63 protein-coding genes and 2 pseudogenes are annotated in these 55,898 nt (G+C 55.0%); 3 read left to right on the top strand and 62 right to left on the bottom strand.

The annotated features are described in order from the left end of the window. Positions 1–275 precede the first annotated feature (275 nt). From A6013_RS21480 to A6013_RS21310, 35 genes are all read right to left on the bottom strand, one after another. Entirely contained in the window at positions 276–1,064 is a 789-nt protein-coding gene (locus A6013_RS21480) for a DsbA family protein (protein ID WP_069733728.1), read from the bottom strand. A gap of 28 nt (positions 1,065–1,092) precedes the next feature. Continuing rightward, entirely contained in the window at positions 1,093–6,516 is a 5,424-nt protein-coding gene (gene traI, locus A6013_RS21475) for a conjugative transfer relaxase/helicase TraI (RefSeq protein ID WP_069733727.1), read from the bottom strand. Beyond that, positions 6,513–9,104 (bottom strand): type IV conjugative transfer system coupling protein TraD, encoded by a 2,592-nt coding sequence (gene traD, locus A6013_RS21470; protein ID WP_069733726.1) that lies wholly within the window; start codon positions 9,102–9,104, stop codon positions 6,513–6,515. Before traD ends, traI begins: the two co-directional genes overlap by 4 nt. A 117-nt stretch (positions 9,105–9,221) precedes the next feature. Next, complete coding sequence (locus A6013_RS21465; RefSeq protein WP_069733725.1) at positions 9,222–9,533, bottom strand: hypothetical protein; 312 nt, start codon at positions 9,531–9,533, stop codon at positions 9,222–9,224. Positions 9,534–9,781: 248 nt separating this feature from the next. Next, complete coding sequence (locus tag A6013_RS21460; RefSeq protein ID WP_131638083.1) at positions 9,782–10,114, bottom strand: hypothetical protein; 333 nt, start codon at positions 10,112–10,114, stop codon at positions 9,782–9,784. A 48-nt stretch (positions 10,115–10,162) separates the two neighbouring features. Continuing rightward, positions 10,163–10,894 carry a conjugal transfer complement resistance protein TraT gene (traT, locus tag A6013_RS21455; protein WP_069733724.1) on the bottom strand — a complete coding sequence of 244 codons (732 nt, stop codon included), beginning with the start codon at positions 10,892–10,894 and terminating at the stop codon, positions 10,163–10,165. A 167-nt stretch (positions 10,895–11,061) separates the two neighbouring features. Beyond that, on the bottom strand, positions 11,062–11,634 hold the full coding sequence (locus tag A6013_RS21450; RefSeq protein WP_069733723.1) for a hypothetical protein: 573 nt from the start codon (positions 11,632–11,634) through the stop codon (positions 11,062–11,064). Positions 11,635–11,649: 15 nt separating this feature from the next. Continuing rightward, the gene (traG, locus tag A6013_RS21445) at positions 11,650–15,060 is read right to left on the bottom strand and encodes a conjugal transfer mating-pair stabilization protein TraG (protein WP_069733722.1); all 3,411 of its coding nucleotides are present in this window, start codon (positions 15,058–15,060) and stop codon (positions 11,650–11,652) included. Beyond that, positions 15,060–16,424: a conjugal transfer pilus assembly protein TraH gene (traH, locus tag A6013_RS21440; RefSeq protein ID WP_069733721.1), complete on the bottom strand. Its 1,365-nt coding sequence runs from the start codon at positions 16,422–16,424 to the stop codon at positions 15,060–15,062. The genes traG and traH overlap by 1 nt, the downstream gene beginning before the upstream one ends. Beyond that, positions 16,421–16,684: a hypothetical protein gene (locus A6013_RS21435; RefSeq protein ID WP_063617322.1), complete on the bottom strand. Its 264-nt coding sequence runs from the start codon at positions 16,682–16,684 to the stop codon at positions 16,421–16,423. The genes traH and A6013_RS21435 overlap by 4 nt, the downstream gene beginning before the upstream one ends. A 17-nt stretch (positions 16,685–16,701) precedes the next feature. Further along, positions 16,702–17,313 (bottom strand): F-type conjugal transfer protein TrbB, encoded by a 612-nt coding sequence (trbB, locus tag A6013_RS21430; protein WP_069733720.1) that lies wholly within the window; start codon positions 17,311–17,313, stop codon positions 16,702–16,704. Beyond that, positions 17,303–17,521: a hypothetical protein gene (locus tag A6013_RS21425; RefSeq protein WP_047959889.1), complete on the bottom strand. Its 219-nt coding sequence runs from the start codon at positions 17,519–17,521 to the stop codon at positions 17,303–17,305. The genes trbB and A6013_RS21425 overlap by 11 nt, the downstream gene beginning before the upstream one ends. Then, positions 17,518–18,009: a hypothetical protein gene (locus tag A6013_RS21420; protein ID WP_047959888.1), complete on the bottom strand. Its 492-nt coding sequence runs from the start codon at positions 18,007–18,009 to the stop codon at positions 17,518–17,520. Before A6013_RS21420 ends, A6013_RS21425 begins: the two co-directional genes overlap by 4 nt. 9 nt (positions 18,010–18,018) lie before the next feature. Beyond that, positions 18,019–18,801, bottom strand: a complete 783-nt coding sequence (traF, locus tag A6013_RS21415) for a type-F conjugative transfer system pilin assembly protein TraF (protein ID WP_047959887.1) — start codon at positions 18,799–18,801, stop codon at positions 18,019–18,021. Beyond that, the gene (traN, locus tag A6013_RS21410) at positions 18,798–20,657 is read right to left on the bottom strand and encodes a type-F conjugative transfer system mating-pair stabilization protein TraN (RefSeq protein ID WP_069733719.1); all 1,860 of its coding nucleotides are present in this window, start codon (positions 20,655–20,657) and stop codon (positions 18,798–18,800) included. The genes traF and traN overlap by 4 nt, the downstream gene beginning before the upstream one ends. Further along, positions 20,654–21,277, bottom strand: coding sequence for a type-F conjugative transfer system pilin assembly protein TrbC (trbC, locus tag A6013_RS21405; protein WP_069733718.1), 624 nt, complete (start codon positions 21,275–21,277; stop codon positions 20,654–20,656). The genes traN and trbC overlap by 4 nt, the downstream gene beginning before the upstream one ends. Positions 21,278–21,287: 10 nt before the next feature. Next, complete coding sequence (traU, locus tag A6013_RS21400; RefSeq protein ID WP_015572105.1) at positions 21,288–22,286, bottom strand: conjugal transfer pilus assembly protein TraU; 999 nt, start codon at positions 22,284–22,286, stop codon at positions 21,288–21,290. Further along, positions 22,283–22,606 carry a hypothetical protein gene (locus tag A6013_RS21395; protein WP_069733717.1) on the bottom strand — a complete coding sequence of 108 codons (324 nt, stop codon included), beginning with the start codon at positions 22,604–22,606 and terminating at the stop codon, positions 22,283–22,285. Before A6013_RS21395 ends, traU begins: the two co-directional genes overlap by 4 nt. Before the next feature lie 55 nt (positions 22,607–22,661). Then, positions 22,662–22,883 carry a hypothetical protein gene (locus tag A6013_RS21390; RefSeq protein ID WP_015572104.1) on the bottom strand — a complete coding sequence of 74 codons (222 nt, stop codon included), beginning with the start codon at positions 22,881–22,883 and terminating at the stop codon, positions 22,662–22,664. 104 nt (positions 22,884–22,987) lie between these two features. Beyond that, positions 22,988–23,998 carry a hypothetical protein gene (locus tag A6013_RS21385; RefSeq protein ID WP_069733716.1) on the bottom strand — a complete coding sequence of 337 codons (1,011 nt, stop codon included), beginning with the start codon at positions 23,996–23,998 and terminating at the stop codon, positions 22,988–22,990. Beyond that, entirely contained in the window at positions 23,989–24,267 is a 279-nt protein-coding gene (locus tag A6013_RS21380) for a hypothetical protein (RefSeq protein ID WP_069733715.1), read from the bottom strand. Before A6013_RS21380 ends, A6013_RS21385 begins: the two co-directional genes overlap by 10 nt. Then, positions 24,258–24,650: a hypothetical protein gene (locus A6013_RS21375; RefSeq protein WP_083264109.1), complete on the bottom strand. Its 393-nt coding sequence runs from the start codon at positions 24,648–24,650 to the stop codon at positions 24,258–24,260. The genes A6013_RS21380 and A6013_RS21375 overlap by 10 nt, the downstream gene beginning before the upstream one ends. Further along, positions 24,647–25,282 carry a type-F conjugative transfer system protein TraW gene (traW, locus tag A6013_RS21370; RefSeq protein WP_069733714.1) on the bottom strand — a complete coding sequence of 212 codons (636 nt, stop codon included), beginning with the start codon at positions 25,280–25,282 and terminating at the stop codon, positions 24,647–24,649. The genes A6013_RS21375 and traW overlap by 4 nt, the downstream gene beginning before the upstream one ends. Then, complete coding sequence (trbI, locus tag A6013_RS21365; RefSeq protein WP_015572098.1) at positions 25,279–25,692, bottom strand: type-F conjugative transfer system protein TrbI; 414 nt, start codon at positions 25,690–25,692, stop codon at positions 25,279–25,281. The genes traW and trbI overlap by 4 nt, the downstream gene beginning before the upstream one ends. Further along, positions 25,689–28,298 (bottom strand): type IV secretion system protein TraC, encoded by a 2,610-nt coding sequence (gene traC, locus A6013_RS21360; protein WP_015572097.1) that lies wholly within the window; start codon positions 28,296–28,298, stop codon positions 25,689–25,691. Before traC ends, trbI begins: the two co-directional genes overlap by 4 nt. Next, positions 28,295–28,549 (bottom strand): hypothetical protein, encoded by a 255-nt coding sequence (locus tag A6013_RS21355; RefSeq protein ID WP_015572096.1) that lies wholly within the window; start codon positions 28,547–28,549, stop codon positions 28,295–28,297. Before A6013_RS21355 ends, traC begins: the two co-directional genes overlap by 4 nt. Continuing rightward, entirely contained in the window at positions 28,546–29,085 is a 540-nt protein-coding gene (traV, locus tag A6013_RS21350) for a type IV conjugative transfer system lipoprotein TraV (RefSeq protein ID WP_015572095.1), read from the bottom strand. Before traV ends, A6013_RS21355 begins: the two co-directional genes overlap by 4 nt. A gap of 58 nt (positions 29,086–29,143) precedes the next feature. Beyond that, complete coding sequence (locus A6013_RS21345) at positions 29,144–29,539, bottom strand: hypothetical protein (protein WP_015572094.1); 396 nt, start codon at positions 29,537–29,539, stop codon at positions 29,144–29,146. Positions 29,540–29,702: 163 nt separating this feature from the next. Then, the gene (locus A6013_RS21340) at positions 29,703–30,167 is read right to left on the bottom strand and encodes a hypothetical protein (protein ID WP_126497522.1); all 465 of its coding nucleotides are present in this window, start codon (positions 30,165–30,167) and stop codon (positions 29,703–29,705) included. Then, positions 30,160–30,582 (bottom strand): hypothetical protein, encoded by a 423-nt coding sequence (locus A6013_RS21335; RefSeq protein ID WP_015572091.1) that lies wholly within the window; start codon positions 30,580–30,582, stop codon positions 30,160–30,162. Before A6013_RS21335 ends, A6013_RS21340 begins: the two co-directional genes overlap by 8 nt. 9 nt (positions 30,583–30,591) lie before the next feature. Further along, entirely contained in the window at positions 30,592–31,995 is a 1,404-nt protein-coding gene (gene traB, locus A6013_RS21330) for an F-type conjugal transfer pilus assembly protein TraB (RefSeq protein WP_015572090.1), read from the bottom strand. Next, positions 31,992–32,732, bottom strand: coding sequence for a type-F conjugative transfer system secretin TraK (traK, locus tag A6013_RS21325; RefSeq protein WP_015572089.1), 741 nt, complete (start codon positions 32,730–32,732; stop codon positions 31,992–31,994). The genes traB and traK overlap by 4 nt, the downstream gene beginning before the upstream one ends. An 11-nt stretch (positions 32,733–32,743) precedes the next feature. Further along, the gene (locus A6013_RS21320; RefSeq protein WP_015572088.1) at positions 32,744–33,325 is read right to left on the bottom strand and encodes a TraE/TraK family type IV conjugative transfer system protein; all 582 of its coding nucleotides are present in this window, start codon (positions 33,323–33,325) and stop codon (positions 32,744–32,746) included. Positions 33,326–33,330: 5 nt separating this feature from the next. Further along, positions 33,331–33,633: a type IV conjugative transfer system protein TraL gene (traL, locus tag A6013_RS21315; protein WP_015572087.1), complete on the bottom strand. Its 303-nt coding sequence runs from the start codon at positions 33,631–33,633 to the stop codon at positions 33,331–33,333. Positions 33,634–33,636: 3 nt separating this feature from the next. Next, positions 33,637–33,990 (bottom strand): type IV conjugative transfer system pilin TraA, encoded by a 354-nt coding sequence (locus tag A6013_RS21310; RefSeq protein ID WP_015572086.1) that lies wholly within the window; start codon positions 33,988–33,990, stop codon positions 33,637–33,639. 196 nt (positions 33,991–34,186) lie between these two features. On the opposite strand from A6013_RS21310, the gene A6013_RS21305 reads away from it, so the two are divergent. Continuing rightward, positions 34,187–34,828, top strand: coding sequence for an Arc family DNA-binding protein (locus tag A6013_RS21305; RefSeq protein WP_063136877.1), 642 nt, complete (start codon positions 34,187–34,189; stop codon positions 34,826–34,828). 38 nt (positions 34,829–34,866) lie between these two features. On the opposite strand, the gene A6013_RS21300 is transcribed toward A6013_RS21305, so the two are convergent. Next, complete coding sequence (locus A6013_RS21300; protein WP_023338043.1) at positions 34,867–35,253, bottom strand: relaxosome protein TraM; 387 nt, start codon at positions 35,251–35,253, stop codon at positions 34,867–34,869. Between the two features lie 598 nt (positions 35,254–35,851). Here A6013_RS21300 and A6013_RS21290 point away from each other — a divergent pair. Continuing rightward, the gene (locus A6013_RS21290; protein ID WP_069733712.1) at positions 35,852–36,391 is read left to right on the top strand and encodes a lytic transglycosylase domain-containing protein; all 540 of its coding nucleotides are present in this window, start codon (positions 35,852–35,854) and stop codon (positions 36,389–36,391) included. Between the two features lie 28 nt (positions 36,392–36,419). On the opposite strand, the gene A6013_RS21285 is transcribed toward A6013_RS21290, so the two are convergent. From A6013_RS21285 to A6013_RS21160, 26 genes and pseudogenes are all read right to left on the bottom strand, one after another. Beyond that, positions 36,420–37,241: a DUF932 domain-containing protein gene (locus A6013_RS21285; RefSeq protein ID WP_069733711.1), complete on the bottom strand. Its 822-nt coding sequence runs from the start codon at positions 37,239–37,241 to the stop codon at positions 36,420–36,422. 16 nt (positions 37,242–37,257) lie between these two features. Next, complete coding sequence (locus A6013_RS21280) at positions 37,258–37,551, bottom strand: hypothetical protein (protein WP_045332709.1); 294 nt, start codon at positions 37,549–37,551, stop codon at positions 37,258–37,260. Positions 37,552–38,146: 595 nt separating this feature from the next. Beyond that, entirely contained in the window at positions 38,147–38,482 is a 336-nt protein-coding gene (locus A6013_RS21275) for a hypothetical protein (RefSeq protein ID WP_069733710.1), read from the bottom strand. Positions 38,483–38,524: 42 nt separating this feature from the next. Further along, positions 38,525–39,316 carry an N-6 DNA methylase gene (locus A6013_RS21270; RefSeq protein ID WP_069733709.1) on the bottom strand — a complete coding sequence of 264 codons (792 nt, stop codon included), beginning with the start codon at positions 39,314–39,316 and terminating at the stop codon, positions 38,525–38,527. Positions 39,317–39,356: 40 nt separating this feature from the next. Beyond that, a complete protein-coding gene (locus tag A6013_RS21265) occupies positions 39,357–39,503 on the bottom strand; it encodes a hypothetical protein (RefSeq protein WP_032656140.1) in 147 nt (48 codons plus the stop codon). 87 nt (positions 39,504–39,590) lie between these two features. Beyond that, on the bottom strand, positions 39,591–40,052 hold the full coding sequence (locus tag A6013_RS21260) for a hypothetical protein (protein WP_083264108.1): 462 nt from the start codon (positions 40,050–40,052) through the stop codon (positions 39,591–39,593). A 59-nt stretch (positions 40,053–40,111) separates the two neighbouring features. Continuing rightward, complete coding sequence (locus A6013_RS21255; RefSeq protein ID WP_032656143.1) at positions 40,112–40,426, bottom strand: hypothetical protein; 315 nt, start codon at positions 40,424–40,426, stop codon at positions 40,112–40,114. An 857-nt stretch (positions 40,427–41,283) separates the two neighbouring features. After that, positions 41,284–41,406 (bottom strand): type I toxin-antitoxin system Hok family toxin, encoded by a 123-nt coding sequence (locus A6013_RS21245; protein WP_223256846.1) that lies wholly within the window; start codon positions 41,404–41,406, stop codon positions 41,284–41,286. Next, positions 41,351–41,503: pseudogene (locus tag A6013_RS27625) on the bottom strand (DUF5431 family protein); the annotation flags it as partial. The pseudogene A6013_RS27625 and the gene A6013_RS21245, both read right to left, overlap by 56 nt. Before the next feature lie 191 nt (positions 41,504–41,694). After that, positions 41,695–41,919 (bottom strand): hypothetical protein, encoded by a 225-nt coding sequence (locus A6013_RS21235; RefSeq protein ID WP_175437394.1) that lies wholly within the window; start codon positions 41,917–41,919, stop codon positions 41,695–41,697. Further along, entirely contained in the window at positions 41,916–42,146 is a 231-nt protein-coding gene (locus tag A6013_RS21230) for a hypothetical protein (RefSeq protein WP_062939633.1), read from the bottom strand. Before A6013_RS21230 ends, A6013_RS21235 begins: the two co-directional genes overlap by 4 nt. Then, positions 42,143–42,874, bottom strand: a complete 732-nt coding sequence (locus A6013_RS21225) for a plasmid SOS inhibition protein A (protein ID WP_069733708.1) — start codon at positions 42,872–42,874, stop codon at positions 42,143–42,145. The genes A6013_RS21230 and A6013_RS21225 overlap by 4 nt, the downstream gene beginning before the upstream one ends. After that, positions 42,871–43,305 carry a conjugation system SOS inhibitor PsiB gene (gene psiB, locus A6013_RS21220; protein WP_069733707.1) on the bottom strand — a complete coding sequence of 145 codons (435 nt, stop codon included), beginning with the start codon at positions 43,303–43,305 and terminating at the stop codon, positions 42,871–42,873. The genes A6013_RS21225 and psiB overlap by 4 nt, the downstream gene beginning before the upstream one ends. A 37-nt stretch (positions 43,306–43,342) precedes the next feature. Then, positions 43,343–45,355, bottom strand: coding sequence for a ParB N-terminal domain-containing protein (locus A6013_RS21215; RefSeq protein ID WP_069733706.1), 2,013 nt, complete (start codon positions 45,353–45,355; stop codon positions 43,343–43,345). A 67-nt stretch (positions 45,356–45,422) separates the two neighbouring features. Beyond that, entirely contained in the window at positions 45,423–45,788 is a 366-nt protein-coding gene (locus A6013_RS21210; RefSeq protein ID WP_032663708.1) for a hypothetical protein, read from the bottom strand. Positions 45,789–45,831: 43 nt separating this feature from the next. Beyond that, complete coding sequence (locus A6013_RS21205) at positions 45,832–46,104, bottom strand: hypothetical protein (RefSeq protein ID WP_069733705.1); 273 nt, start codon at positions 46,102–46,104, stop codon at positions 45,832–45,834. A gap of 911 nt (positions 46,105–47,015) precedes the next feature. Then, positions 47,016–47,213 carry a hypothetical protein gene (locus tag A6013_RS21200; protein ID WP_032664460.1) on the bottom strand — a complete coding sequence of 66 codons (198 nt, stop codon included), beginning with the start codon at positions 47,211–47,213 and terminating at the stop codon, positions 47,016–47,018. Between the two features lie 49 nt (positions 47,214–47,262). Then, positions 47,263–47,673 (bottom strand): DUF1380 family protein, encoded by a 411-nt coding sequence (locus tag A6013_RS21195; protein WP_032664463.1) that lies wholly within the window; start codon positions 47,671–47,673, stop codon positions 47,263–47,265. Between the two features lie 42 nt (positions 47,674–47,715). After that, positions 47,716–48,144 (bottom strand): antirestriction protein, encoded by a 429-nt coding sequence (locus A6013_RS21190; RefSeq protein WP_069733704.1) that lies wholly within the window; start codon positions 48,142–48,144, stop codon positions 47,716–47,718. Between the two features lie 354 nt (positions 48,145–48,498). Continuing rightward, positions 48,499–48,921: a DUF1380 family protein gene (locus A6013_RS21185; protein WP_069733703.1), complete on the bottom strand. Its 423-nt coding sequence runs from the start codon at positions 48,919–48,921 to the stop codon at positions 48,499–48,501. Between the two features lie 55 nt (positions 48,922–48,976). Further along, positions 48,977–49,198 (bottom strand): hypothetical protein, encoded by a 222-nt coding sequence (locus tag A6013_RS21180; RefSeq protein WP_008502213.1) that lies wholly within the window; start codon positions 49,196–49,198, stop codon positions 48,977–48,979. Next, on the bottom strand, positions 49,195–49,887 hold the full coding sequence (locus A6013_RS21175; protein WP_023327695.1) for a DNA methylase: 693 nt from the start codon (positions 49,885–49,887) through the stop codon (positions 49,195–49,197). Before A6013_RS21175 ends, A6013_RS21180 begins: the two co-directional genes overlap by 4 nt. A 583-nt stretch (positions 49,888–50,470) precedes the next feature. After that, on the bottom strand, positions 50,471–50,965 hold the full coding sequence (locus A6013_RS27905; RefSeq protein WP_045334573.1) for a Mov34/MPN/PAD-1 family protein: 495 nt from the start codon (positions 50,963–50,965) through the stop codon (positions 50,471–50,473). Then, positions 50,955–52,757, bottom strand: coding sequence for a ThiF family adenylyltransferase (locus A6013_RS21170; RefSeq protein WP_023345618.1), 1,803 nt, complete (start codon positions 52,755–52,757; stop codon positions 50,955–50,957). Before A6013_RS21170 ends, A6013_RS27905 begins: the two co-directional genes overlap by 11 nt. Further along, positions 52,754–53,899 (bottom strand): hypothetical protein, encoded by a 1,146-nt coding sequence (locus A6013_RS21165; protein ID WP_069733701.1) that lies wholly within the window; start codon positions 53,897–53,899, stop codon positions 52,754–52,756. Before A6013_RS21165 ends, A6013_RS21170 begins: the two co-directional genes overlap by 4 nt. A 5-nt stretch (positions 53,900–53,904) precedes the next feature. After that, complete coding sequence (locus A6013_RS21160) at positions 53,905–55,404, bottom strand: SAVED domain-containing protein (protein WP_023345616.1); 1,500 nt, start codon at positions 55,402–55,404, stop codon at positions 53,905–53,907. Between the two features lie 344 nt (positions 55,405–55,748). Between A6013_RS21160 and A6013_RS21155 the strand changes: the two are divergent. Beyond that, a pseudogene (locus tag A6013_RS21155) lies at positions 55,749–55,898 on the top strand (PTS glucitol/sorbitol transporter subunit IIA); the annotation flags it as partial.

Genomic DNA, 55,898 nt, shown 5'->3' with positions numbered 1-55,898 from the left:
TTAATCACAGGTTTTGGCAGCAGTTATGCACCCATTCTGTGGATAAAAAGTTAACACTCTTCACAAATCGGGATGTCTTACGGCAAAAATCTCATAAATACATAAGCTTAATTTCGTAAACGCCCCTCTCGATAAATTTTAACCGGCAGCGCTCGCCGCAGTATCAGGCCATCAGGCCTGATCGAGGAAGCGCAGGAGAACGGAACGGGAAGAGGGCAATTACGCGCGTAACACGAAAAACAGTCTCTGGCGGGAGACGTTCTTCGGACTGAGGCTCATTTCACCCTGGTGGCTTTCCTGATTGCTGCCTGGAGTCTTTCAGCGGTAACGGCTTCCGGGAAAACCGTGATGGTGTCGGGAGTCGCCCCGCTAACGGGCATGACGATGATCCCCGGCGTTCCGGTGAGTCCCAGCGCCTCTGCCAGGTTACTGTTTTTCTCAAGGGACGCGGTATGGTCGCCAGGAGCCGGGGCGGCCAGTCCCGCCTTTGACGCTGCCCCGTGAATATTCTGCGCCGTCAGTTTGCCTTCATTATGGCCGGTGGCGTAGATGGCATTGTGATAGGTGACATAGGCCTGCGGCCCTTTCTTTTGCCAGACCGTCAGCCCCTGCTGCGCAGCCTGAAGTGAAGCTTCCCAGCGTCCACCAAATATTGGCCACTCCTTAAAGAGGTAGCGGACGTCCGGCTGCGCTTTCATGACCTTCTCCAGCTCCGGCGCGAAGCGGCTGCAGAACACGCACTGGTAATCAAAGAATTCAATCACAGCGACCTTTGCATTATCAGGCCCGTAAGCCGGGGTGTCCGGATCATGCAGAAGGTTCGCCTGATTCTCCATCACGCTGAGTGCAAACATCTTCTGCTTACGTGTCTCCTGCTGTTCCTGCAGCTTACGACTGACCGTCACCAGTATCTCCGGGTGCGACACCAGGTAGTCAGCAGCGATTTCGCCGATACGTGCCTCCTGCTCCGGGCTGAATAAGGGCTGAGGGGCCGAAGCGTGTGCCATTGAAATAAAGCCAATGTATGTTGTAACTATTAATGCTGCTAATTTGTTTGCTTTCATAGCCTGATTCTCATGATTAAAAGGGGGATTAACGTTCTTTCTGAATGGTTCGAGTGAGGGTCTGTTCTTCACGCTCCGGCATGCGGCCGCGTTCAGTATTTTCTGCCGCCCTGAGCATGTCTCGTTCAGAGTTTGCCAGATCTGCAATCACACGCGATGCCCGCGACTGTTCACCAGCGGTCTTGTCAGCACCTTCCAGCTCGCTTCTGACGCCTGCAGCGGCTTTTATTTCCTGTCCATCGGTGTTTTCCTCACCTCTGACCCTGGCGATCACATCCGCATCCGGGTTGAGTGGTTCCGGTTTACGCGGGTTAATGTCTTCCGGTTTCAGTCTGATCAACTCTTCCTGTGGAACTTCCGCCAGCAACGACTCCGGCTGCCTGCTCCGTCCGGCTTCTTCATTGCGAACCTGGTCTGCCAGCATTTGCTCGCGCAGCTGCTGTACGTTCTGTTCGTCCGTCAGCGTGGAGACAATACCCGGCGACACATCCTGTTTTGTCCCACCGCTTACCTTAAGCAGCCATGCTGAAGGCGGTTCATCACCGGTCTGCCAGACCACGCCGTCCTTTGGATGATTTCGTACTGCATCGAGTGCAGCCGTCAGGTCGCTGGCCACAATCGTGTTTCCGGACTGACTCCGCTGCAGCACGGCGCCACGGGCACGCTCTGTCATGACCATTCGTGTCTCCCCCTGAGTCATCCGTCCTTCCGGGCTGGAAACCAGGGAAACCAGGGCCAGGCCCGCACTCCTGCCATTGTTGTCATACACCGGCAGCGCCAGCGCCGGTTCAGGAAAGCGCCGGGTGGCCGGGATGATTTTTGCCGTCAGTGACGCATCCTGCATGCCCTGATGGCGCACCCAGGCGCGACCGATGGCCGTTTTATTCACCGGCTGCCCCATTGCCCAGATGGCTTTCGCCTGTTTGCGCTGCGTTTCCGGTGCCAGCGCATCGTGCGCAGTTTTGATATCACGCTCCGGTGTTTTTACCGCCTTAACCCAGTCCGCTTTCCCGTCGGTGTATATCTGGACGTGCTCTTTCACGCGTGAGGCTGAAATGTAGAAGGCACGACGGGAAGCCAGTGCCTTACGTCCGTCTTTCGTGCCCTCAAGCGCAATGACATAATCACTGCTGGCCCCCTGTGCGCCGTAGCCGGTGACGGCCCAGCCGTAGTCGATATGCTGCTGCGCCCGGACCTTCTCCGGATTGATGGTGACGCGACCGTTCTCCCCTTTCAGACGGATATTCCCCTCCTCGCTGACCGACTCCACCGTATAGCGCTGGTTGGCCATCTGCCCCTGTTCGCGATCGGTCGCCGTGAACTTAAGCAGATCGCCGGAACGGACTTCCATCTCGCTGCGGCGAAACAGCTGCACGTCACCGGTGATCAGCTCCTTCGGTGAAATCAGAGCAATCTTCCCTTCCTCATCACGTACCGTCACCGTTCTGCCGTTACGGTCAACAGCCACCACATCCTGGTAGCGGTCACCGCGTTTAACCACCATCCCTGCTTCCCAGGCCTCTGTTTTGTTGAACTCATGGCGCGTATGGGTGATTTTATCGAGCACAGGCACCTTAATGGCCTTCTCCCCCAGTTCTCCCCGCGCTGCAAGCGCGGCATGAATGCCGGCATTTATCGCTTTACGGTCGGCGTTCAGCTGCGCAATGATGAGCGTACGGGACCGCGCCTCCGGCGTCCGGTCCTTCCAGTCCGCCACGATGTCGTTAACAGGCGTCTCCGTTTCCTGAATCGCACTTTCCGGGAGCGCGGCTGAAGCGCTACGCGCCACACGGTCAGCCGGCTGGGTTTCAATGCGCTGCAGGGCCGCATCGATCCGGTTATCGATGATGTCGTGAACGGCGCCGCGCAGCTGCATGTCTTTCTGACGGACGATTTCCTTCATGATGGCCACATCCATCGGGCTTCGCTCCTGCATCAGCTTAAACGGCGCGCCCACGTCGACCGCTTCAAACTGGTCGATATCCCCCATCGAGACTGCACGTCCGCCGCCGCTGGCAATGGCCTGGAACAATGCCGCCGTATCCTGGTTGCCTGCCATTGATGATTCATCGATAAGAAACACCTGTCCTTTATAGTCAGGTTTCCCGCCTGCGGCCGTCGCCTGGTCATGCTCAACGACAAAGGATTTGATGGTCTGCGCCCGTACACCGACGTCGCTCATTTCTTTCACCGCCTGGTGCGTAGGAGCAAGCCCCGTCATCACCGGACGAACGTCCGCCGGCAGGGTCTCCAGTGCAGATATCACCGCCTTCAGCTGCGTGGTTTTCCCCACGCCGGCATAGCCCTGAATCCCGATAAACTGATCGGTGGTACCCAGCACCAGGGTGGTCGCCTTTTTCTGGCCATCGGTGAGTCCGTTCAGCACGGCCTCCGGTACCTGTTCCAGCAACGGCTGCTGCGTACCTTTCCCTTCCTCCACCACGCGCAGAATGGCTTTCTCCATCTCCCAGGTGGACCGGGACACCAGTACCGGCTCTCCCCCTGCGGATACGGACAACAGCTCGCCATTTTTAATCATCGCGCCAATTTCATTCCCGATGGCTTCGAGGTCGGGATGATATTTCTGCGCTTCCGTCGCCAGCTTAAGCTCGCTGATCACCACGGTGCGCTGGTCGTTAATGGCACGCCACACGGCCAGACCCGCGTCCGTCCGGACGCTGTGATGCAGTGAATCAACCGCCTGACTGACGTCCTGGTGACCGCTCAGGTTTCTGACCAGCTGCACGGGAGAGGCATTGGTCTTCATGCGCTGCAGCCGGGCTTCAGCCCGGTCCTGCACTTCGGCGGTGAACACTTCCGCCCGGTGGCCACTCTGTGCCAGCGAGTTCATGGTCTGGGTCGATATGTCGCGGCTGTTGAGCGCGGCCAGCACCACGCCGGTGTCGTTATCCCGTCCGCCCGGCGCGGTCACGTAAGCATGTGACAGATAGAGCGGCTGGTCTTTTGGCAGCGTCAGTGTGTCTTCCCCCCGTTTAACCTCAATCCCCTTTTCACTTATCCCGGTCACCTCAAGACGATCTTTGGCCTTCAGGCTGTGCTCGCGGTCGCCCGCCACGGACAGCAGTTTTTCGCCGGTGGCCACGCTGAGGGTTTCACGGCTGAAGAGACGCCAGTCAGCGCTGATATCCCCGATTTTCATCCGGGTCAGCACGCCGTCACCGTCGATTAGCGAGAGGACTCGCGTGTCCTCATGCACCCGGTCAATCACATAGGACTTACGCTCTTTTGCGTCCGTGCGATCTTCAAGCACCATGCCGGGACGGTACGAACCTGGCATGCGGCGCGTTTTGCTGTCGAGCCACACCGGCTGCCGGGCCTCTATCTCCACGCCGTCACGCCCCAGCTGCCCTGCGTTCTGCAGCGCCTCACGTACCAGGCCCGTCAGCTGCGCCTGTTCACGTTTGCCGACCACGACGGCGGTGACGTTATCAGTTCCACCGCTCAGCTCTGCAAACCGGTTGGCCAGCGCCTCGTAACGGTCGCGTTTGTTCGGAATACTGACCACTTCGGCCTCCAGCCCGGGCGCAGGCTCCGTGCGGCGGGAGCGGGCAACCCCCGCGGACTCCAGCACGGACATGGCGTTACCGCTCGCCTGCCGTCCGGCACTGTCGAGAAAGACCAGCTGTGCGTCCTGCGCGCGCGCTTCGCCCAGCAGAACCAGCGTCTCCTTTAGCCCCAGACGCTCTGCCCCTTCTATAATCAGCGTGCTCTGGGGTTTAAGGTGGAAATCACCGCTCAGAACATGCTGCCGGCTGATAATCCGTTCACGCAAATCGTCGGATTTTGCCAGCGAAATGGCGCGCTCGGCAGAGCTGGCCAGCACCTGCACATCACGACCATTCGCGCCGGCAATACCGGCCAGCTGCGCGGTCAGGTCACGGATGCCCGCCACGCCTGACGGGGCATTCATCAGCACCAGGGCGTCCTTCTCCACAACTTCAAGCGCCGCCGGCGCGTACTGCGCCGGGCGGGTGAAACTGACGACTTTTGTGGATTTGAGATGCTCCTGACTCAGCGCCTGGATCGAGAGTTCATCCAGCAGGTGAATACGGGAGGTGAAAACCCCTTTCTCACTGTCCAGCGGCACAATCATGCCGTCCTTCAGCGCTGCATCAATGGCCACACGAATATCCTTAATCTCCGGCAGCCGTTCACTCAGCTCAGCGGTGGTCATCATCAGCTCGCCAAAGGTGAAGCGCGTTTTACTGTCGCTGAGCTGCGAGATGGCCAGCCGGACAGCCTCAGTCAGTTCCGGGCGGGGTATTTCAGTGTCCAGCTGCGCGGCAGGTAAGCTCCTGGTCGCCGGTGTCTTTTCGGGACCGGTCTGTGCCGGCTGACTCAGCGTGTCAGTCTGTTGTGGTACTGGCTGACGGGACTGGCTCTCCCGTTCTGCGGGTTGAGCTGGTGTATCGACGCTCTTTTCTGCCGTGGACGACGTCTGCAGAGAAGCCAGCTCAGGCCCGGCAGGAACCGGCTTAGCCTGGTGATCTCGCTCCGGCTGAGGCGCGGTCTCACGAAGACCTGCATCACTCGGCACCACGCTCTCCTGATACGCCTTCAGGTCAAATCCCTTCTCCTTCATCTGGCCCAGCCAGCGTTCCATCAGGCGCATCCTCGAAGGGTCGACTTTCGCCCTGCGGGTGTCTTTGGCGGCCACATCCCGGCTGCGCAGCGTGGCTTCAGCCCCCACGGCACCCTGAATTTCCCTGCCCCGGGAGGAATATTCGTCCCTGACGTCTTCCGGAACGCCCTTAATCTCCCACATGCCATGCTTGCCTACTTCTTCCACTTCATGGCCGAGCGCTTCAACCCGCTCACGCAGCGCGCTGCGATAAATTTTCCCGAGCGTGACCTGATGCTTCATGACGGTTTCGATAAAGCCCGCGTTATGGATATAGTCCGTGGCCAGGGCTTTCCATTTGCCCGCATACTCCGTCATGTTGGCAATCAGGAGATGGGTGTGCAGCTGCGGGTCAAGATTACGTGACGTGTCATGCGTGTAAGCAGCTGCCACCATCTTGCCGGTATGTACGATGGACGTGACGCCGTCTTTCGTGTCGCGGGCCGAGATGAGCTTCTCCACATAGCCGGCCGCCACACGGACCGCGTGGTTATGTGCTTCCACCATTTCTTTATCGTTGCCGATAAGTGCCAGAATGGACACGCTTTTGGGGGCGGAAAAGGTCAGGTCATGGCCGGGACGGTGGACGTGCTGCCCGTTAACCTCCTTGCCAAGCCGTGAGCCGTCCGGCAGACGTCCCTCGAGCACGGCCGTCAGATCATCGCCACGGACGTTGCCCTCCAGACCCAGCGCTTTTGCACCCTCTCCCATCCAGAGGCTCTGAAGGCTGCCCAGAAAATAGTAGTTATCGGAATTGCTGTAGTAGCCTGCAGCCTCGCCGGCTGACGCTACTGGGGCGACTGACATCATAATTCAGGCTCTCTGTCGTAATAGTAATGGTCGTTTTCGTCGTAACCCGGGTCGTCCGCGTGACGGTGAAGTAAAATGTTCTCTTCTTCCTGCGCCAGCTGCCGGTGAGTACCGTGGGCTTCATCCGGGGTTTTCGGTGTCACTGACTTCCCTGCCGTCGTCACACTCAGGCCGCCGTCAGGCAGTGCCGTCACTTTCATGTCGAGGTTCATGGACTCACCGCCGTTTTCTTCTGTCTGCGGATCGCTTTCCGAAGAGGCCGGCCGCTGGCGTGCCCTGTGCAGCATGCTCAGAGGTGAGGCGACAGGTGGTTCCGGTACATGATGTCGGTTTCGCAGGGCCTTGAGGGCATCGGGCATTGTTTGTACAGAGTCAGCGGTACCCGGGTGACCGGTCACTCCGTTGGAGACCGGTAATTTGCCCGGTGCTTCAGGCGGTTTTTTCATTGCGCCAACAGAACGGAGAGAAACAACGTTATCTTTTTTCTCTGCAGTGACAGGAGGTGTCACCGTGTTGTGTTTTCCGGCCCCCTCTTCCGGTACGACTGTCGCAGAACCGGAGATAACAGGCTCCATGACAGCTACCTGTTTCCGTTCAGGCACTGTGCCCTGAGGAGGCTTCGGCGCTGTCTCTGGTGTTGCTGTCTTTTTTTCGACGGGCGATGATGCCGGCGTACCGGCAGAAGCAACATGAGCCGTACCGTCAGCTGCGGCTGACATTTCGCTTCCCTTCTCCAGCACTTCTTCACCGGTCGGGAACGTCAGACCGGCAGCTGCCGCTGCGCGCTCGTTCTCCTGAATAACCCTCTCAAGCTCCGGACTGAGCGCATCGCGGATATTGCGCTCAATGAGGCCTGCCTGCCGTTTCTTCAGCGCGCGATATTTCAGCTTCAGACGGACGACCGGATACTCACCCGGGAGGCGAACATAAAAGTTGAGGTTTGGCAGACGCATGATCTGCTCGTAGTCGACAATCGGGTTATTGACCTCGTCCTTACCGAGGGACACACCGTCACGCACCTGGTCCAGACCGTAGCTGTTCTGCTCACGGATTTTGCGCTTACGCTGGTTGCCCAGCTCCTCTTCCACCACTTTGGCCATCTCGGCGCTCGGCGAACGTCCGTACATACGGGTGTTCATCAGGTCAAAGATGCTTTTGGCCAGCTCGCGGCCGTAGACGTGAACCAGCTGCGCCATGTTCTGCATGCCCAGCACGAAACAGCCACCAAATTTACGCGCCTCTGCAAGTGTCTCGGCCAGCTCGGGTATGCGCTGCAGGCTGGGTGCTTCATCGATAATGAACCATACGCGGCGGTCGCTGTTTTCCCCCATGCTCTGCAGCATCAGCGTGGCCAGCGACACCCAGAGTGAGATCAGCGGGCGTACACTTTTGCGATGCCGGGCCTGAGTGGAAATAAACAGCCAGCTGTTGTCATAGCGTTCCTGCGTCATCCACTCCCTGATAGTGAACGGCGGTTTCGTTCCGTCATCCAGCCCCTGCAGATAGCGAAGGGCTTTAGCGTAGTTGGTTACCACCGAGCGAATGGAAATGGCCGTTTTCTCGATTTTCTCCTCAACCAGGTTGGCAGAGGGCGTGTTGGCCAGATAGTCACGCAGATTTTTCATGCTGAGGGACAGCAGGGTTTTCAGGAACTTCTCAATGCTGCGTTCCGGGTCCGTCGACATACGAATTGCGAGATCGGCATAAATGGTTCGCGAGCTGGATACCCAGAACGGATCGGATTCCCCTTCCACCGGAATGAGGCTGGCGGCCAGGTTGTCGTAATCGACCGCGTCAACGCACTCACCCCACATCTGCCAGTTGGCACATCGCTCGTCGTGGGCGTTAAGGATGATATCGGTAGACGGGTTATAGTGGGTTTCTATGAAGGTACAACCTGAGTCGTAGATGATGGCCCGGTCACCGCGTTTGCGGATGTAGTCGAGTAACCAGCGTATCAGCGTCGACTTCCCCACCCCGATAGTGCCATGCATCAGGAAATTGAGTACCTCCGCCATCCTGACCATATGCAGATCACCCACGCGCAGGTCAGAGATCTCACCGTTTTTGCGCAGTAATTTATTCACTTCCGCTGGCTTGTCGGTCAGCTGCATGCCGGAGAGATATTCGTCCTCGCTCTCCTTTCTGCCGATATTCGCGATAAACCAGGTCACGGCGATAAACACCACCATACTGAACAGCCCGCTGGCACCGGCTGCCCACTGCAGCTCACGCAGGCACTGGTCGCCCATCGCCTGCATGTACGGGTCGGTATAAATCTGCGGCAGGGTCATCTTCAGAACCATTGCCGTCGCGGTAGGCGCATACCAGTAGTGAACGTCGTAGATTTTTGGCGTTCCCGATGCTGGCATCAGGTCGATAAAGCTGCTGTTGATACTGGCGAACCACCACAGGGAACCGTTATCCAGGGCTTCCTGAGGGATTCGCCAGAGAAAGATGGCGGTAGTCAGTACGGCGAACAGGATGAAGATCCAGAATCCTATCCAGTTGTTCACCTGAATGAACATGCGCCAGCGGTAGGCGGTCATCTGCCCGCCCTGGGTGAGGTTTTTTCCTGCGAAGCTCATAGAGTGTTGTCCGGCCGTTATCGCATCACCTGCGTGGTGATGTTCGTTATCAGAGAAGAAGCGTTGAAAAGGGTGATGAAAAAATGTGGTACCGCGTGGGGGTTAATCGTCAGGTTATTACATCTGACTCAGTTCATACCTGGCCTGCTGACATCCGTCCTCCCAGTCCTGTTTATTAATGCATGCAGCCACAGAACGGACTGAAGAGGCCACATCCCTATAAACCGCTGAATGCCACTCCCGGGACTCCAGACCATAAAGGGTAAATTCATAGCCAGCCCAGAAAGCAACAATGGTCATTCCCTGCCCCTCAGGAAGTGAACCAAATACATTCATCCAGGCCCTTGCTGCCATCAGCTCACTTTCCAGATGGATAAGTGACCAGAATTCAGCTGAGTAATCTGCACGTTCATTTATCTGATGCATCATGATGGACGAACTCCTTTGAAATTAAGGACGCAACGCTCGCCGCAGACAGGGCTGCGCCTGGCGCAGTCATGCGAGGAAGCGTAATTACTGGTAACTGACAGAAAGCACTGACGCACCCTGCCCGAAGTGAACTCGGTCTGGTGTCAGTTGGAAAGGAGAGGTAATAATTACCGCACTGAGATGTGGGATATCTTTTCAGTGCGGTTTTAATGATAACGAGCTATTAGCTCACTATTGTTGCAGGCGGCTCAACCACCAACAGTAAACCCTTTCGCCTGCATGCAGTTGCGCCATGTTGAACCCGGCTTACCGTTATCAAGAGACGTGGACTCAACGTAAGGGAATCCCTTGATAAGATGGGTTTCCTGAGAAGAATCACCAACCCGAACAATGGTGGCTTCATCTTTCATGATTGACGTTAACTTCGTTGTACCCGCTTTATTTTTTGAAGCGGTGAGCACCTGATCAGAGCACTGGCGTGCAGCTGTCATTTCTGGTTCTTCCGGGGTAGATTTTGGGGTGGAACATCCTGTGAGTACAGCCACGACCAGTGATAAACACACAATTCCTGCTTTTTTCATGCTGATTCCTTATTTTGGTAAACGGGCGGCCTTTGACCGCCAATGCAGTTACATAATGCCGGCGATGGATTTGGCCAGCTGCGCTTCGAGAACAGGTTTCGCCTCTTCAAACTTGAGGTTCACCTTGTTGGCGTTGGATACCACGCGGGTCTGGTATTTAGCGCGGTTGCCTTGCTCGCTGCTGGTTTGCAGCTTAACGCCTGACGTTCCCTGCTTCAGGGCGGCAATATTGTCTGTCGTGACGGTCGCCTTGCTGCGCTCGGAAATTTGCAGATCGGTCACCATCGTGTAGTTCACGTCTTCAACCATTGCATCTGCAGCCATACCAATCAGGCCACTGGCCAGCCCTACACCCAGCGTTGCGCCAGCTGAAGACGAGTTATACGCCGTAATACCCGCGCCCAGTGCCGCTCCCATTGCCGCACCTTCGTACCCGGTCTTGAGGAAGCCCTGCGCATCACGCAGATCCATTTTTTCGGCTTTCAGCACGTTTGCCTGAATCCAGTAGTAGGCGGCGTCCGGAGAACTGGTGACGCGGTAGCCTTTGGCGGCCAGTTCATTTGTAATTTGTGCCTGCAGACCAGACATGTCCTTGTCAGAGGTATTACGGATCTGAAGATAAACCGTTTTCTCTGATGATGGCTCCAGCCAGATGGTTTCACTCATCTGGGTTTTGACATCCAGATTACGTTTCTTCACCGCTGTGGACATGGCGCCACAACCAGACAGAGCGATAGTAGAAGCGATCAGACCAACAACGGCTAATTGTTTTAATTTCATGAATTCTTCCTGTGCATAGAAAAACGTCCCCGTTAGCGAGACAGAACTAACAGTTTTGTTATCGGCAGATGGGGGAGAAGTTTTAATAAGAAATAACTAAGGTGGTAACTAATGATTATAAAAAAGCCACTATCCTTTAGTGGCTTTTTTGGATTTTCACGCAGGTTTCAGATTTTTTTTACCAGTTTGTTAAGTTTATCCAAGACAGCAGAGAAACCATATCTAGCAACCTCGGCATTAATAACCATCTGAGTAATGAACAATGACATCAATAACATTGCTGGGGCAGCGCATAAGAAAACAGTACTTACCATAACCCCTAACAATGAGAAGAGCCAATTGAGCACTATCATAAACACGACTGTCTTCTTACAAGTTCTTCGTAGGCTTGAGATAATAATTGATCCATCTCGTACTTTTTTCGGTACTGTAAGATACGCCAGTGCTGGACCGTATAAGGCAAAGCCTATAATCACAGAAAACAATAGCGCAAATCCATTAGTTGCTAATTCAGCACTCATCGCATCATTGAAAGTAACGACATCCCCAAAACTATTCATGTGGGGCACGTATTGGATTTTCACGATAATCAAAGCGATTAAGTATCCAACAACTATTGAAACTGGAAAGAAAAATGAAAGCTTCAAAGCGTGGATTGGTTTAACTAATTGTTGCGACGTGTCGGATAGGTTTTCTGACACCATGCGAAGGTCTTCATTGATGTTAGCTTGGGTAATCATAAGCGTTTACTCCTATTAACCTGTTCTCCGTCTCAATTCAGCCAATTTTGAATTCATTTCACTTTCGCTGGGTTCTTGAGTAATCAGATGTTGTTTTCCCTTTTCAGTCTCATGCTCTTTAACGAACTTGCTCTGAGCTGAATAATTTTCTCCTTTTAGAATATCACTGGATGCCTGAACAGTGGATTGTTTTTTATCGATTTCGCCAGAAGATTCGTTGATTTTATGCTCATTTTCAGATCTTTGTTCCGCTACACGACGCTGGATATCATTTTGCGGACCAAAACCCTGACCTGACTGTTCATGCAGTTTTGCCTGGTTTTCTTTGAAAGACTCCTGCATCGCATTACCCTGAACCCGCTGCTCCTCAACATTCATTGTTGCATGGCTATGGCTCATTTCGTTCCCGTGGCCTGCTGCTCCCCATTGCTCTCGTATGGTCCCGGATTGGCGTAATTCCTGCTGCATCCCAGCGCTGGAATCAGAGCGTTGCCTTTCAGCCGAATGTCTTCCGGTATCATGATCACTGGATTTAATGGAGAGGCTATCCTGTTCGCTTCTGTGAGTGCCTGACTGGGTTTGGGAGCTTTGTTCCTGTATGCCGTAGTCAGAACGTACTTCGTTATGGCTGATTTCCCGTTGACCAGCTAAGTTCTCACTGTCCGTTTGATTTTGCGCTAACAATGATGACTCATGGCTACCCGAAGCAGAACCGCCTGTTCTTACAGACACGCTTCCCCCCCCAGATGAAACCTGACCACCGTAAGTGCCCGCATATTCCGTCACCTGAGACGCTCCGTCTGTATGGTGGTTCCCCGTGTCGTTCGAATTATAAGAGCCACTCTCGACAGGGCTGTAACGTATACCTCCATCATTACCTGCCGGGCCTGCTCCTTGCTGACGGCTATGGGCCGGCTGAACAATATGCTCACCGCTGAATGCCGCATGCTCATTACCGCTTCTAAGGTCCGCTCTCCCCTGCTGATAATCCCCCATGATTTCAGGTTTGAGACGCTCATTCACGAACTCCATCGCCGCCTCGCGCGCTGAAGGGGCGCTTGTCAGCATGGATTGTGCCTTATCACCGTATTTATTCGCAGCCCAGTCCACAAACTCTTGGGTATAGTTCGTGTCAAGGCTGGCACTCTGGTTCTGGGCCAGTGTGGCCATACGGCTGAACTCATTACTCTGGGTCGAACTGGTAGTGTACTGATGGTACTGGCTCTGGGCATCGTTGAGCGTTGCCGCCAGCTGCTGAACATTGCTGCTTGCCGCGTTCTCGGTATGGTTAGATCCATCACTCACGCGACTGCTGGTAACCATGTCCATTCCCTGACGGAAGTCATTAACCGCCTGGCTGTTTTTATCGTGCCTTGCATCTATAGTGCTAGAGCCAGTTTGTTGAGTTCCATGGCTCTCGTTCATATTACCCTTCCATTCAGCTCCTGCGTGAATATCACCACTAATTCCCGTAGCCCACTGACCCGCTTTACCCCACAATGATTTACTTGTATCTAACTTAACGCCAGCACCAACATTTGCGCTGACATCTTGCGATTTTGCCATCAGCTGATTATAGGCTTCCTGCGTCGAGATATTGTTCGCTTTCGCATAGCTTTCAGCGGCCGACATCATCATGCTGGCGCCGCGCGTTGCGTTAGTGACCTGGCTGTTTTCACTGCCTCTGGTCAGGCTGTCGCTGGTACCGGTCTGGTGAGACAGCTGTGAGAGCTGCGACCAGCCACTGGTGACGCTGTGGTTGTAGCCATCGAGCGCCGTCTGCGCCTGAACCTGCGACTGGCGGGCTGACTCCTGGAAACCACTGCTGGCCAGCTGGCTGAGCTTCATGTTCACCGGCAGATTCGACATTGCACCCGAGCCGTCGATAACCGTATGGCCACCGGCCGTCTGCGTCTGCGTGGAGCCGTTATCTGCCTGCCACGTCTGCTGACCCTGACGCTGCATCAGGTTGGTATCCATCTTGTTCTGGCTGACATTGTCCATCGACATGTTGTTAAACGACCAGTTTCCGTCTGCTGTGGTCGCAGCCACACCTGCTGACGTGAAGGCGCCCGAGCTGAGTACACTCCCCGCCACCTGAGAGCCCATCGCCGCAGCACCTTTGGTCAGATAAAACGACAGCACCGGAATGGAAAGAGACAGATAACCTGCCAGATTCGCCACGTCCGAATGCTGCAGTGCCACCACATCCTTGTTGGCCAGAACCAGGGGCGTGCCCCCGGACTGACTCTGCAGCCAGTAGTTGGCGGCATAGTTAAGAATGGCGAACATCACCGGCCACATCTGGAAGTAGATAAACCCGGAAACGTATATTTTCAGTGTGTTCAGACCAAACAAAGTGTGATTTGATGCGGCCAGCGCAATCATCAGCGGGAACAGGCATACCAGGATAAGCATCAGCAGAGACTGTGCAAATGGCAGCGTTCGGGTCGCCAGCTCGTTGCCTGCGGCCCAGGCGAGACGCTGTTTGGTGGCAGCGTTCTCGGTGGCCAGATTAAGCAGGTTAGCCGTGTCGGAAGAGCGAGCGGCAAAACCCTTGATCCCCTGCCGTACTGCACTGTTCGTGATGTTATTCTTCATGATCTGCGCAGCAGTCATACCACCGGCATAGAAGTACCCGTAACTTTCTCCCATAGCATTGGCCAGAAGCGCCGCGCCATTCAGTTTGTTGCCGAATACCTTTCTCGTCAGCCAGGTGAACGTCGCACTGCCCGGGTTGACGTCGGTATTGGCCAGCTTCTGTATCTCCGTTGCGGCCTGCTGACAGGTCAGGAACTGACGTGAGGTGGAGGTCATCTTAAAGATGCCCCGCAGCGGGCTTGGGTTACTGGTTATCAGCGTCAGCGGGTCAGTAGAATTGAGCAGCTGATTGATAGTGTATTTACCATTCAGAAGAATGTCGCCGATCACACAGTTTTCCACGTAATCCGGCAGCATCTGAGCCAGCTCCGGGTTTTGCGTAGAGAAGTCACTGGTTTCTGCCACAATCTGCGAGCCAAACAGCATCCCGGTTTTGCTGTAGGTCACCGAGTCGGGTCTGGCCATCAGCATGTCGTAAACTGACGCCATCTTGTACCCGATACTGGTCGTCAGCGACGCGATAGCCGCCAGGCCAACCGGTACGTTATCGGTTACCCAGACCGCACCGGGATCGGACAGGTCAATGACCTGCACTGATCGTTTCGGTACCAGAAGGATGGAGGTCAGGATCATGAAGACCGCCAGCCACTGGACGAAGACCATCGGGTTACGTTGTTTAATGAAAGTGAGCAATACGGCCAGCACCCCGAAGGTACCGGCAATACGCATTAAGGTGTGGAAGGTATTCTGACCGACAAGGGTGACAACGGCGTCCAGCGCCGTTTTCCACATTCCCCCGCCATAAATGGTGTATATCTCAAGCATCAGCGATCACCCCAGTGATAGTTGCTTTGGAAGGAGCCTGAAACAATGGTGGACACCTGCTGCTGCAGGTACTGCATGTTGCGGTCGATACCGTCCAGCGCGTTCTGATCAGCAGCTGACTGCAGCTTCATGTCAGCGAGAAGTCCCTGCGCATGAATGATGTTGTCACGTAGTTTGGCGGCAGCCTCTTCAGGGAAGTTCTTGCCAGCCAGCGACAGGCTTGCCTGTTTTACCAGCTCCTGGAGGTACTGGATCATCAGGTCCTGGGCAATGAAGTCAGAAACCTGCAGCAGGTAGGTGGCGCTCATCCCCATACTCTGAGCGTTAGTCAGGTACTTCAGCACCGGCACAGAGGTGGTGTTCACAAAGCCTTTTTCCTGATCGGTCAGCGCAGTATCGTCAACCAGCTTGTTCTGCATTGAGAGCATCAGGTTTTTGACCAGTGTGACCAGAGCGTTGGACTCGGAAATAGTCAGATTGGTGACAACAGGTCCCAGACACAGTGTGGATTCGTCACATCCGTAGACCTTCGCCGTACCCCCGCGCATCAGGACTTTAATCAGGTCGCGATTATCAACCAGCGGCGTCAGAATTGTCACATCGCCATTCTTGTTGAAAATAATGGAGCCGACGGTACTCATGACCAGTTCCTTCAGCGCGCGGTCGTTGCCGAGAAGACCATTCTTACTGAGAGTATCCCAGATAAGGTTTTTGTTTTTCAGCACCTGATCTTTCTCAGCGTCGCCTGCCTTAGCCGTGACTTTGTCGCCCTGTCCTCCGACAGTGCAGCCCTGCCGGGAAGCCGCCCAGTCGGAGAACATGTTGGTTTCGCCGGCAATGTCCTGGCAGATTTTCTGCTGGGAAACCTGCGTCACTGGCCACAGCCCGCCGATAATGCCCTGAGCGGCCTGGCACGAACTCATGTTCATGGAGTTAACATCACTGGCCAACTTCTGAAGGAAGTCTTTAGCCTGCTTCAGCTCCGGTACCATCGTCTGCAGTGCCAGGTCGAATGCATAGCCGGCGGCGTTACTCATGATTTGTTTCACGAATCGCTGAATTTCCTCGCCGCTGATCATACTGAACGCCCCGAGATAGGCGTCGATACCGCCGCAACCGGCGTTCAGGGATGGCAGTTGCATCGAGACCAGCTGGACATTTTTGACGGGGTTCCGGAGGTAGACAGAGCCGCCGGAGAAGTACCCGGCCGCCTGCCCCTGCCAGGCCTGCGCCTGAGTGACGTTGCCGCTGTAGCCAAGATTATTGAAGAAGCCGTTCAGGTCGCCGTTGACGTCCGCCTGAGCCGTCAACGCAGTCAGTCCTCCAACGAACACGGCACCGGCTGTTATCAAAGCCTTAATCATGCAATCTCCTCCCGGGGTTTCCTGGCCAGGGTCTGCCGGCAGACGTAGAGCCCGGTGACGGTGAATAAAAAACCGATGCTCAGCGAGATAAGCAGGAGCACCGGAAAGTCCTGCAGGCAGGTTGTCAGTTCAGGGCGATCCATGACGCTGACCACCCGGTGGGCCAGCACCCCATAGAAAGCTGCGGACACAAGCAGCGTCACGCTGAATAACAGCCACACGCGCTCGGTACGCGATAACGCATACGTGTTTGTCGTCATTTTGTAGTCCGTTTGTATTACTGAGGGGTAACCTGCGCGCTTGCCGGCATGGGCGGCAGCGTTTTCGGGTCGACGTGGTCCATGTCAGCCTGAATCAGACTGGCCATACGGCTCTCAAGAGCGGGGATGTCCATCACACCCTGGGTCAGCGGGTAGGCTTTCAGGGTGTTGACGTTGACCATAAAGGCCGTCGGTGTCGCAATCGGCAGCCCGTTTCCGAAGAAGGTCACAATCTCGTCTGCAATGGGCGATTTAAGATCGCTCTTGCGCGGGATCATCGGCGTCGGAAATGAGATATCGCCGCCGCCGTCCAGGGTGTACGGATAGACCTTAATTGCATGCTCATCGGCCCAGCCCTTCAGCAGCGGGTCAAACTTCGCGCTGTACTGGCAGTGTGCCTGCATAAAGAGCACCACGGCATAATCTTTCATATTAGCCCGACGTCCGTCCGGCAGCGCCATCAGGCTGGCTGGCGCAGGTACCGGAATGGTGGAGGCGGTGATGGCTGTAGCGTCTGCAGATGAGTTCGTTTTTGACGCTTCAAGCGCCATTAACTCCTCACGCGCACCGGCGTTCGCCAGCAGGGGCAGAGATAACAGGAGCGCAGTGAGTCCGGTTTTAATGTTCATGATCGGCTTCCTTATGCGTCTGTCCCCTTTCGTAACGGAACCAGCGATAACCGGCATAAATCACCATGCCAGCCGCACCGGCCCACATACCATTACACAGCCACAGCAGCCCCTGCTGCGTATGCTCCACGGACCAGGTCATCAGCTCGCTAAGTACGCGCGCCATCGTGCCCCAGAAAATCAGTCCTGCGAGAAGAGTTGGTTTCATTCCTGTGTCTCCTTGTTCTGCCGTACCAGAACCGAATGTCTGTCTGGTGAAATGCGACGCTGAGCGGCCCGGGACAGGCCATATAAAACAAACCACAACCCAAAGCCCAACATAGCGGCCATCATCCAGACGGAGCGCAACGTTGCATCTACCGAACGCACCCATGAATCGCTGTCAACGGGCCCGCGCTGACATAACACTTCAGGCGGGGCTTTCGCTAAGGCAGGAGGCACAGGCTTTAATGACTCTCCGGGTTCAGGTGGCGAGAAGCGTCCTGCCATCTCATGTTCATTAACGCACCCCATCACCTTGCCGGCAGGCACCCCCTCAGTCAGGTGATGAAAAGTCGTCAGGAATTGCCGGGAAAGAGAGCCGTCTGATGCCGCCAGCATCACAAACACATACAGCACCAGTGCCGGGCCGAGGACGAAGGAATACAGGGCAGCCCGCCCTGCATCGCGGATGAGGGTAAACAGTGTTTTTGTCATAAGGATCTCTCAGGAATTGGGTTTAAAGCCGGTGGCCACGTTCAGGAATCGCTTCGACAGATCATCCTGAGTCATGAAGCCGTATGACAGCGCGCGGTAATTCTTGCTGCGCGGGTCAACCAGGAAGAGCGCCGGAAAGTGCGTGATATTCATCGACCGGGACTGTCCGGTGTCCGGACGACTTTGTGGCAGGGTGGCCGCAACCTGTCCGTCAACCGATACCGGAATAAGTGAAATCCCGTTGGTTTTCGCAAAGTCAGCCACCACGCCCGCCATCTGCACATCGATCGGGTCACTGCCCCGGTAGAAGTAGAACAGACCATACTGCTGCGCCAGCTGCTCCACGGCGCTCTGCCGCGTCTGCTGGTCGCGGGTCTGCATAAACGGCGCCATGCTGTTGTAGTGCGGATACTCCAGGTTGTAGTCGAGATCAGGATGGCTCAGTTGCGCCGCCGCAAAGGACTGGCTGAACATCGATGCCCGGTCTGTCCAGAACTTCTGCCAGCGCAGGAACGTCGCCGTGTTTTCCCGTGAGGGGAACAGGATGGCGCGGTTAAGCGCCTCCTGTGTGTACCCTTTAAGTACCCGGGCCTGCTCCATTGGGGACATCTTACTGAGATCCGGAATGGCCTGCGGTGCTGGCTGCTGCGGTTTCCGGGGCTGCTCAGGGGGCTTTTTCGGTTCGTTGTACCAGGACCAGCCTGTGAACGGCTCTGCCGGCGTCACAATCTCCTCGGCCATCACCGCATGGCTCGCCAGCGCCATGAGCAGGCCACAAAGGACACGCTTCATTTACCACCTCCCTGCTGGTTCACCTGCGCGGCAATGCGTTCCTTAATCTGCTGAACCTGCGTGCTGGTATCGGGGATTTTCTGGTTCTTCATCAAATCCTCGTAGAAGTCAGAGAAGTTGATTTTGTCGAAGTCGATGCTCTGCAGCTCCGGAACGGTGATCCCCCGGCAGTTCGGGCTGTCGCCGCTGCCGAACTTAACGCCCAGCTGGTCGCGACGCCCCTGCTCCTGAATGATGCGGGCAAGCTTGCCGTCAAAGACGCAGTAGACCTGACTTTTCTGGATGCAGGCACCCAGCACCTTGCGATCGCACCGCTCGCCGACGCTGACGGTGATTTTCTTCGCCTTCGCCTTCCCTATAGCCTTTTCTTCATCATCACATGCGGCCAGTCCGGCACTTTGTCCCCAGCCAGAGTCTTTGCAGCAGTTAGAGAAACCGGCAAAGGCCTTACGGCAGCGCATGGCTTTCCCCGTGAAGGCTTTTACCTCAATGGAGCTGCTGGCGTCTTTTGCATCTTCCGCTGCCGAGGCAAGACCTGCCAGTTTTGCCACCGCCGTATCGAAACCGCTGCTTCCGGCACCATTGGTGTCATCACACTCGCCTGACTTACAGATGTAGTCGCCGCCGCAGACCAGGCCACCCGACTGATGCGTGGTCTGACACTGGTAGGTGTAGCTCATATGGGTACACTGCCCGTCGGTCGATTCAGTGCAGGTGTTGCCTGCCGCCGTACAGGAGGGGTTTGTCATCAACGTTCCGCAGGTTCCCGTGGAGTCTGACGGTACGACATAGTTATCGGTGTACTCCCAGCAGTCGCTGTAAACGTCATAGCTCTGGCCATTGTTAACAATGGTTTTATTTCCGCCCGGAGAGGTGCAGGTTGACGTGGTTTTTTGCGCCTTCGACATATCCAGACCGCAGGATGAAGTCCAGTTCACTTCGGGGACAAAAGTGGTCTCGACGGCATTCATAACGAGGACCAGCGTGAAACCTGACGCGCCGGACTGGAAATCCGCTATCTGCTCCCGGATATGTTTTCTACAAACACCCTGATTTCCGCTGGTACATCCGGTGCTTTGATAGGAACCGGCAGGTAACGAGCCCCCCTGCGACAACGGTGTCCCCGGAGCGCCCGGCATTTCCCAGTTAAAGGCTTTTCCGACAATCGTCTGACTGACGCCCCACCAGGAGATTTTCCCGGCATTGACATCGCGATCCGCCCAGTAAAAATGCGCGCTGATCACCGGTCCTGATGCCGGCGCTTTAAAACTAAAACTGAAGGAAGTACCGTTGTTCGTGAAAACAACATCGCCATTGGCCGCCGTCAGTGTGAACGTTTTCTGCACTGTCGTGGTGGATGTATGTCCGCCAGGTGTTGCAGTTCGTGAGCAGGCTTCCACTGAGGCCACATCCTTGTCGCAGGTGTAATTTTCAAAGGTGGTTTTCGATACTGTCACCTCCTTACACTGGTTCGCGGTTCCGTTAAGCACACCGTCTGCGCCGGCTTCGGCATTTTTACCGATAGTGATGAAAGGGGCCTGTGGGTCGATGGCGGGCGTCGGGTTCGTTTTTCCGGAGTTGATAACCGACTGTGCTGCGTCATTACCCTGCAGCGCGGCCTGCCCTTTGTTGGCCAGCCCGCCGTCTCCGCCATCCACACCGCCGTAATACCCTTTCTCCGGTGGGTTAGCGGTATAGCCTGGTATTGCTCCTGTGACGGTATCCGGGTTTTTCAGGGCTCCCGTCCCGGCGGAAGCATTGCCTTTGCCAAAGCTCGCTCCCGCTTCAAAGGCAGGATCAGCTGCGCCAGCCAGGAGCGGAAAAAGCATCAGCACCGTTGAAAGTATTTTTTTCATTTCGCGGCCTCCAGAAGATGGCGTGCCGTTGCCGCACAATCACCACTTTCTGCCACTTTTTCGAGAGCCTGCTGCAGGGGCAGACTTCCCCGAATTACGTCATGGTGGCCAGGACAGGTCACCACCAGGGCGGGTACCGTGGTGATGTTGTACTGAGTAAACAACGTTGGATCGATTTGCACGCCGGCGTCCTTGTCCTCCTTACTCAGCTCAAACATGGCCGCCGCGGTCTGTCGCATGTCGTTATTGACCAGGCCGCGCAGCGTTGGCGGAATGTTGAAACGGCGGGCATCCTTCAGCATGGGTAGCAGACCTTCACGCGGAATACCGAGGCTCACAAAGTAAATAGCCGGGAACGTGTCTTTTTCCCCCATCGTGTTGTTCTGGGCTGCGATATCGCCCTGCAGGCGGTTTATCAGATCCTGTTGCCGCTGCGGCAATACGGGCGCGGCCGCCGGATGGCCCTGCAGGTCTTCCTTCATCGCTGCCAGCGCGTCCTGCTGACCTTTGATCCAGTTATGGTCGGAGACGGAAATATCGGTCTGAGCGCTCGCCAGGGCCAGCGGCGCGAAAGCAACCATGACGCTGATCGTCAGCGCCCGGAGATAAGCGTTTTTCATTGTCATGTCCTTAAAGGAATACGCAGTTACGTTTGCGCCAGAAGAGATAGCCGAAGTTCTTTTTGGAGGATGGAGAGTTATGCGTTGTGCCCCAGAGCTGCGTGCTGGCCCCGAAAGGATGACAGTTACCCGGTTCGGGGTACATGTTGACCATCTGGTATCGCCATCGCTCTTTCGGGATGATCGGGGATGGATACTGGTTACATACGGCGACGTCCGCGCCCACAGAGTTCCAGACCAGCCCCTCACGATGCATCTTGAATGCCATTCGCTCTCCAACCAGAAGAGAGGCCTCGAGCGGAGAAAACTCACCGCTGGTATAGCCGGTTAGCGGGTAGATAGACCCCTGACTTCCCGCGCACCAGAACAGCGGAGACAGAGGAAGACCCGCTGATGAAGCAGCTGCGTCAGCAGCGCAGGCCCCCTGAGCTATCAGGTTGCCGAATAGCGCTGCCTCGGGGTTTATCAGCATCGAGAGCGTACTGTCATTCCAGAGAGGATCGACTTCGGAGAGATAGGCTATATCCATGTCGCCGGTTTGCAGACACCCCAGACTGGTGATGATGTTCAGCCAGAAAATCAGCGGGTATTTGTACCAGTGGACATGGTAGAAGGTACCGGCAGCGGGACGGTCACTCTGCCCTGCGGTTCCCGTTCCCGTTCTCCCGAGATCGATTTTAAAGCCCCCCATGTTGACCATGACGCCCGGCTCACGGGTTACATCCACCATCGCCATTGGCTCCCAGAACCCGATGGCCAGACCGATGCGGTAAAACACACCATATGGGCAAATCTGGATCGGCGAAGCCGGGTTGTTGGTATCCTTTTGGGGGCCAGCGGCCAGCTGAATATTGCCGAGCGTCATCGGAAACAGGCACTTCCAGCAGACATCGCTTATCGGGTTAACCCAGCGGCCGTCACCGGCGTTACTGGCTGCGGCCGTTGCCTGGGATGGCATACAGGAAATAAGAACCAGTAACACACCGGCCAGCCATGAAAAGTGCTTCATTTCACCTCCCGCAGCCATACACAGACCGGGCCGTCCTCAGTGTCATGAATGGAGCCAATGAACCAGCCTTCGCCCTCTGGCGCGGAAGGGAGCCAGTCACTGATGTTTTGTTTCCCCTTTTCCCAGTCGGCGATCACCTGGGGAGGCGCGTCGTTTTCCATCCAGCGGGTGGCACAGGTCAGATTGTGCTGGCGCATCCAGTCGCCAAATTCAGTCTGTGTGACCTCATCACTGGCCGGTGCAAAATAATGAGGGTGCGTCCAGAAGCCATAGCGGTCACGGGTAACCGTCACCGGCCTGACAGATTCAGGGTGAGTCATGGGGTATCTCCGGGAGTGCCGCAGCCACCGGACGGCGGGAGGGCTTAAGAAATGGTCAGTGGTTTTTGGCTTTATCAGCCGCTTTCATAATGATGGCCAGGCGTTGTTCCTGGCTCATTTCGTACAGGGCAAGAATGGCTCCGCGCAGCACGTGAGAGGGTTTGTACAACGGGTTATCGTTGAGGATTTCATCCAGCTGTCGGGCCGAACCCTCATCGTGACGTACTGACGAGATGGTGACATTCCGGCCCTTTTCAGTATCAGGGTCTTTTTTCATGGCGTTACCTGGTCGGGGGTTAATCGGAAACCGGGATGGCATTCAGGCTGAGGCGTAGCGCAACGCAGTGAGCACCGAACATCCTGAAGGGCTGCGCGGTTGTATCAGGTCGTGTTTTTTGCAGGCGTCACGGCGAAAGCGTAGCCGCTGTCATCTTCGTAGCATGCTCCGCTGGATTCCCCCTGTTCTATCCTGCGACCCGCTTCATCAATATAGAAGGCAAGTGCAGCCGGGGTATAAAACCTTCCTGCCTGCGCCCGGACAATGAAATGCCGGTATTCTGACATCCCCGCCGGAGGGAATTGGCCTTCGGAGATATCGTCAGGAACATCATTTCCAGACGGTGAACTAAACCAGCCTGGCGCCACCTTTACCTGTCTCTGATCGGCCCCATAACACAGTTCACTGTTAATTACCTTTCCTGCAATACGTTCCGGTGTTTCAGGAAATGAACGCTGTTTTTTCACTTTTTCAGCCACATCGTTGATGATTCTGACGACATCCCGCGTAAGGACAGACTGTTTTGCACTGACAGTTATGGTGACCTGTTTTAACGGAAAGTTCGTCGGGACAAATTCAGGCACCGGTTTTGTGATGTACCACCCTGCACTTTCACTTCCGCGAATCAACACACTAAGCCACATGCCGGCATAACCATCGTTCACCGCCGCGTCTTCACTGTCTTTTACCTGCTGCTCAGTCACTCTCGGCGTCATCTCCAGCAGACGCGCCCGGAAAACCCGGCGGCTGAGCTTATGCCGGTCTGCCTCTGGCAATATCCAGCGCTGTGATTTATCCCGCGTCAATAGGTAACCTGCTTCAGTCAGGCCTTTCTCCAGCTCAGTCAGCATCACCTGATAGCATTCGCGGTTAGCAAAGGCGTGAACCGCTTCGGCATGTCGGGCACCGCCAAATTGCGCCAGAGGGACGGGTATTCCCGGTCTGCTCTCCCGCGCACGGCGTTCACGGCGTGCATCTGCAAGATGCTGAACAACAATCCAGCCAGCGAGTAGCGCAACGACGACCAGAATACCGGTCATGCCCTCAGTATCACGCAAACATGTGAGCATCCCCTGCAGCCCCTGAGGGCCGGTGAAGCAGCTGATTAACGCCATGCGTTCATCTCCTCCATTCTGTTACGGATAAGCCTGACGAGGTACAGGGGAAACGCCTCATCCCGTTCTTCCGGCGCTATAGGCTGACGCTGGTTATTCGCACACCACTGGTGCCAGGCACCGGCGATCAGCGCCGGTTGCCATGAAGCGATTTCAGGGTACAGCTGACAGAGGCGATTCACTTCCTCTTCACTGCCTTTGGTATCAGCATTGAAACCTGTCATGTGCTGAGACACAGACGGCGCAGCGGTATTGTGTATCAGTGACATTCGGCGTTCTCCTGCCCTTCACCTGCAAACAACCTGTCGAGACGCTCGGAAAGTGACAGCGTCTGGCCCTTTTTACGTTTCGCGCTGTCCTCGGCCCGCATGTTCTCCAGTAAGAGGTGAATGATGTAGTCCGGGAAACGTTCATCACGTTTCGACGGCTCCCGGCTGTCCTGCTGGTTCTGCTCACACCAGTGGAGCCAGGCTTTGGTCACCAGTACCGGATGCCAGGCGTCAATTTCGGGGTACAGCGTCTTCAGCCGTTCTGCTGTTCCCATGCGAGGAGTTATCTCAGCGGGTTTACGCGGTTTTCTGGCGTAACGGCGATGGGATGTAACCGCCTGCCGCATTTCGGGAAACAGGTCACCTAACGTTGTTGCACTCATTTTTTCGCTCCTGATACCGGAATTTCTTCCACTTTCATCACGCGGCCATCGCGCGATATCCGCACGGGGATGTGTTCAAAACCGAATTTACGGGTCAGTACGCCAGACTGGTCGAAGTAGATACGTTCATTAAGCGCATCACTGGTTTCTTTGATGTTGCCGTTCACCAGGATGACCTTTACGCTGGTCTGACCGGCGAGCTGCTGTCGGGTCCAGTTCACCTGCTCCTTATCATCGCCGTCGATAAAAAAGAGCACCTGGCTGAAGGGCACCTTATCCAGAGGATTGACCGTATCGCCCTTTCGGGCGATCACGTTGCCCTGCATGTCAGTGATGGTCTCCTTCACGGTAAATGTCGGGTCCCAGGCAAAGCTGCGGTATTCCTTCGCTTTCGTGAGCCCTTCCACCGGCGTCGGACGTACTGCATGCTCCTTCACTCTTTCCGTTGCCTCTTGGCGCAGACGGTCAAGTTCGCCAGTCTGCTCCATTCCCTTCAGGCGATTCTGGATAAACGCCAGCATGTCCTGCTCTGCAGGCTCGAAGACGTTGCCCCAGGTTCCGAGATCTTTCGCCCCGCTGCCGGCGGAGAGCATCAGCAGCATCATACCCATCAGCTTCAGTCGTCTTTTCACTGGCCCCCCTGAGTGCGGCGCGCAATGTCGGCACGGATCTCATTCGTGATATCCCGCTGGTCGCTCATCACCGCCGGTTTAACCAGAATGATGGCGTTATGTGAGGCCTGCCATTCACCGAGACTCTCTGACAGCGCTGAATTGAAACGCGTTGTCAGCACCCTGGCCTTGTCTTCATCGAGCTGCAGTTGCGCGGACTGCTGCATGAACAGGTCGACTGTCCCCTTCATATCGAAGACCACCACCTCCGGTGTGACGGCTTTCGCCGTCACATATGCCACACCTGTCATGGCCAGCAATCCTGCCAGCCCCAGCATGCTGGCTTTAACCCAGCGGGATGTTTTGCTGGCGATAGTTGCACCATCGTTGACGGTATCGACGTCATACGGCTTGTCCTGTTGTTCACTCATGCTGCTTTCACCCATTCTTCAAGTTCACGAAGTTCATTGCCGAATTTCTTCTCCGCCAGCAGATATGCAGCTTCCTCCGCAGTGGCCCCGGCTTCTCTCTGCAATTTCTGCATGAAGGCAAAGTCCTCACCACGCGAGCTGAACATGGCGCGTGTGACGGGGTCGACGAACAGACGGTGGAAGGAGCTGTATTCCCCGGCGTTTATCAGCAGGGAGCTGTAGCCGGTCTGCAGGGCTGGCTGGAAGCCACGGATAACTTCTTTTTCCATGTCCGAGAACTGATCCGGGTTATCGGCAAGGTACTGTTTAAACGCCTTCGCATCCTGCAAGAGGGTGATTTTGGTGGAACTGTTGTTCCAGGCGGCTTCCGCTTCCTTACTGGCGCTGAAGTCCTTGATGCCCTGGGTGATAGTGATAAACGCGCCACGGTGACGACGCACGGTTCGGTAGCCGGTTTCGATAAACCGTGCCGCGTGCGGGTTGGAGCCACCCAGCAGACGCCAGGCCTCGTCGATGATGCAGACTTTTTTGAGGTCGCGCGGGCTGTGGTACATCTTTTCCTGAATCGCCAGAATGAGCGAGAACAGGATCGAGGAGAGCAGCTTCGGCTTGTCTTCCAGACTCAGCAGCTCCAGTACCGCGAAACGGGTTTCACCATCGAGCGTAGGGGTGTCGGCGTTAAAGTATTCTCCGTCCGGCCCCCAGGTGCAGTAGGTATCGAGCAGCATGGCCAGCTCAGCAAGGCGCGAGATGATGGTCGGCTTGTCTGCAAACGCCTGATTCACATCCTCGTTAGTCAGGTAATTATGGACGTCGTCGATACGGGCTTTGTTTGCCTTTTTCTCCCACGCATCCATTACCGCTTTCTGCAGGATCGCCTCGCAGACGCCATCAAGCGGCTGCGTCGGGCTGGCAAGTACCGTCAGCAGACGCACAATCCCTTCAGCAGAGTGCTTGATGTCTTTGACGTTGGCGAACGGGTTAAAGCGCAGTTTAGAGCCATCGAGATAAACCCCACCGGCCTGATGACAGTAGTTTTTGTAGCTGTCCCCCATGTCAATAACCCAGCCGTAACCGCCGGCGTTTAGTACATCGCGCAGCACCCCCTGTATCAGAAACGATTTACCTGCCCCGGACGTCCCGGTAACCGCGATGTTGAAGTTGGTACTACCATTCTCCTCGCCAAACATGTCGTAGAACGCGACCTGGTTGCGGTAGGTCGGCAGCGGCATACCTACATTCGACAACTGGCGTTCGGCCACGACCGGCATCAGGCTCACCGCGTTCCATGACTTGGCGCGCAGCGTCGCGCCTGTTGTTTTCAGGTCTTCCCACATCCCTTCCTGCATGACGAACGGGAAGCCGGCCAGCCAGTTACGCATCTGCTGGTACTGTATCGTTACCATCTCCAGCTCGTTCTTGCGGAACACGTTCACGGCAGCCAGCTCACAGGCCTGTGCATCAGTAGTGTTGTCCGGCGCGAACAGGGTCAGGTTAAAATACGTGTTGCAGAGTGCAATTTCGTTATTGTTCAGTTGCTCACGGGTACGTCGCCATTCTTCTGCGGCCCTTTTGGTGCCGGGAAAAAGTGCGGCGTAGGCTGAGTTGGCCTTTTTGGACAAATCGGTATCTTTACGAAATGCCTCACTCTGGCTTTTCGTCTGCTCCTCCAGCTCCGTCGTCCAGGTCAGCATAAAGGGACAGGGTATTCCGAGGTCAGGAAAGCGCAGGTTCTGCAGATTGTCAGCCCCCTGCCACAGGGCGAAGCGTTTAGGCGTTTTAGCAAGCTGCATGTTGATGATGCGGCATGCCGATGCCGGCAACCGTGTCCCGCGCGCGTCGATGGTCTCGGGCAACGTCATCCGGAGATGCGACGGATAGACATCAAGCCCTATACCCTGATCAACCACCTGGCGGTTCAGCTTTTCATCCTCGTTGTAGTCGCCTGAGGACGTCAGCACCTGTTCCTGGCGGTAGTTCATCTGCTCGCGTACCGCAGACAGGAAGCCGTTCACATCGACGTTCACGCTGTCGATGCGCGCAGCGCCCAGGGAGACGCGGATGGTGTTGCGGATCTGAATCAGGTCATCAATCACCCGTTGTGTCTGGGAAGCGCGCTTCAGCGGCTGACCATAGACAAGAAAGATACGGTAGTTACGCAGGTAAAGCGGGTAATCGCGTTCGTTGGCCAGACCGTGCAGCGCAGAGCGCTGCCAGAACGCGCGGGTGATTTTATTGAGGTGATCGGCCATCCCTCCTTTCCACATGTCGTTACTCACACCGCGATCGATACGTTCCCCGACACACTTGCTGGCGAGCATGATGACGGTGACGGGAGTCTGGCGGGGCAGTTTTTTGCGCAGCATGTCATCGAGCGCGGCCATCACCTGTTCGTTCGCGCCAGGCAGCGGGGCGGCTTCCATGATGAAGCCTGCAGAGCCGGCGTTGACGAAAATCTCATTGATGTCGTCGTAATACCGGTACGGCAGTGCCGCAACCAGGGACGGGTAGCCCCACGTCTGGGAAAGATTCTCGCGGGCCGTGGCGGCACCGTCTTCCTCTTTCCCGTTTTTCAGCATATCCATCAGGTTGTCGACAAAACTCATTTTCGACCCTCCGCAGCGGCCCGGATTAACTCCAGGCGACGCAGCTTCTCTTCGTTCATTTGCCCGGATAGCGGTGCATCACCGGCTGTTTTAATCTGCCAGTCACAGCTCACGCTCAGAACGGCCAGCGTTTCATCGTCGGTATCGACTGACTGTGTGGCGGTGATTTGCGTCGTTCCTTTCCGTGAATGGACTAACGATTTCGCCAGATGATCGATGCCGTTCTTGCCGGTAACGTAATGGCTGCTCATTCCCCGCCCTCCCCGATAACGCGGTAGCTCTCATCCCAGTGGGATTTGTTTTTCACGAACTCAACCACAGCCGGCTGATGAAAGTTGTCGTCCGTGTCCACCCAGGGGGCAATCCACAGGCGCTGCGTGGCGTCAGGAATACGCTGAACCGGAACGCGGCCCGCCGTGTTAACCGGCACGGGGGTCGCATGACTCGGCGTGGCCAGCGGCGTGACCAGTGAGCCGGATGTTTTCGCGGGCGCAGTGGTCAGAGGCCTGGCGGCGGTGGTTCCGGTTGCTGCGACGGAGACAGGACGGAACGGATTCACGACCGGTGCCGAATTGCGCAGTGCCGGCAGGGTTTCACCCGCAGGCTTTTTTGCGGTTTTCTCTGCCGTCAGGTCATCCAGACTTTTACCCTGAGCGGCCAGCTTGTTGGCCTCACCGGTGGTCAGGCACTGGTCAGTAGCAGTCTTGTTACAGTCGAAATCAGAATTGAGACCGGCGCAGCCGGTCAGTGCGCTGCACAGCAGTGCAGCACCCAGTAGTTTTTTCATGGGGTAACTCCGGTTTTAATTTAAGGGGTATTCAGGGAGGGGTAATACTCAATTTCAATTATTTGCAGTTGCACTGAATCACAGTGAAAACCAACTGCACAGCAAGGCTGCCAAACACGCCGGCATAAAATAAATCCAGCGTCAGAAAGTTCAGGTTCATCTGGATAAAGCCATAAATACTCGCCACTATCAGCATTCCGCCCCACGGAACGACTGAACCATACATAAGAAACCCACCATCGAGTTTGTTAAAGGCTGAGTCGCTAAAGCATACGAGGAACAAGCTTAAGAGCAGACACACTCGCCAGGAGACCCAGCCCATATCACCCACGCCTTTAAGATTGAGCACTGCCCACACTGTCAGTTCGATAGTGAATACCAGTGCTGGAATCAGGATATAGCGATAGTTGTGCAGGATTTTGAGTAATGGATAGCGCGCCATGTTGGCAGACATAAACACTCCAGTGAAATGAATTACAGGAAGACGTTGATGACATGAGCAAGTGCGCCTATGGTCATCAGGGTGAGTAACACTGTGAGCCCTCCAGTATGGTTGTAAACAGAAACACCGGTCGCTCCGGCTGTTATTACCAGTAGTGCAATGGCTCTCGTACGCTTCATTCCTCTCCGATTTTCTCGTTACCGTCAGTGACTTTATGGAGGAACTTCAGGTCAGGTTTCTTTTCTGGCCAGACGGTCCTCACTTCTTCCTGATACCAGTTGCTGACAATGCTGACCTTCAGCCCCTCCGTTTCGGCCTGGTGCTTAAGATGTTCCCAGGCGGGAAGATTTAAGGGTTCATACTCAGAAAGCATTCTGTCGAACACCCCCGCCCAGCTTTGGTTGTAGCGGGGGACAATTCGCCTGCATATCCATTGAGTCAGAAATAGCCAGAAAACCAGGAAAACCAGCGCCCACAGTGAGAGGTAGTACGAAAGAACCGGCCCCCCAACACCGAGAAAGATGGCAACCACCAAGAACATGTACCTGCTTGCTGCCGGAGTGGGCCGACCAGCCTCCCAGTCAGCAATATGCATCCGCATGCTCCTGAGCAGGTTGTTATTACGCTCTTCGTCACGCATTCCGGCTTCCCCCACGAAGAGCGGCATCAGAAATGGCGCTGAACTCCGCGTCCAGCCACTTTCTGAGTTCTTTCTGCGTCAGCTCATCCTTATGAAAAACAGAGAGGGCCAGGGTGCGCATGGCATCAATATCAAGCGGCTCATATGACCGAATTTTCTTCTGTATTTTCTCTTCCCATGTTTCACCAGTCTGTAGCAACCCGGCCAGAATCAATGCCATTCCTATTGCAAAAGAAACCACAGTAAGCCTTTGATTGCCTGACCAGAAGCTGAAAATCAACATCCCTGTAGCGGTTAATGTCCCGACCCAGAATATCCAGTGAGGCTTTGTTTTTTTTCCAGCCATCCAGCGGTTAAGGTCCTCTTCGATACGCTTTAGTTCGCTTTCGCGCCTCATGGAACCTATATCATTCATTTGCCCTCCTTAGTTGATGGTGTCACCCAGACGCAGCTGGCTGGCCTGGCGGAGAACATCATCAGGGTTGATGTTGCCGACTGAGGTGGTGCTGGATGCAGTGGTCTGGCTCGCCGGTTGAGGAGTCACGGCGTTCTGCGCGGCGTTGCCGGCTTTCTGCAGTTCCTCTTTCGCTTTAGCGTCCTCAGCGTCTTCCAGGGTTTCAAGGCGGAAGCCCTTCTGGAACACGACAGTTACCAGGTTGCCAGCACCGATATCAATCACGGGGTGATACTGCTCGGCGCGCTTAATCCAGTACTGGCTCAGCGTGTCGGCCGCCTTACTGGCTCCGCCGCCTATACCCTGCTTAAACACGTCGCCGGCACCGACATCCGCTGTGGCACCGAGGCCGACAGATGGTGTTGCCGCAGATTTGATGCCTTCACCAAAACCTGACAGGAGGCCAGCTGCACCGGCGTAGCCGACAATCATGCCGTTCCGCATGACTGGCTTGCCACGAACGCCGCCTTTCCCCTGATAGCTGACATGGCCATCGAACTCCATATCGACGTGCTTGCCGTTTTTCAGTACGCAGCTGAGTGATTTCGTCCGGACAATCCCGCGCTCGCTGGAGATGTCACCCCAGATTTCCCCCACCACAAAGCAGCCGTCTGCGCTGTATTCTTTGTTGTTCGGCATCTGGATATTGCCCAGCAGTCGGATGGTGACGGGCTGGGTGTTCTGCTGGCCGGTAACACTGGCGTTGGCGTCGGCCCCTTCAATCATGATGGCGTCAGAGAAGGAGCCTGACGGAATCCAGGGAAGTTTTGTTGGCTTTTTCTTCAGGCTTTCATAGCTGAACTTTGTGGTGCTCAACCCACCTGTCATTCTCTGGCCAGAGCCGCCCGGGTAGAACGCTGCGCCCTGCCCCATATTCACACCAGTGGCGGCCGGTGTGCCTGATGGGGTCACGGTGTATTCGGGTGGCCGGGCCTGACCGGCAGCAACAGGACCGGGGAGTGGTGTTCCGTTCTGACCGGCAGGTGGTGTCTGCTGGCCAGTGGTCGTGTTGCTGCCGGGGGCTTTCGTTAGCTGGTCATTCAGGCGCTGAATTTCTTCATCCTTTTTGGCCAGTTGTTGCTCGGTGGTGAGCTTGTTCTGTGCAAACTGCTGGGTGAGCGTGGCGAGCTTGTCCTCAAGTGCGGAGGTCTTGGCCTGCTGCTGTGCCAGTGCGGCATCATTAACCTGCTGGTTAAACGCTGCCGTGACCACGCCAGTCATGTTTGGGGTGGCGACCGGCGCGGGGTGTTTCTGTTCCTGCTGATGTTGCCCGTACCAGATAACGCCGCTCGTGGCGGCGGCGCCTCCCACGATAACGGCGGCAAGAATGGCCAGCTGTTTGCGCCGGGTTTTCAGGTTTTTATTCAGACTCATGGGCGGGTGTCTCCGTCATCTGAAAACACAATCCAGGCGTAGCCTTCGCCGCCAGCGTAGAGCTGATTCTGCGACAGCATTACGGCCCGAACGCCCTTGCGCCAGAAATCGCGCTCGCGCAGGCTGCGGGTGATGCTGCCCGGGTTGCTCATCCGGAAGCGCACAACGCGCAGGTGGTTACCAACAAACTGGCGTTCCGGTGTCAGGCGTACATCACTGGCGGGTGTGTATGCAGGCATGCGGCTGACCGGATACTCCTGGTAGTCGTCCGGCACCTGACCGTTGACTACGGCGCGGGACAGTGCGACCAGTGTTTTTTCGTAGGTCTGCCCTTCTTCCCATGCCTTCGCATCGTCGTTCTTGCGAAGTGGTGGTGACATTGGGGTGAAGCGCAGTGTTTTGCCGTTACCCGGCTGCGGCCTGATGTTAAGGCTCAGGGATGAGCCGCGGTCGGTCTGAATAAACAGCGTGAAGTTCTGGCTGACAAGTGGAGACAGAATAAGTGCTCCGTCGTCGGTCTGGCTCTGGTCATAGGCACCGGTTGGTCCGCTGATGCTGGTAATGAGTTCTCCGTCGACAACAACCTTGCTCGGATTGGTGTTGCTGAGAGTGACGTTAAAGGCGGCGTCGTTCTCAAACGGAATGGCTGCGGGTGCGGAAGCGGCCCGGAGGCCGCTGGTAAATAATCCCGCTGCCAGAAACACAGCAGCAGCTGCCGGTGAAATACGAAATTTCATGGGCAGTCCTGTCAGTTGGTGGTGGATACCGGCTGGAGTTCTTCGAAGCTGTGGAGGTTAATCACACCGTTCTCATAGCTCAGTTTCAGGCGGTAGGTTTTTTCCTGGTCTTTCATTGGCGTGATGATTACGCCGTTAGTGGTGGAGGACTTCAGAACTCCGCTGTACTGCACGGAGCCATCATCCATGACGCGAATTTCTTTCGTGTCGAACTGGGTGGAAATGCCCGCTTTCCTGATGCGTTCAGCTTCAATGTCCAGAGCTTTCTTGAGTTCGTCCCGTTCGTCGGAAGGGACGAATCCAAGAATCATTTTCTGGTTGTTGTCGATGTTTTCCGGGGTGACGTTCAGTCGCCAGTAAATAAAGGAGGCGGCGAATTGTGTCAGGCCTGGGGCATCGACACCTTTTGAATCTGATGTGAAGGGGCGATTAAATGTTAATGGTGTGGTAATGGTTTTCTGGGTGGTGGCAAAATACCATGCAAGCGAACCTGTCAGTACGTTACCGGCCCCCATAAGTAAAGTTAAAGCTGAAAGACCAATAAACGCATAGCGGAGTTGTTTATCGCGCTCTCCTTTAATATTCAGTTTCATGAAAACTATGCCCTCCAGTGCCGGAAACTAGAATCAGGTATCTGGCGAAAGGTTACTTTGAATAAAAGTGATGGCAGGTGCCAGTAACAGAAATTAAGTAACCAGTACGACCCCTGCCCTTTTTTCAGATATCTGACGATGAACCAGAGGATTCCCGCTATAACGCCAAGTTCAACTGACAGGTTGTTAAGCACCCCCAGAACAATAAGGGGTGCGGTAACAATTAACTCATCAATTGGCAAACCTAAATAGCGGTCCTGCTGGTTCATTGTTTCCGGGAAGTTGTATTTATCCTCCTCCCCGCTCATCGTTTAACTCGCGATGCCGAAGGCTACACGGGTAAAGATGATTGCCATTACGATACCGACGAATACCAGCGGTGAGCGGGCCTTGATGTAAATAAACAGGCCCATGATGATTTCGGCAATGTAAAACCATTTAATCAATGAAGAGCCAGAACCGAAGGTGGAATTAACCGTGGTGTTCTGTGAGGAAAGAAGGTCGGTGCCGCCAGCGAATGCCGGGTGAGTGACCATAAGTGCAATTAAAAAAGCGCCTGCTGACTTTAAGTAAAATTTAGTCTGGCGATTTTCGCGTGCTTTGCGGAATAAAGACGCTACCGCCCATCCCTTACCGACGTTAAGGGCACTGCCTTTGGTTAACATGTTTGTTTTCTCCGAAGTAAACAAAAGTGATTCGCGTAAGTGCTTGTTTACGCGGGCGCAATTGTCCCATGACCCTAAAAAAAAAAAACTGTGACGCATGTCACACTTTTTGGAATCATTCAGATTTATCCGAATATGTAAGTGAGTAGGCTTTGTTGACCAGAAAGTATGGAAATGGCCTCCGGGATCTATAGCTATGAAAGTTAAAGAGAAAATGTGGGATGGCCGCGGCCGTCCACGTAAGTTCCAGCCGGGTGAAGCTGTGGAGTGGCGATTGCGCGCTCCGGATAATCTGCTTATGGAGCTGAGAATATGTGCCAGAGCTGGCAACAGGAGTGTGAATGAGGAAATTATTGCCAGGCTTTTGTTGTCGCTGAATTATCAGCCGGGTAAGCCTGTGATTAAAACAGCGGAGGGTGAGAGGCTCATTGCGCTGGCGGTGAGATTTGAGGAATGGCTTGGAAAATTACTTGATGGTGAATCCGTTGATGCTGTGAAGGAAGTTAATATCCCGCTCAAGCAAGAGCAATTGTGGATGTGGCGTGAGGGTGAAAGAATTTTGCTTCCGGGCAAAACAACCGGATATAGCATGCGTATTCCTGAGAACCTTGCGGATGAAATCAGGGCAATGGCGAAGGTGCATAACCGTAGTCTTAATGACGAAATGCTCACCCGCCTGATGAATACGCTGGGTTATTTCACGGAAAGGTTACTTGACCAGAACGAGGATGCGCAGGCACTTAAAGTTCTTTGCATGGAGTTCGAGGTGTTCCTGAAGGAAAAAATAAGGGAGGTGGAGAAAAGTGACCTTCCCTGGGATGAAAAGCCGTCTCAGTGATCGATTCTGGCCGGAGTGTTCCGGCCAAAGAAGTTATTTTACCCTGCCAGGAAGTGGTCTTTTTCGGCTTTATCTTCCGCATCGTTAATTGCACTGATGTTGGTGTTTATTAGCTCTTCCAGTTTCACGCCAGAGTCGGGACCTTTGAGAGTAACGAAGATGTCAGAGACAAGGGCAGTCAGAATCATAATACCTTCTCGTGACCCGGAGACTTTCTTTATAAGGTCGCGCCTAAAACCATCCAGGTCAAATGAGCTTCCTTCTTCTTTCGATTTGTATACCATTAGCCCAAGGCGTACTAATTCGTTGACTATCGAAGAGTAGTTCATCTCAGAAGAGGTGGCCCCTTTCTGTAGCTCTATTTCAAGAATATCATGTATTTCGCGGTCAATTTTGTCTTTAAAGTAAATGTTCTTTCTTGGCATAATAGTTTCTCGATGTTCTAATGCAGTGCCTGATGCGGCACTGCAATGGCGAACTTTAACAGCTATCCGTGGTGCAGGGTTCTGGTAACCAACTGATTTTATATATGACTCATCCCTAAATATGTGTGCTAATCAGGCACTACGGTGTGTGTGCATTAGGCACTATGATGTGTGTGGTTCAGGCACTATCTGCTTTTAACTTACTCTATTAATTGAATACACACAATCCCCACACTTCAGAGTGCTGTATTAGCACACATTGCAGTGCCTGATTAAGCACTGCAATGTGTGTCAGTCCACACACCTTAATCGCACATACTCAAAAATCACGAAATAAAACACACATCATGCCACTGAATTTAAAGAAAAAATCTGCAAGACGAAGTCTTGCGTGGGGTGTGATGTTTTAAAGGGTTAGTAAAGAGCGGCATGTTAATACCGTCTACTGCTCTGACATGTTTATTTCGGACAGGTGTTAAATCCCTTCAGGAGAGCGCTCACGCGCGTTTGTAGTGAATTAACTTGATTACGACGATCCGCCGGGGTATTTTTTAAGGCGACTCTCCAGAGCCCGTGTATTTCGTTAAAAGGCCAAACCATGAAAACATCGTTACTGCCTGCGGCATTGCTGACTCTTTCCATGTCTGCTGGCGCAGCTCCCCAGATGTGCTTTGATCAGGCCGGGAAAGATTATCAAATTGATCCGCTGCTGCTTATGTCAATTTCAATTAAAGAGAGCAGACTTAAGCCGGGTGCGATAAATGGATCAAACAGGAATGGAACAGAAGATGTCTGCGGGATGCAGGTGAACAGTTCCCATTATGGTAAACTTAAAAACTTCAATATTACCCGTGAGCGCCTGTTGAATGATCCATGCATCTGCGTTTATACGGGGGCATGGGTACTGGCGCACAACTTCAGGTCATACGGAAAAAACTGGGACAGCGTAGGGATGTATAATACGGGGCCGAGCAAAAAGCTCATTGCGAAGCGCAAGGCCTATGCTCAGGATATCAAAAATATATATCGTGTATTGCTGGCAAGAAAAAAGTTACTTTCTGAACGTCTGGCGCCAGCTGCGGGGAAGGAGCATGAGATTAAAATTGCGGATACGGCCTCGTTACATAGCGGACAGTAAAAAGCCGCTCTGTTGAGCGGCTTAATTTTCAGGCCTTCAGTTTTGCAAACTCCTCAGCCATTTTCCATAGAACCTGATTTAATTTGATGTCACCATCAATTCCGGTGACTTCCCGCGTTCTGGTCAACTTCCCTTTTTGCGTTCTGCCACGAATCCCCCCACGGATAACATTTTCCTGCACCACGTTAAACGTGGTCCATAAATCCTGGCCTCTGTCGAGTACCCGGCGGGGGTTAATAATTTGCTCCGGCGTAATCGGCGCTGGTTTTCCATCGTACTTAAGTTCCAGGGCGGTCGCACCAAAAAGGCGCTGCTCAGGCAAAGTGAGCTGAATGCTTTTCATGAGGTCAATATTTTCATCAACCGCGTCAAATGTTTTCAGCACCGTGTAAGCGCCTTCAATAACCTGTCCGACAATATCCCCTTTGTGGGGTACGCGGATTTCACCAAAATCCTTCCATGCAACCAGACCATTACTGCAAACCTGACGGAACATACCGGGGATCATTTTATAGCTGCTTGAACCATCATGGCTATTCAGCAGAATAATTTCCGGTACTTCTTTTCCGTTAATCTGGTCATGACGACGCAGCCGAAGCATATGTTTTGTAAAGTCGCGTTTATCCTGGTCACGTGTACGTGACTGAGTTGCATAATACGGCTGAAAACCTTCATCACGTAAACGATCAAGAATATTTATGGTCGGGATATATGTATAACGTTCAGAACGTGAATCGTGTTTATCCGATGAAAACGCGCTCGGAACGATGAGCTGTAATTCCTCATTCGTCAGCGGACGGTCTTTACGGATCGAGGCAGGCATACGATAGCGGCTTGCGAAACTGACCATTTTTATTTACTCCTGATTATTTAGTAAGTGATGAAGGAATAACGCGGTGAAAATTATCCAGCGGCATTGCAGCTGCCACCGGGCGACCATCTACAACCCAGACAGAGATATAATCCGGGCATTCGTCATTAATTAACGTCAGCTCAGTGGCATTCTCTGGCGGCGTAAAAATTGCCGGTTGTGGCTCCCCTTCCGATGCTGCCAGGACCCAGCAAAACAGATCCGTGAACTGGGACGTGGTGAGGTTTGAATCACATCTTCCGGTAGATTCTTGAGCGGCGGTTTTGACGTTGACGTTTCGTGTGTGCATCCTGGTTTTCTCCTGTGGTGATGGTGTCCATCTCCCTGGTGAGTTCTCTCGCGGCAAAGGGCAAAGGAGCAACGGCGAAGGGAGGAAGGAACTCCGCGTGAGGACGCACGGGGGATGGCCTCACCGGGGGAACAGGATGCACACACCCGACACGTCGGAACGGCGTGGCGCCATTAAAGCGACGGCATCAGCCGGCGCGGTGAAGGCGTTCCGGACGGCACGGCCGGAGAAGCCGCAGCCCTTGACCTTCGCCATCAGACCCTAGCCGTATGGCCCGAAACCCGAAGGGGTTCGGCGGAGCCCGGCGGGTGCGCAGCGGCCGCCCTGGCGGAGTGGGGCTCGACGACCGGACAGCAGCGCTGGCCGGGAGCCGAAGGGGGCCATCGCCCTGCCCGTTTTTTGGGTTATGGCCACGGAGCTGCAGCTGAGAAAGTTAACCAGCAGGACGCCGGTTATGATCGCCGATGAGGAGAGAAGCACTGCAACGGGGAAAGGCAGGAGCGCCGGAGGCGCTTTCGCCCTCCCCGTTTCCCCGAAGGGGAAAGAGGGTTTGTGCGGTTGCCCTGATGGCATGCACCAGGGCACAGACTCCCGATCAAACTGGTTCTTCGCTGTCACCTCCGTTTTCCTGCTCATAATGCATCATGGCCATATTCAGCAGGGCATTAAATCCGTCGATACCCGCCCCGTCCGGATCGCACTGTTCGCACAGGTGCAGAAGATTGGCCAAAAAATCAGTGATGACAGTTTGCACGCTCTCGCTTTCCCTGTTCAGCCCGGTTTTTCGGGCAAACTGCCAGAGCACACCTGCAGCCAGTGCAGCGTGATCGTCGTTGCTGCGGATTTTTAGCGGTTCAGGCTGGTCTTTCAGGCGTTCTGCCAGCGTCTCCAGCACGGTCGCCGGAACAGCGTTTAGTGTGTTGCTTGTCATTTTATCTCTCCCTGCGGCAGGTCTGCCCTGCCGCTCTGTCAGTCAGGCGGCCACGGTGGCCAGAAAGTTTTTCATAGCTTCGAAACGGCTGCGGAACTCCAGACGTCCCTGCCAGTCATTGAAGTAATAAACGGGGGTATAACGCACGCGATTTGCTTTCAGGGTCAGCGTATTACCGGTCACGACTTTCGCAGGGATACCCAGCAGTGACAGCTGGATAAAGGCCATATCAGCTACCATCGGATCGATATCTGTGCAGGTGGCATACAGCTGTTCTGACGGGTTATATCCCGCTTCAGTCATCCAGTATGCAAAGGCAATGACCATACCGGCGCTACCACAGGCAGGCTCATCGAGCGTCATCCAACCCTCACGCTTTATCGTCTCCTGAGCGCCGGGCATGAGTAGTCCGGCCATAAGGCGGGAGATGGAGGACGGAGAGAAATACTGCCCCATTTCGTCCGCGCCCAGTTCATGCTCCATATACAGTGCGCCCAGAAAATCATGCATTTCACCCGCCAGCCCCTCCACCAACAGGCAGAACAGCTGTCTCATGGCGTCTAAATCCTCCGGCTGATACCGCCCGCAGATTCGTCGGCTGTTTTCGATGTTCTCCGGCGAGCGAATACGGGCCATATCCAGCCCGCTGGCGGCCAGGGCGATAAAGTCGCGGAACACTTCGGAACGGCGCATATATTTCGCAGTCTGGCGGAATACACTGGCGAACTGCTTACGCGCCTCAGCTGGCGACAATACCCGGACAGGAGCGGAAACCCGCGGCTGCGGATCGGTCTGGTCTGCCAGGAACAGGGATTCAAAACTCAGTTGTGACATGGTTTCTCCTTACCGGCCGCCCGCAGGCGGCCGCCTCCTGTTATGCCAGTCCCAGACCAGCGTAAACGGTGGTCATAAATTGCTGCCACTGGTCAAAGCGCAGCGCGGGCATGTGAGCACGTTTTCCGGCGCGGAGGGCATTTACAAATGCCTCAGCCTGTGCGACAGTTTGCGGGTCAAATTTCACGATCAATCTCCTTACTTTGGTTGTGATTGCCGGTTCACCGTTGCTGCGGCTACCCGGCGTTGAGAAAGCAGGGGCAACCCTGCTTTTTTAATGCGCTGAATTCAGCGGCGCATCGAGACAGAAACGGGTGATCACGTCGCCAATCAACTCCCGGTGAATGCGGGTGTGCAGGTCGTGGCACTCAAAGAAGCGCGCTCCGTACCGGACAAAAATTGCTGTCACATCCCCGCCCGTAAACTCCATCGATTTGAACGACTCCCCACCGAACCCCCTGCACCAGTCCATCAGCGCCAGTGTCTCCAGTTGCTCGATATAACGGGCTTCGTTGATTTCTGACCAGGGACGGCGATAGCCGTCATTCAGCTTTTCCTGTATCTGAGTCGTGGGGATCAGCTCCGCATCCGGATAGAGACGGCGCAGGGATTCCAGCGTTTTCGCTTTACGTTTAGTAACCCACTGCCCGTCCAGCTGTGTTGCACTGTCATAAATGCCGTTAAGAGACGGAACGAAAAAGGCCATTGGTGCAGCGGTCGGGGTGTTAACTTTCATCTTCGTGGCTCCTGTCTGATTCTCTTCCGTGCGACGGCTGCCGCACGGCCGGAAAAGGGTTAAATGTCGATACCTGCGCGCTCGATCAGGCGCACAAACTGTTTGAAGTGGTCAGCTTCAGCCACATGGATATGGCGGAACTGTTTATCGACGCCGCTGCTGAGGGCGTAGAAATAGGTGCAGCGCATCGTTTCGGGGCAGCTTCTGCGCAGTTTCTTCAGCTCAGCAAGGCTGCTGAACTCCAGAACGTCCGATTCCTCCTCAGAGTTTTTTTTCGTCTCAGCGACGAGGATCGTGTACGACACGGTTTTCCCCCCCATCTTCCTGGAAGATTCTTGAGCGGCGGTTTTGACGTTGACGTTTCGTGTGTGCATCCTGGTTTTCTCCTGTGGTGATGGCTGGCCATCTCCCTGGTGAGTTCTCTCGCGGCAAAGGGCAAAGGAGCAACGGCGAAGGGCGGAAGGAAAGGGGCGGAGACTAAAGTTTTTGCGGCACGCAAAAAGTTTTGGCGGAGTGCATTTCACCCCTTGGATGACGACCCGACGGTGCTACCTCCGCGTGAGGACGCACGGGGGATGGCCTCACCGGGGGAACAGGATGCACACACCCGACACGTCGGAACGGCGTGGCGCCATTAAAGCGACGGCATCAGCCGGCGCGGTGAAGGCGTTCCGGACGGCACGGCCGGAGAAGCCGCAGCCTTTGACCTTCGCCATCAGACCCTAGCGTCAGCCCGAAACCCGCAGGGGTTCGGCGGAGCCCGGCGGGTGCGCAGCGGCCGCCCTGGCGGAGTGGGGCTCGACGACCGGACAGCATCGCTGGCCGGGAGCCGAAGGGGGCCATCGCCCTGCCCTGTTTTCGGGGTATGGTCATGCAGTTGCAGCTGAGAAAGTTAACCGGCAGGACGCAGGATATGACGCCAGGGATAAAGAAAATCGGGCACACCAGGCTGAAACCAGGTATGAGCAGGTAGCTCACGGAGTTACGAATTCAACAAAATCAGGCAGGAGGGAGGATCAGGCAGAGGGAGCAGAGGGGCTGCGCCGAAGGCGCGTCCCCCTTCCCCCGTTCCCCGAAGGGGAACAGCCCTTCCCGGAGGTTCAGGCGTGCGGTCGCGTCGGGAAGGAAAAAGGGGCTACCGGCGAACCGGCAACCCCTTCATAAAGGCGCTTCAGGCATATCAGGCCAACTCAGCTCCTGAAAAGGCGGGGTTTCCCCCGCCTCCAGGTTGCTACTTACCGTTGGATTCGTAAGCCAGGCTTGCCGCGACCTCCCTGTCCCCGTCCTTTAGCCGGAGTTCGCATAAGCGGTTCCGGGTCAGGCATGTGAATATTAAGAGCGTTATACACACGATTAATACGCACCAGATAAGGGCGTTTCGCGGCAGTTTCATGGTTTACTCCTCCTTGCAAATTGCACGGTAAGAGGCCATACTGGTGTTGACTAGACATTCAGTGGGCCTCGTGGGTTAATGAAAATTAACTACGGGGCTTTCTGCTTTCTGCCACACAACACGGCAACAAACCACCTTCACGTCATGAGGCAAAAAGCCTCAAGCGCCATCGCCATTATATCCCGTTGTCGATCATCTGCCCAGGAATAACAGTCTGAAAACTGTATAAATCCTCATCATTTTCCCGCGTCATCCAGTTCCTGAATATCCCAGAGCCTCACGAATTTCAGCGGCTCGCTGTTTGCTTCCGGCGGCCACGCCGGCGTTATAGACAAGGCTGATTATCGCCTGCACTATCTCCCAGTCATCCCGCTCCAGCCGGGCATCAAGACGGTACAGGATGTTCCCGCTTTCAGCATGGCGGAACACGGTTCCGGGTTCTTTTTTGTCGAACCTGCGACTGATGATGTTCAATATCCCTCCCGGTTATCCGTACCTACTGACCATTCACGGATCTGGTCTTCGAGCGCCTCAAGGTGCTTGTCTATACTCTCAGCCAGCTGCTCGCTTTCGGTTTCCAGCCAGCCACTCAGTCCGTCCCACTCGCAACACATTTCTTTCAGCTTTGCGGACATGGTACGAAGCTTATTTCGCTGGCTGCGGGCGACCTTCAGCTCCGTTTTACAGGGGTTATTTCTCATTCTGCCCCCTGCTGATAACGCAGCTTGTTCGGTATCTGCCAGCGTTCAGCGACCCGGATGTGCTCAGGTGTTTCCCGGACAATAAACGGGATTTGGTACATGACTGAGTACAGCGGGTCGCCGCTCATGCGAAGCCAGTCAAGTTCCTTCAACGACGCGAACCGCGTCTGCCAGTTCCAGAACGGTGTGGCCAGCTCTGCCGCGTCAAACTCGTCGCTCCACCGGGTATACCAGGTGCAGACGGTTTCCGGTGACTGAAAATTCAGATCGACTTTTGCCTGTTCCAGCAGGTTCAGGCGCAGTTTCCAGCGCTGTTCGTACTCACGGGACTGGCGGCGAAGCTGACGCGTGGTCTTAATGCTGGATCTGTGTAGCCGTCGACCCGTGCGGGTGTGCATGACTTCAGGGAATAGCTCGGCCTGAACGTCAATCGTGAGCGGCAGCGGGCAGGCTTCCCCTCCGGTGGCGATCATGGTGTTGAGTGCCTCCTCGACCTGTTTCAGGTTCGAATGGCGGTTGTTTGGTACCCAGTGCAGGCCAGGTATTTTATTGGCCACTGTGGCGTTGATGCGACCGCTGCCCGTAAGAAGGCGCAGAAAGGTACGCACATACGGCATGGCGGGCAGTCGTGCGCCGCGTTCGCGGGCAGACTCAACATGGCTGATAGCCTGTATTGCTGCCTGACGGGCGGGCTTCAGGGAAACGAGCGCGTGTGAGGACGGGATCATGCTGTCACCTCCACATTCATCAGCTTCACCACGGTGCGGGCAGTGCAGTTAAAGCGGCGCATACCTGCCAGCTGCGCGATAAGCGGGTTTATCCGGTCAGGCTGGAGCGTGTCGCTCTGGTAAAGGGTACGCACCACTTCCCCGCCGGAGGAGAGCAGCACCAGAAGCCAGTACGGTGAGACTTCGCCGGGGCTGCACACGCACAGATGCCAGTCATCACTGCCGTCCGCGCTGAAGCGGCACTGGACGGGGAAGAAACCGCCGAACTCGCTGCGGTATTCGGCACAGACGCGCCATCCTTCGGGTGTGGACAGGAGGCCGGTCACGGCATCGCTGAGGGCGCGGCGCGCGTCTTCGCCCTGCTGACGGATAAACTCCAGGTCGGAGGCGGTCAGTGTGTTGATTTGGTTCAGGTCATATTGCATGGTCATGTCTGTTCCCGCCGCCCGAAGGCGGCGGCCTCCGGTATTAAGCAGCGTGGTCAGTGGTGTGAGCGTCGGTTTCGGTGGCTTCTTCAGCCTCAGCGGCTGGCGCTGGGCGCACCATCCAGTCAGGCAGCCAGCCCTGAGCATTCAGATCCTGCTCGGCAGCCTTCGCTGCATCCCGGCGCTTGAGCTTCACAACTTCACCCGCACGGGCGCTGAGTCCGGCTTCTTCATAGGCTTTGCCAATCTGGGAAATCGTGAGCTTACCGAAATAGCTCTCAGCATCCGGCTGCCACCATTTGCGCAGGTCAAAGTCCAGCGCCGCTTCCAGCCCGTCCAGTTCACTTTTTTGCGTATGGTTATACATACGTTCCTGAATACCGTTGATACCGTGCGCTGCACAGAATCCCAGCAGGGTGTTCACCTGCTCTGCTGACCATGACAGCAGCCAGGTGAAATCGAGATGCCAGTTTTCTGGCAGCGTTGCCTGAAGCGCTTTTTTCTGTGCATTGAGCGCCGTCAGCGCCTTCCCTTCTTCACCGGATGGAGCCAGTGATGCAAGGTGATACTGATTCGAGGACACGGAGGCTTTCAGCGGTTCACTGCGTTTGCCGTGGGTGCGGTCAAAGAGCGCAAGACACAGCGTCCACGTCAGGAGTGCCACCGATACATCAGGGCGACCCGCCAGTTCTGCCTGAACGGCGAGAGTACGCTCCGCAGACATGGCCTTAACCAGCGTTGCCGGATAGGCGTCAGCGGGAATGTCAGGCGTGGTGTATCTGATCACGTTCTTTTCACGTTCCTGACGCGCCTGTTCTTCTTCTGCCCGGTCTTCGTCGGTCAGCTTGCGGATACCAGGCTGAACCTGAAAATTGCTACCGTCCCATGACACCCAGATACCGTGGTCGGCGCGAAATTCCGGCGTGGCTTCGCGGTAAGTCGCCTCGCAGTAGATATCATCAATCTGCTCCTGAATCGCGTATTCGTCATCGTACGTTTCAGTGGCTTCCATTTGTTCTTCCAGCTCACTGACGCGCTTCTGTTCTTCTTCCGTCAGGACAGCTTTCGGCATCGCAAAACGGTACTGTTCACCGTCCTCACCGCTGGCACGCAGTTCCGTCATACGGAACTCAGCCCAGCCCCAGCCCTGCTCCTGCTTAACGCGGGCGGCGAGCACGGTGAGCTTGCCAGCCAGCAGAGATTTCACCAGCGCCGCATCGGCAAAGGTGCTGTCCTTGTCGCTGAACAGGTCGGCGGTCAGCGTACCGCCAGCGGCGGTATAGGCTTCCTCGCCTACATACTCAAACATCGGGTGACTGATGGCCATCTTGTCGTCGGTCACCATTTTGCGCAGAGTCTGTACAGCAGGATCGCGCCACTGTACAACAGCCTCTTTCCAGACCTGCTCCTGACGCTCATGGGTATCAGCAAGTGTCAGGACTTCACACTGTTCAAGGGAGATTTCATCCCGCGCCAGCGCATCCAGCAGGGAGGGGGCAAGATTCGCCAGCTTCAGGCAGCGCTGAACGTGGCGCGGGTGGTAGCCCATCAGTGCGCCGATCTGAGAGGCCGTTTTACCTTCCTGCTGAAGGGTACGAAAACCGATAATCTGCTCGGCGGGATGCATGTTTTTACGTCGACCGTTCTCGATCATCGAGGCCGCCACAGCCATCTCAACGGGCAGGACTTTCACCGGAACAAATGGCGTGTCTGCATCGAGCACACCGCGCATCACCAGAATGCCTGTGCCTCTGCGACGACCTTCCCCGCCGACAATGCCGATCGTACCGTCCGGCAGTTCTGCACCGATCAGGTTTTGCAGGATGCCCATTGCCTGAATGCTGTCAGCCATCTCTTCCACCTCCTGATCGGTATGCGGAATGATGCGCGTGTTTAAGCCCGTGTGTGACAGGCGGGAGTACGGGAAGATTTGCACGGGCGTATCAGCGAGCAGCTGGACGAGCTTCTGCTCGGTAGACTGCGCGATTTTTTCCGCAGATTTTGCCTGACGGGCGGGCTTAGCTGGTTTTTTTGCCGTAGTATTGGTGGCGACCATGATTTTTACCTCTCAGTGATAGTTGTGGTTAGCCGTGGCCGGATTGCCCTCCGGTCACGGCACTCGGTTAATCAGTAATGCGTTTCGGGTGTGCTGCCAGTGCTGCAAAGGACGGATAGCCATCAAGAACCTGCATCATGACTTTTGCCCCTTCCAGCATCGCTTTATCCGTTACGCTGCCGCTGTTTTCACACACGTTGATCGTTGCCACGATCCCCGATTTCACATCTGAAAAACGCTCATACATGCGGTTGCTGAACAGGACGCGTTTACCTCCTGCCATCACCTGCCAGTTGTTGCAGTCATTAAATCGGGTGTCCACGTTGTCAAACTCAACCACGTGGGTGTCGCTGGCCTGAATGCGGAGCAGCTTCACGATTTCAGTGCTCTGCCCGACCTTACGGGTCGCCGGACGGGTGTTAAGGTTCTGCATGTTTCCTCCTTCTCTGGGTTAAGGCCGGACATCCGGCCTCCGGTTAAAGCTGCACGTATTGCAGGTTGCGTTTCAGTTCAAAAAGAAAATCCGGTTCAAACGACCAGGCGTGCCAGTTAAGCGTTCCGTTGGTGCGGATCTCCACCTGAACGTCGCCGTATCGGGACACATCGGACAGAGTGACGGTGACCCCCGCTTTCAGCGAGGTGGCCTGAGCCACCCACTCCCGTGCGACAGAAACAGGGTTTTGTTCTTCCCCCATCTTCCTGGAAGATTCTTGAGCGGCGGTTTTGACGTTGACGTTTCGTGTGTGCATCCTGGTTTTCTCCTGTGGTGATGGTTGTCCATCTCCCTGGTGAGTTCTCTCGCGGCAAAGGGCAAAGGAGCAACGGCGAAGGGCGGAAGGAAAGGGGCGGAGACTAAAGTTTTTGCGGCACGCAAAAAGTTTTGGCGGAGTGCATTTCACCCCTTGGATGACGACCCGACGGTGCTACCATCTCCCTGGTGAGTTCTCTCGCGGCAAAGGGCAAAGGAGCAACGGCGAAGGGCGGAAGGAAAGGGGCGGAGACTAAAGTTTTTGCGGCACGCAAAAAGTTTTGGCGGAGTGCATTTCACCCCTTGGATGACGACCCGACGGTGCTACGACAAGCCCTCCGCGTGAGGACGCACGGGGGATGGCCTCACCGGGGGAACAGGATGCACACACCCGACACGTCGGAACGGCGTGGCGCCATTAAAGCGACGGCGTCAGCCGGCGCGGTGAAGGCGTTCCGGACGGCACGGCCGGAGAAGCCGCAGCCCTTGACCTTAGCCATCAGACCCTAGCCGTATGGCACGAACCCCGGAGGGGTTCGGCGGAGCCCGGCGGGTGCGTCAGCAGCCGCCCTGGCGGAGTGGGGCTCGACGACCGGACAGCAGCGCTGGCCGGGAGCCGAAGGGGGCCAGAAGTGGGATTCGGGTGTTTTGAGGGAATTTGCTGATCGGGTTTCAGAGCCGCCACGCCACGCCACGCCACGCCACGCCACGCCACGCCACGCCACGCCACGCCACGCAGGACCGTATCAGTGACAATTCGCCCTCACAATGCCTTTCATGTGCATCTCCCCGGGCTTACATCAGGGCGGGAGGGGGCAGCGCCGCAGGCGCTGGCCTTGCCGTCCGTCAGCCCGAAGGGATGACAGGGTTTTCGCGCGCGAACAGGCGGCGCATATGCCCCGCCCGGATTATTTACTGTGCATCCCCCTGACCGCCCTGGAGAATGAAGTGGCCGCAAAGATAAACGGCACACTGGCGGGTAGCCGATTCGCAGATCTCATCCAGCACTTTCGCCGTGGTTACGGGGTTGAGTCCGGATTCGCGACGTCGCTCGTTGATGAGCGTTTTATACTGGCGCAGGATGCTGCGGGTTTCCGGTGACAGTTGCATGGTGTTCTCCTTTTTTCAGTTTCCGGAGGCAACGCCTCCGGTTTCTCTGTCAGGCATCGAGCGCTGCGCGCAGGTTCAACATGACGTCGTTTTCTTCTTTCAGGGTTTCTTCTGCCGATCCGCCGCCATCCTCAGCGCATACGGCGATACGCTCCATTTCCTTCCCTGCAAGCTGCATCACCACCGCAAGCGCCGCTGCCGGAATGGTGACATTACGGTGTTTCCGTTTTTCTTCCACCATCACCTCAACAATGTTGTAGATGAGAGGGACACATCCGGAGGGATACAGTTCTGCCTCCAGTCTTTCCATCACCACGTCGATCTCTTCATCACTGAGATCCCAGTCAATGCAGAGACCGCGAATATCGTTCCGGCTCCAGCTGGCGAATACAAATTTCTCGCCGTCATTATCGTCATCACGCAGCATTTCGATGGCTATCTCTTTTGCTGTACCAATCATTTTTTTCTCCTTTAGTCGGGCGGCATCGCCGCCCGTGGTCAGTCAGTCAAGGGCACGCCAGATGGTGGCGCTTTCAGGATGGGTATCAGCAAATGCCATAAGCTGCTCATAACGGCGGCAGAAGTGGCGGCACAGCTCCTCATGGTCATGGTTACTGTGGTGCCAGCTCCGGTGATTCAGTACCAGCGCCGTGAGGATGATCCCCGCCACTTCTCCGCTGACAGTCTGCTCAAACCAGTTTTCCGGATTGCACAGGGTCAGGCTCTCCACGTCAGGCGCCATATATCCGCCGCCTTCCGGCAGCCGGTAAAACTGCCAGAATCCCCCCTGATACTCAGGGCAGTAACGCTGGGCGTAGGCGTACACGGATGCCTCGGACGTCATAAAATCGCCGCCAAACAAATCAGGCAGGAAAGTCAGGCGCTGCGCACCCTCAAGACGAACAGCATCACAGGTCACGGTCTGGTTCATAGATCCTCCACGGTTAACATATTCTCGGTTCCGGCATCGCCGTGACGACACGACAGACCGGCGAAAAGCGGAGGACACAGGGGCGACGCCGCAAGCCGCAGCGCAAAGCCTTCACGGGCTGAATGCACCGTGAAGGGTGCGAACGGGTGAGGACGGAGGCGTCAGCGAACCCTTGTGGCCGATGCGGCCGGGCTACAGTGAAGTCACGGCGCATGCCGTCACCGCACGGAGCTTCAGGGGAGTTTCATTGTCCCGACGTGGCCCGGAGGGCAGCGGCGGATAGAAGCGGAAGGCACTGACATCCTTTTCGCAGTGGATGGCCACCGGTTGCCGGGGCGTTACCCCGGCGTTCTCTCAGGCGGCCAGCGCCTCCTGTAGGGCGCGAACGTTATTCAGCTCATTCCTGACGGATTCCGGCTCCTGCCGCCCGGCTTCCCAGGCCATACCGATCCGGTTTTCCAGCTCGCATTCATAGTTACGCAGGACGCGGGACAGGAGTACCGCCGGAACACTCACCTGACGATTTGCCGCTTCGCGCCGGCGGGTCAGAAGCTCGCTGACAGTCAGATTATTTACCCCCTCCTGGCGGTATTGCGTCATTTTCATTTCGCCTAGCGCCTTCATCACCTCCCGGATTTCAGCCCCGTCCGGTTCTGGCTGGGCTTCACGGCAGGCCACGCTAATCCCCTCTTCCGTCCAGATCAGCAGGACCAGGGGTTCGTCAAACGTGAACATGTTTTCAAGCTGTACACAAAGTTCTTCGCGGGTTCCATACATCGTTTTTTCTCTCTTGTAAGGGGTTACAGGCCGGGCATCAGCCCGGCAGGGTCAGTCAGTCCTGAAAGGTTTCGTCCAGCACCAGGGCTTCGCGGTAGGCTTCAAGAAGCAGGGTGTTGATCCGGCGCAGAGTCTGCGCAGCCATACGTTCGGTAAGCGTTGCCGCGTCGTGCCGGTGTTGCGATTCGAGGCGGTTCAGCAGCATCCGCACGTCACACATGGCATTGCTGAGCGCGGCCACGTCCGCGCGCAGGTTTTCAAGGCCCGGGTAGTTCATGCCGCCTCCGGATAGTCGGGGTAAAACGCGCCGTCATTGGCCGCCGGCATCCTTCTTGCCCGTTCAACCTGTGCCAGACGTCGAACGCCGGCGGCGTGGTACTGCTCAAGCATCTCGATCCCGATATAGCGGCGGCTGGCTTCGGCGGCGGCCACGCAGGTGGAGCCGCTGCCGGCGAACGGGTCAAGGACAATAGCCCCCGGACGCGTGAGCGATTCAATCAGCGGCCGCAGACTCTGCACCGGCTTCTCCGTCGGGTGATGTCGGTTGCCCGTGTATTTCCAGGGGATCACGTCCGGGATGGGACGGTCCGGGGTTTGCGGCCTTCCCTTCGCCAGCAGGTAGGCGCTCTCATGGGTGTAACCCACGAACGTCGATTTTGAGGCGTAGCTCTTGGCAAAGACGATATGGCCAACCACCCGGAAACCGGCCGTTTTCCACGCATTCAGAAACAGATCCGCGCGGTTCCAGGCATAGAAACTCACCATCAGGCTGTCATTTTTCAGTACGCGGTACATTTCATGACAGGCGGGCTGGAGCCATTCTGCTGAGTTGTCCCCGGCCAGGGTACGACCGGTACGGTCCTTATAGCCAACCAGATACGGTGGATCAGTAAGAATAAAATCGACGGCACGCGCCGGAAAACGGGACATCACCTGCACGCAGTCACCCAGGATAAAACGGGACATAGACACACTCCTCTCTGATATGCGGCACCCTCTTGCGCCGTGCCGCCACAAAAACCCGGCGGAAAGCGGAGGGCGCAGGGGCGACGCCGCAAGCCGCAGCGCAAGCCTTTCACGGGCTGAATGCACCGTGAAAGGTGCGAACGGGTGAGCAGTTGTGTTTGATGTCAAACAGGAAAGATGTTTAAAAGACGCGTAGTGTTTGCAGGCGATGAATATCTGTTATGAGCGAAATGCGGATAGTGATGACAGCATTCTTTTTGAATCAACGGCGGGGCAGATAGTAATGATACAGGCTTTATAGTCTGGTAATGGTCGCTCTGAAAGCGACCGTTCCTGAAATCCCGCGTTTTCTTGTTCCGGAAATCGGTCTTATAAGCGTGTGTTGTTTGTGTCAAGCATCTCAACGGAAATCGTTCATGGATCCGATGATTAAGTGGCGCCGCACACAATGAACGCCTCGGTTCGCTGGCCAGCCTAAGTATCTGTCCACTGCGCGAATCGGCAGAGTGCGGCTCCGACGGGCCGCAAAAGTGGCGTTTCGGCCTGAATACTATGGTCTGATGAAAAACAAAGGGGACGGATATTAAATCAGTACCTCTCGCAGTCTGATGGGGGCGTCTCCCCTTGGGAATACACTGGCGCTCAGACTGTATGAGCCTGCCGGATCCCCTCCAAGTATAATCATTACAGGCTCCAAGCACTGGTAGTCAGGGTTCGCTGCAATGCTTATCATGGACCTGAAGTCATCGCCACTTGGCTCGGGTGAGCCTCCTGGATGAAAATGCCATTCACCAACATAATACAATCCCGTTTTCCATCGAGCATGAAGTAAAGGCCTCAGCCCTCTGACGCCCCGTTGAAATGTCGTCCGTCCAGCGAGTGAATCCGTTGGACGGGTCGTAGCTTCCACGATCATTGCCTTAGAACTGTCTTCGCTGTATGAGCCAATCAGAATGCCACCAGTTTCATTTACGCCAGCTTTAAGACATTCGGAAACCATTTGCTTAATGGTTGAGGAGCTAATAACGACCGTATAAAGCGCACCCTCTCTCGAAAAAGTCACATCTTTAATACTCATGCGGCTCTCTCTCAACAGTGCCATCAGGCATCTGCTTAAAATATTCATAGATTCTCCCTGGCGCACTGACCACCCGGCAAATGAATTTTGTACCGACGGCCGCCCATAACTGTACGTCATCGGCACGGGCCGGAAATACAGGATGCCAGCACCCGATGCCTTCTATTCTCGCCTCATCTATCTTGATCTCAGGTGACGCCGAGGCGTCGAAGCGGCTGGAAGCATCCGTAACCGGAAACGTTGTTTCACTGGCAGCAAACGCAAATAAACCTTCAGCCCGCCATGTCATAGCCAGGCTGATAAATATTTTTTCACCTTGCCAGTCAAATGCCGCCAATGACTTAAGAACGCCATCATCACCGGTACAATCAATGATCACGTCGTACTGACGCAGTGAGTTTTTTGCGGCCTCACTCTCAGGGGGAAACGCGCAGCTGAATGAACGTGCACTTGCGTCAGGCAGAATACGATTCAGATGCTCAACCAGCGCGGCCGCTTTATTATGGCCAACTGACGTCATTGTCAGGGCGTGACGGCTAAGATTTCCGGTCTGTAGGAGGTCTGCGTCCAGAATGCCGAGGCTGACAACACCCATGCGCATCAGGTTTTCTGCAATCATACTGCCCAGTGAGCCTGCACCGATTATCAGCACCTTTTTACTGCGAATGTCGTTGGCTGCTTCGCCACGTGTTCTGAGCTGGTCGGCAGCCCAGTTTTGCGTCCTCACCCACCTTATGGGCTCTTGTGAAAGTGGCTGTTCGCGATCCCAAGCTCTGCGATTCCGTTCCGTTGGGCGGAATCCGGGGCGCTTTGTCATCGTATTACTGAGACCGGTCAGACGCAGCGCCAGCCAGTGAATGCGCGCTGGCTCAGCTCCAATTTTGTTTTCCAGCGGAAAACCCAGCAAGAGTAATCCGGGCGCGCGTTGCTTGCGCAGGGCTCTGACAGAACGCCCAATATCTGAAAAAAGGTCCGGCAGTGATAATCCCCATTGTGCGAAGCAATGGCTGAGCTCCTGCCAGGTCCTGGGTGCCTGCCAAGGAGCCAGAACGGGGAGTGTAGGCAAAACAGACCACACAGCGTTCGTTGTTCTCGTGCCTCTGCGCATGAACGGGGACCATTTGGTTGTCCGGATTAGCTTTCCTTTGTTATCAAAAAACTCACGCAAAAAGCGGGTACCGCTCGCACCAGGCAATCCAGTGCTGCTTGCAAACCCCCATTCTCCTGTTTTCGATGTCCAGAAAGGGAGATCATCAGTCTGTTCGCTAAAACCGATCACAGTAAAGGGTGACTGACCGGGGAAGGCGGGGAGTTCAACAGCATCCCCGGTTGTAACCAGTTTTTCCTGTGCAGCGGCGTCAATCCAGAGTAGCAGCCTGCTGAGTCGCCATCTGATTCTGTCGAGTAATGCTTCGGGTTCCTGCCCCCATAAGTTACGACCAAATGCGGCGGGCGTATTCTCAAGGCACGGATTTCCTGATGTCCATCCACGGGTAGACGCATCCGAAAAGTTGTAGTTTTGGTGCTGAAACGTTGCAGATATACCTTCCGATTTATCGGGATAGACCTCTATGCGTATCTGAGCCTCTTCCTGCCAGAGGACCAGATGCCAGACGCTGTGGTCTGGCATGAAGCTGGAGCCGGGTACGGAAAGCCTGGCGGTGAATTTAAGCGACCATCTCTTGTCAGCAGAAAGCACCCAAGCATTGTTCGTCCACATCCTGGGATCATTATTGATAAGGGTGAACGCTGCCTGCAGCTCTCGTGGCACCTGCTGAATGACTGTACTCAAGCGAAGCGCCCGGTTTTCTGTGGTTCCGCTGGTTTACTTGGCACTGTAAATCCGCCATTGCGATCGCCGCCCTGAGGACCGGGTAAAGGAAACTTGGCTCCGAACAGTTTACGCCATAGTTCTGCACTTTCCTGAGGATCCTGAGAGGCCAGCGCGTTACGGGCAATTTCCGCCGCCCCCGCAATACCCTCATAAAATGAACAGAAATCGTCGGTTGATAAGCGCGCCATCACGTCATGCTCTTCAACGCCGTGATCTGGCAAACACGGCTTACCTTTCTGGCTGTAAATGTCTGCCCAACGGCACAAAAAAGTGTCCAACAGCTGAACAAGACCTTTGCCCATTGAGGTGGTTCCATTATTCAGCGCGTTACCAATCAGATGCTCCAGCGGATAGCCTTTAGGGTATTTCGGCAGGTTTTCGCTGTTCTGTTGTCGCCACCATTTCACCGCCCTGACAAGGTTAATGTAGTGACCGTTGCAAACGCGGTTTTTCTCAGCGGTCCATCTGATCTGCGCGAGAGGATGAGTTCGGCCCCACTCATTTTTTTCCCTGTCAGGTAGCACTAACGGGTGCGCTTTCCATTCTGAAGCGGGGGCGTCCTCTACCTGCGCGCTGCTGCTCTCAGACAACCATCCCGTATTGGGGGACCAGCTTTTATTCAGGCGCCAGTCAGTTTGCTCTTCCAGAGAGTTAACAGTCAGAACTGACTCTGACTTATAGAGTTGCTCAAGATGGTTTTTTTCTGCCCCTGACTCAGGGATGGCGGTGATCACTAGGTCCAGTTCGACATAGGAGAGGGTAATACCAAAAGAGCGCCCCTGAGTTTCCCATTTACCCGGGTAATACTTGTCGAGGAATGGGATGAACAGGTCCATTGCATCAGTGGGAGACATCAAGGTATGGTCAAGATTGGTAACCACGACAATATCAACATCAGGGCGTTTATCGCCGAGCGGACGGATTGCCGTTGAACGACGAATGCTGCCCTGCAGGAACGTTGATACGACAATTTCCTTGAGTGGTTCGAAATTCTTCAGGCGCTCGCGCAGTGTCCTTGCACCACTTTTCCAGTCTTCCTTCTGTGTATCAGTCGGCCTGATATTTGCTAAAAATTCGTTGAACTGAGGTTGAAGTTCCATAATGATTAAACCTTAAATGAAGGAAGGTAGGAGCCATCTCGTTGGCGTTGAAAGTCAAACTCATAAAAGACGCATGTCCCCAGAAAATCGGTGTGCTGGCCAAGATAAAAATTAACGGCATTTGGCGCAGCGCTGAAAATATGCAGGCTTGCCTCAACCGGTAAATTTGCATCCGTGACGGCATCGGATATTTGTTCGGCAAGCGCTACGGCATGTGAACCGTTTTTCACAGATCGTTGCCCGTATCCGTTTGCAGGGGTGACATGAATGATCCGTCCTATGTCAGGCTGATTTGCGAGTATGTAAGCTTGCGCTTTTGGCAGCGCATTTCTCGCAATGCTGAGCACTACTGCAACATCGCTTCCGGTTCCGATAGTCTCGATCTCGATAACCGCAGCAGGTTCGTTGTGGGGTTCGTATTCAGACCAGATAGAGTCGCCCGATCTCCCTTTCTGGACCAGTTCGATTTCTACGCCTGACTTGTGACCAAGACATTTTCCGGCAAGCATTGCAATGGAGCTGTGGGTATTTAGATACAGCCGAACTTTACGCTCCGTCTGCCTTATACCTGTGAGGAAGGTTTCTACTTGGGGCTTAATAACATCATTCCACTCAATGCCTGGGGAGGGAAATCGACCTTCGAAGAGAGAAAGCAGAGATAGTGTGTGTTCCGGAAGCGCATCCATGATGTCCAGTGGCCCATCGCTGAAGGAGCGCAGCGCAACACTTCTGAAGTTTTCAGGTGGTTCCGCCCTGAGCCAATTTTCTTCCACGCACAGGGCTGTGAATTGTTCACGTGTAAAGCGGTAACGTCCCTGACTGCGTAAAGCACGAGCAGCTGCATCGAACCGAAAGTCAGAACTGGTTTCGCAGGTAATCAGGCCAATGATCTGGAAGCAGGTATTAACTTTTTCACGCATCGCTTCAAGTGTGGGCTGTGACTGATGGATGTAAAACCCTGTCAGCACCTGCTCCAGTTCCTGGTCTGTGGAGAGCTTGAGATGTTCACGCCAGAGCTTGCGAACCTTTCCCTTTCGGCTAATGTCAGTCGTGCCATCGAACAGTTTATCGAGTCGTAATGAGCCATCCACATTGCTGATTATTTCACCAAGTGGGTCTGCATCAATAATTCGATCTGTCGTGACAAGATTAAAAGCAGAGTTGGCAGGCGCAGTGCTCTTTGCCTCTTGTAGCCTTTCAAGAATTGAGAAGGTCTTAGCGCCAATGAAGGCCGGGTCAATCAGGTCTTCAAAACCAAAACTTGTAGCCTGTGTAACGTGAAATTTGATTTGATAGTAATCGGCCTGAATTCGTTCGGGCCCAGTGCTGCGGCGGGGAGGGTTATAACGTGTAATTACGTCATCAAAAGCTTTAGGGCCGTCGGCCTCATAGGAAACTTCTGATACGAAACCCTGATCGGGATTTTTAAGTCTGGATGCCTCAATCCAGAAATATCGAGCCTGATAATCATGACCATGCCAGTTAGCCAATACAGAAGTCGCCATGAGATTCGTCCCAAATAACAGTAATATTTTGAAACTATCACGTCAGAGTATACTGTTCAAGAAGACAGTGATTATTACAGGTTCTGAAATTCATTAACGACTCATTTGTATTTAAATAATTGATATTAATATCAAATCAAAAATAATGTCAGTCAGACATCAGTTAAACTGAAGAGCAAAATTTTTTTAATTCCCAGACGATCTCTGAAAAAGAACATTTAACTGCAGACTTCTGTAGGAAGATCAACTATTGAACATAATGACATTGATCAAAGGTGAGATTAGTGACTGTGTATTCAAGACATAAGAGTCATCTCAGTAATGATACTTAGTCCCCCGGCACTGCGGATATCGGAGAGTTTTGCTGTATGCTCTGCCGCGGCGAACTGAACGGCGAGGTGGGGGCCGGGAGCCAGCTGGGGCTGGGCGAGGCGCGCTATGCGGTGACCGCCGTCGGCGGCGTGGGCGAGCAAAACCTGCGCGAGCTCGGCCAC

Origin of the sequence: Enterobacter sp. IF2SW-B1, assembly GCF_001743375.1 — a bacterium.
Lineage (GTDB): Bacteria > Pseudomonadota > Gammaproteobacteria > Enterobacterales > Enterobacteriaceae > Enterobacter > Enterobacter bugandensis.
Note: the sequence above shows the minus strand (reverse complement) of the source record. Positions and strands in the feature narration are given on the sequence as shown.

Coding starts and splice junctions, on each gene's coding strand:
- A6013_RS21480 (WP_069733728.1), bottom strand. CDS start 1,064: ATGAAAGCAAACAAATTAGCAGCATTAATAGTTACAACATACATTGGC.
- traI (WP_069733727.1), bottom strand. CDS start 6,516: ATGATGTCAGTCGCCCCAGTAGCGTCAGCCGGCGAGGCTGCAGGCTAC.
- traD (WP_069733726.1), bottom strand. CDS start 9,104: ATGAGCTTCGCAGGAAAAAACCTCACCCAGGGCGGGCAGATGACCGCC.
- A6013_RS21465 (WP_069733725.1), bottom strand. CDS start 9,533: ATGATGCATCAGATAAATGAACGTGCAGATTACTCAGCTGAATTCTGG.
- A6013_RS21460 (WP_131638083.1), bottom strand. CDS start 10,114: ATGAAAAAAGCAGGAATTGTGTGTTTATCACTGGTCGTGGCTGTACTC.
- traT (WP_069733724.1), bottom strand. CDS start 10,894: ATGAAATTAAAACAATTAGCCGTTGTTGGTCTGATCGCTTCTACTATC.
- A6013_RS21450 (WP_069733723.1), bottom strand. CDS start 11,634: ATGATTACCCAAGCTAACATCAATGAAGACCTTCGCATGGTGTCAGAA.
- traG (WP_069733722.1), bottom strand. CDS start 15,060: ATGCTTGAGATATACACCATTTATGGCGGGGGAATGTGGAAAACGGCG.
- traH (WP_069733721.1), bottom strand. CDS start 16,424: ATGATTAAGGCTTTGATAACAGCCGGTGCCGTGTTCGTTGGAGGACTG.
- A6013_RS21435 (WP_063617322.1), bottom strand. CDS start 16,684: ATGACGACAAACACGTATGCGTTATCGCGTACCGAGCGCGTGTGGCTG.
- trbB (WP_069733720.1), bottom strand. CDS start 17,313: ATGAACATTAAAACCGGACTCACTGCGCTCCTGTTATCTCTGCCCCTG.
- A6013_RS21425 (WP_047959889.1), bottom strand. CDS start 17,521: ATGAAACCAACTCTTCTCGCAGGACTGATTTTCTGGGGCACGATGGCG.
- A6013_RS21420 (WP_047959888.1), bottom strand. CDS start 18,009: ATGACAAAAACACTGTTTACCCTCATCCGCGATGCAGGGCGGGCTGCC.
- traF (WP_047959887.1), bottom strand. CDS start 18,801: ATGAAGCGTGTCCTTTGTGGCCTGCTCATGGCGCTGGCGAGCCATGCG.
- traN (WP_069733719.1), bottom strand. CDS start 20,657: ATGAAAAAAATACTTTCAACGGTGCTGATGCTTTTTCCGCTCCTGGCT.
- trbC (WP_069733718.1), bottom strand. CDS start 21,277: ATGAAAAACGCTTATCTCCGGGCGCTGACGATCAGCGTCATGGTTGCT.
- traU (WP_015572105.1), bottom strand. CDS start 22,286: ATGAAGCACTTTTCATGGCTGGCCGGTGTGTTACTGGTTCTTATTTCC.
- A6013_RS21395 (WP_069733717.1), bottom strand. CDS start 22,606: ATGACTCACCCTGAATCTGTCAGGCCGGTGACGGTTACCCGTGACCGC.
- A6013_RS21390 (WP_015572104.1), bottom strand. CDS start 22,883: ATGAAAAAAGACCCTGATACTGAAAAGGGCCGGAATGTCACCATCTCG.
- A6013_RS21385 (WP_069733716.1), bottom strand. CDS start 23,998: ATGGCGTTAATCAGCTGCTTCACCGGCCCTCAGGGGCTGCAGGGGATG.
- A6013_RS21380 (WP_069733715.1), bottom strand. CDS start 24,267: ATGTCACTGATACACAATACCGCTGCGCCGTCTGTGTCTCAGCACATG.
- A6013_RS21375 (WP_083264109.1), bottom strand. CDS start 24,650: ATGAGTGCAACAACGTTAGGTGACCTGTTTCCCGAAATGCGGCAGGCG.
- trbI (WP_015572098.1), bottom strand. CDS start 25,692: ATGAGTGAACAACAGGACAAGCCGTATGACGTCGATACCGTCAACGAT.
- traC (WP_015572097.1), bottom strand. CDS start 28,298: ATGAGTTTTGTCGACAACCTGATGGATATGCTGAAAAACGGGAAAGAG.
- A6013_RS21355 (WP_015572096.1), bottom strand. CDS start 28,549: ATGAGCAGCCATTACGTTACCGGCAAGAACGGCATCGATCATCTGGCG.
- traV (WP_015572095.1), bottom strand. CDS start 29,085: ATGAAAAAACTACTGGGTGCTGCACTGCTGTGCAGCGCACTGACCGGC.
- A6013_RS21345 (WP_015572094.1), bottom strand. CDS start 29,539: ATGTCTGCCAACATGGCGCGCTATCCATTACTCAAAATCCTGCACAAC.
- A6013_RS21340 (WP_126497522.1), bottom strand. CDS start 30,167: ATGCGTGACGAAGAGCGTAATAACAACCTGCTCAGGAGCATGCGGATG.
- A6013_RS21335 (WP_015572091.1), bottom strand. CDS start 30,582: ATGAATGATATAGGTTCCATGAGGCGCGAAAGCGAACTAAAGCGTATC.
- traB (WP_015572090.1), bottom strand. CDS start 31,995: ATGAGTCTGAATAAAAACCTGAAAACCCGGCGCAAACAGCTGGCCATT.
- traK (WP_015572089.1), bottom strand. CDS start 32,732: ATGAAATTTCGTATTTCACCGGCAGCTGCTGCTGTGTTTCTGGCAGCG.
- A6013_RS21320 (WP_015572088.1), bottom strand. CDS start 33,325: ATGAAACTGAATATTAAAGGAGAGCGCGATAAACAACTCCGCTATGCG.
- traL (WP_015572087.1), bottom strand. CDS start 33,633: ATGAGCGGGGAGGAGGATAAATACAACTTCCCGGAAACAATGAACCAG.
- A6013_RS21310 (WP_015572086.1), bottom strand. CDS start 33,990: ATGTTAACCAAAGGCAGTGCCCTTAACGTCGGTAAGGGATGGGCGGTA.
- A6013_RS21305 (WP_063136877.1), top strand. CDS start 34,187: ATGAAAGTTAAAGAGAAAATGTGGGATGGCCGCGGCCGTCCACGTAAG.
- A6013_RS21300 (WP_023338043.1), bottom strand. CDS start 35,253: ATGCCAAGAAAGAACATTTACTTTAAAGACAAAATTGACCGCGAAATA.
- A6013_RS21290 (WP_069733712.1), top strand. CDS start 35,852: ATGAAAACATCGTTACTGCCTGCGGCATTGCTGACTCTTTCCATGTCT.
- A6013_RS21285 (WP_069733711.1), bottom strand. CDS start 37,241: ATGGTCAGTTTCGCAAGCCGCTATCGTATGCCTGCCTCGATCCGTAAA.
- A6013_RS21280 (WP_045332709.1), bottom strand. CDS start 37,551: ATGCACACACGAAACGTCAACGTCAAAACCGCCGCTCAAGAATCTACC.
- A6013_RS21275 (WP_069733710.1), bottom strand. CDS start 38,482: ATGACAAGCAACACACTAAACGCTGTTCCGGCGACCGTGCTGGAGACG.
- A6013_RS21270 (WP_069733709.1), bottom strand. CDS start 39,316: ATGTCACAACTGAGTTTTGAATCCCTGTTCCTGGCAGACCAGACCGAT.
- A6013_RS21260 (WP_083264108.1), bottom strand. CDS start 40,052: ATGAAAGTTAACACCCCGACCGCTGCACCAATGGCCTTTTTCGTTCCG.
- A6013_RS21255 (WP_032656143.1), bottom strand. CDS start 40,426: ATGCACACACGAAACGTCAACGTCAAAACCGCCGCTCAAGAATCTTCC.
- A6013_RS21230 (WP_062939633.1), bottom strand. CDS start 42,146: ATGAGAAATAACCCCTGTAAAACGGAGCTGAAGGTCGCCCGCAGCCAG.
- A6013_RS21225 (WP_069733708.1), bottom strand. CDS start 42,874: ATGATCCCGTCCTCACACGCGCTCGTTTCCCTGAAGCCCGCCCGTCAG.
- psiB (WP_069733707.1), bottom strand. CDS start 43,305: ATGACCATGCAATATGACCTGAACCAAATCAACACACTGACCGCCTCC.
- A6013_RS21215 (WP_069733706.1), bottom strand. CDS start 45,355: ATGGTCGCCACCAATACTACGGCAAAAAAACCAGCTAAGCCCGCCCGT.
- A6013_RS21210 (WP_032663708.1), bottom strand. CDS start 45,788: ATGCAGAACCTTAACACCCGTCCGGCGACCCGTAAGGTCGGGCAGAGC.
- A6013_RS21205 (WP_069733705.1), bottom strand. CDS start 46,104: ATGCACACACGAAACGTCAACGTCAAAACCGCCGCTCAAGAATCTTCC.
- A6013_RS21200 (WP_032664460.1), bottom strand. CDS start 47,213: ATGCAACTGTCACCGGAAACCCGCAGCATCCTGCGCCAGTATAAAACG.
- A6013_RS21195 (WP_032664463.1), bottom strand. CDS start 47,673: ATGATTGGTACAGCAAAAGAGATAGCCATCGAAATGCTGCGTGATGAC.
- A6013_RS21190 (WP_069733704.1), bottom strand. CDS start 48,144: ATGAACCAGACCGTGACCTGTGATGCTGTTCGTCTTGAGGGTGCGCAG.
- A6013_RS21185 (WP_069733703.1), bottom strand. CDS start 48,921: ATGTATGGAACCCGCGAAGAACTTTGTGTACAGCTTGAAAACATGTTC.
- A6013_RS21180 (WP_008502213.1), bottom strand. CDS start 49,198: ATGAACTACCCGGGCCTTGAAAACCTGCGCGCGGACGTGGCCGCGCTC.
- A6013_RS21175 (WP_023327695.1), bottom strand. CDS start 49,887: ATGTCCCGTTTTATCCTGGGTGACTGCGTGCAGGTGATGTCCCGTTTT.
- A6013_RS27905 (WP_045334573.1), bottom strand. CDS start 50,965: ATGAGTATTAAAGATGTGACTTTTTCGAGAGAGGGTGCGCTTTATACG.
- A6013_RS21165 (WP_069733701.1), bottom strand. CDS start 53,899: ATGGAACTTCAACCTCAGTTCAACGAATTTTTAGCAAATATCAGGCCG.
- A6013_RS21160 (WP_023345616.1), bottom strand. CDS start 55,404: ATGGCGACTTCTGTATTGGCTAACTGGCATGGTCATGATTATCAGGCT.